Genomic DNA, 55,322 nt, shown 5'->3' on the forward strand with positions numbered 1-55,322 from the left:
GTGCGCGGGTAGGCGCGGGTCTGCACGATCGAGGAGTGCAGATAGAGATTATGCGGCATCACGGTGGCGCCGATGATGCCGATCGCGATGTACAGCATCTCCGGATTGGTGACGATCTCGCGCGACGGGATGAAGCCGCCGAGCACGGCGGCCACCGGCGGCGCGGCGGCCGCGATCTGGACGACGAAGCAGACCGCGATGACGATCAAGAGCGCGATGACGAAGGCCTCGAGGAAGCGGAAGCCGCGATTCATCAGGAGCAGCAGCAGGAACGCATCCAGCGCCGCCAGCAGCGCGCCGCCGATCAGGGGAATGCCGAACAGCAGCTTGAGCGCGATCGCGGTGCCGATCACCTCGGCGAGGTCGCAGGCGATGATCGCGGCCTCGCAGGCGAGCCACAGCAGCAAATTCACCGGGCGCGAGTAGGTCGCGCGGCAGGCCTGCGCCAGGTCGCGGTCGGTGGCGATGCCAAGCCGCGCGGCAAGCGCCTGCAGCAGGATCGCCATCAGGTTGGAGAGCAGGATGACCGACAGCAACGTGTAGCCAAACTTCGATCCGCCCGCGAGGTCGGTGGCCCAGTTGCCGGGGTCCATATAGCCGACCGAAACCAGATAGCCCGGCCCGGCGAAGGCCAGCAGCCGCCGCCACCACAGGCCGCCTGACGGCACCGCGACGGTCGCGTTCACCTCAGGCAGGCTGCGCACATGTCCGGCATCGCCCCGCCAGCCACTTGGCACTGCATTGGGAACCGAAACGGAAGACAGTTCAGGGGTCCGAGCATCCATCCGACAAGGATGGCCGATCTGTCCCGTTATTGCAACTCATTTGCAACTGCATCTAGGCTCACGAAAATGATACCACCGCCCTCCTTGTAAAGCACTAAGGAAGCGCTTTACGTTAGATGCATGATTAAGCTGCCCGTCGAGACGCCCACCGCAACCCTGCGTTACGCCCTCGCCCCTGACCCTTCAGGCATCGAGGCGATCGAGGCGACCTTTGCGGCCTATGACCGGATGATGGCGATCCTCGCCGAGGTCGCCCCCGTCGGCGCCAACCTCGTCTCGCTGCACGCCCAGGCCTACGAGAAGATCCGCAAGGAGACCGGCCTCCCCGCACGGCTGGTGACGCTCGGCCTGCGCGACCGTGCCAATTACATCGCAGGCGCCGCCGTCCGCCGGATACCGCTCGACGACAAGTTGTTTGCGATCAAGGGCCCAACTTCACTGACCATTAGCACTGTTAGCGGACGCGTCTTGGTGCCGTTCGATGTGCCGGGATATGTCTCAGGCTGGGAAAGCCCCTTCCCGGCGCATTTGATCTCGGATGGACGCGGCTACGAAATCCACATCGCCGTCAAATCGAAATCAGCACAACCGGAGGAGAAGACCATGCTTCACGAAGGCATCCTTGCGCGCATGGGCCGGCTTCTTGCCGCCATCGCGAGCCAGACCATCGACAATGTCGAGAACAACAACAAGGTCGCGCTGGTCAAACAGGCGATCCGCGAGATCGACGCCGGCGCCGACGAAGCGCGCTACGCGCTCGGCAAGTCGCGCGCCGAAGAATTCCGCCTGAAGAAGCGGCGCGAAGAACTGGATACCGAAACGACCAATCTGAACGAAAAGATTCGTCTCGCACTTGCGGAAAATCGCGAGGATCTCGCGCGCGCCGGCGTTGCACGGCAAATTGATCTGGAGTCGCAGGTGATCGCGCTGGAACGCGCGATGGATTTCATCGAACTCGAAATCGACGAGCAGACCAAGGCGCTGCAGGCCATGCTCGGCGCGCGCCGCGAGGCGGAGACGCGCTTGGCCGATCTCGAACAAAGCCTGATCCGCGAGGCCCAGGACGAAACCAGCCGGGGCCCATCGACGACCAATACATGGAGTGCTGAGCGCGCCATGGCGGCGATCGCCCGGGTCACCGGTGTTCCCGCCTCCAGCGTGCTCGGCGACAAGGAGCTTGACGAACTCGATCGCCTGCATCGCGAAAAGGAAATCGCGGCGCGGCTTGAAAGGATCAAGTCAGAAAAATGAGTGCAGTTGGCGACATTCTGCTCGCCCCCGACGTGCGGCCCTTCGCGGTCGCGGCCGCGATCATGGTGGCACTTGGCGGTATCGAACTGCTCAGCACCATGATCGGACTTTCGATCAGCGAATTGATCGGCAAGGATTTCGCGGTCGAGGCCGAGAGCCACAATGCTCTCAGTGGCCTGTTTCTCTGGATCAACGCCGGACGGCTTCCCCTCCTGATCCTGATCATCCTGATCCTCGGCATCTTCTCGATCGGAGGCTTCCTGCTTCAGGGACTGGCGCATGCCGCAGGCACCGCCATCCCGGTCTCGCTTGCCGCGGTGGTTGCTGCCGCAGGCAGCATCCCCGTGATCAGAAATACCAGCCGCGGCCTCGCCCGCGTCATTCCGCGCGACGAGAGCTATGCGGTCAACGACAGCGACTTTGTCGGCAAGGTCGCAACCGTGTCGGTCGGCCCGCTCGATCAGGGCCTGCCCGGCCGGGTCCGTCTCAAGGATGTCTTCGGCAACTGGCACACCGTGTCGGCGCGTGCCAGCGCGGAGTCCGAGGCATTGCCGGTCGGCGCCAGCGTGCTGCTGGTCGATCGCGATGCCAAGGGCTTCATCGCGATTGCCGCTCCAGCCGACCTCGTCGAACAACAACGATCTTCCAACAGGGCATAACACATGTGGGAACTTGCTGTACCCGTCGTTATTGGCGTCATCGTCATCCTCGTTATCGGTCTCCTGTTCGCAAAGCTCTACAAGCGCTCGACGCGCGATGAGGCCTATGTCCGCACCGGCCTCGGCGGCCAGAAGGTGGTGCTCGACGGCGGCTCGCTCGTGCTGCCGATCTTCCACTCCACCGCCGCGGTGAACTTGAAAACGCTACGGCTCGAGGTCGCGCGCGGCGGCCCGGACTCGCTGATCACCAAGGACCGCATGCGCGTCGATATCGGCGCCGAGTTCTATCTGCGCGTCAAACCCGACGCGTCGTCGATCGCGCTCGCGGCGCAGACCCTCGGCAACCGCACCAATGACGCGGCCGAGCTGCGCGAGCTGGTCGAGGCCAAGTTCGTCGACGGCCTGCGCTCGGTCGCCGCGACCATGAACCTCGAGGAATTGCAGGAGCAGCGCGCCACCTTCGTCAAGGCGGTGCAGGACGCGGTCGGCGCCGACATCCAGAACAACGGTCTCGAGCTTGAATCGGTGTCGCTGACGAAGCTCGACCAGAGCGACATCAAGCACTTCAACCCGAGCAATTTCTTCGATGCGCATGGTCTCACCACGCTGACCAAGATCACCAAGGAGCGTGAGCAGGAGCGCAACCAGATCGTCCGCACCACCGAGGTCAACATCGCCCAGCAGGATCTGGTGGCGCGGCAGACCACGCTGACGATCGAAAGCACCAAGCGCGAGGCCGAGCTCGCCCAGCAGCGCGACATCGCCAACAAGACCGCCGCGATGCGCGCGCAGACGGCGCAGGTCGAACAGACCGCGCTGCAGAACGAGGCCGAATACCGCATCCAGCAGGAGCTCGCGGTCGCCAACAAGCAGACCGAGGCCAACCAGGCCCGCGACACGCGCAAGATCGAGGCCGATCTCGCGGTCAAGCGCCGCAACACCGAGATGGAGCGCGACCTTCAGATCGTCGCGCAGGAAAGCGCGATCGCGGTCGCGGCCAAGAGCAAGGAGCAGTCGGAGGCCCAGACCATCGCCGAGACCGCGCGTGCCGTTGCGATCGCCGCCGAGGAAAAGGTCACCACCGCCCGCGCCACCGAGATCGCCGAGCGCGACAAGATCATCAACGTGATCGCGGCGCGCAAGGCGGCCGAGACTGACGCGATGCCGATCACGGTGATGGCCGAGGCGGAACGCCAGGCCGCCGCCAACAAGGCGGAAGCCACCAACGTGCTCGCCAAGGCCGATGCGGCGGCTGCCACCACCCGCGCTGCCGGCGTCAAGGCGCTCGGCCAGGCCGAAGCCGAGGTCGCGACGATGAAGGCGGAGGCGCGCAACAAGCTGAGCGCCGACATGATCGCCTACGATCTCAACCTCGCGCGGATCAACGTGATCCCGAGCGCGCTCGCCGAGGCGGTGAAGCCGATCGAGAAGATTTCCGACATCCGGATCTTCGACACCGGCAGCATGCTCGGTCGCGGCGGCGCCAACGGCCACGCCAACGGCAATGGCGGCCTCGGGCTCGGCGACGGGCTCGCCGCGCAGCTGCTGTCGGTCTCCGCATTCAAGCCGATGATCGACAAGATCCTCTCGGAGGCCGGCTTCCCCGCCGGCTCCGACGCACTCACCAGCCTGACCAGCGCGCTGGCGCAGCGCAAGGCCGAGGTCACCGAAACACCGACGGTGGGCATCGAAAGCGCGCCAACCGCGCTGGTCGGCACCATTACGGGCCAACTGGCGCCTGCTCCCAAACCGCAGTGACAGCTTTCAGCCAAGTCTGACTCTGGAAGAGCCCGCCGATCCCCTTCGGCGGGCTTCTGCTTTTGGCGTTATCGGGAAACGGGTGGGATCGGGCCTCTTCCAACCACACACTACCGGGCAGTCGAATGATCAAGGATTCCGTCATGTCCGCCGATACGCCTCGCCTGCCAGCCACCTTCAACCGCCTGGCCTGGTCCAATCTCGCCGCGCAATCCGCCGAACAGGTTGCGCTTGCGGCTGCGCCCATCGTCGCCGTGCTGCTGCTCGGCGTCGGCGAAGGCCAGACCGGCCTGTTGCAGACCGCACTGACGCTGCCCTTCATCCTGTTTGCGATTCCCGCCGGCCTGCTCGCCGACCGCGTGTCGCGGCGCTGGGTGATGGCGGGCTCCGAAGCGCTGCGCGCGGCCGCGCTTGCCGCGATCCTGCTGTTGCTGTGGCTGGGCGCGATGACGCTGCCGCTGCTCGCTTTGCTCGGCTTCATCGCGGTCTGCGGCACGGTCGCCTATAGCGTCGCTGCGCCGGCGCTGGTCCCCTCGCTGGTGACGTCACAGCAATTGCCGGCGGCGAACGCCCGCATCGAGCTCGCGCGTACCGTCGCGTTCGCCAGCGGCCCCGCGCTCGGCGGCGTGCTGGTCGGCTGGGTCGGTGCCGCGCCCGCATTCGGCTTCGCCGCGGCATTGTCGGCCATCGCGGTCGTGCTGCTCGCCGGCATCTACGAGCCGGCGCGGCAGCCTGCCCCGCGGCGCCATCCGTTGCAGGACATCAAGGAAGGCGCCGCCTTCGTAATGCACCACGCCTTGCTGCGGCCGGTGTTCATCACCCAGTTCATCTTCAACACCGCGTCGTTCCTGCTGCTCGCCGTGTTCGTGCCCTATGCGGTGCGCCATCTCGGGCTCAGCGCCACCGGCGTCGGCACCACGCTTGCGATGTACGGCGTCGGCATGGTGGTCGGTGCGCTGTTCGCGACCCGCGTGATGAAGCGGCTGGCGTTCGGCACCGTGATCGGGCTCGGCCCGGTTACCGGCTTCGTCGCCGCGGCCGTGATGGCGCTGACGACCTGGTTTGCGACGCCGCTGCTCGCCGGCCTCAGCTTCTTCCTGCTCGGCGTCGGGCCGATCCTGTGGGTGATCTCGACCACCACGCTGCGGCAGTCGGTGACGCCGCCCTCGCTGCTCGGGCGCGTCTCGGCGATCAACATCATGAGTTACGGCGCGCGCCCGCTCGGCTCCGCGCTCGGCGCCATCGTCGGCGGCCTCTACGGCGCCGAAGCCTGCCTCTATCTCGCGGCCGCGATCTTCGCCGCCCAGGCGCTGGTGATCCTGATGTCGCCCGCGGTGGCGCTGACGCGGCAGCCCGACATGGTCGGCGAACCCGCGCGGTGCTGATCCCGGGTCTTCTCAGCCGTCATTGCGAGCGCAGCGAAGCAATCCATGTCGCCACCTGTGGAGGAATGGATTGCTTCGCTGCGCTCGCAACGACGGTGGAGAGACCCTAGCTCGCCAAGTACCGCTCGTATTTGCCGCCGACGACCTCGTCGGCGGCAATCGCCGGATCCAGCGTGTAGAGATCCTGCGCATGGCCGATGCCGCGCAGCACGAAGCGGCCGGTGGAGACCAGATAGTTGCGGCCGGCGGCGTCGAGCCCGGTGCGGAAATCGGTCGAGGTCAACAGCTCCCGATCGACCGAGGCGCACATCGAGGCGATCCGGCTGACCTCGTTGACGGCCGGTCCGACCACCGTGAAATCCAGCCGGTCCTCGCTGCCGATATTGCCGTAGAAGACCTGGCCGACATGGAGCCCGACATAGGCCGTGGTGGTCGGCCGGCCCTCGTTCTCGCGGCGGTCGTTCAGCACGCGGATGTTATGCCGGATTCTGTGCTCGGCCCGCAGCGCGGCCCGCTTGGCGCCTGCCACGTTCTCGCCGGTGAACATCGCCAGCACGCCGTCGCCGATCAGCTTCAGCACCTCGCCGCCTGCGTCGTGGATCGCATCGATCGAGGCCTGCGCATAATCGTTGAGGAACGGAATGATCTCGTCCGGGCCGATCCGCTCGCTGATCGCGGTCGAGCCGCGCACGTCGGAGTACCACAGCACGGCCTTGATCTTCTCGGTGATGCCGCGCTGCATGCGTCCACGCAGCACCTGCTCCGCGGTGTCCCGGCCGAGATAGACCCGCCCCAGCGTGCGGGCGATCTCGACCTGGGCAGCCGATTTGATCGCGAGCCCGAGCACCGGCACCAGGTCGCGCAGCGCCGCCATATGGTTCTCGTCGAACCCGTCCGAGCGGCGGGTGGTGTAGTAGGAGTAGAAGCAGTCCATCTCGCCGATCGTGCCGGCCTCGCCGAAGCGATGCACGAAGGCGGCGAAATGCTTGTGGCCCTTCTCCGCCAGCTCGCCGATCATCGAGAAATCGTGCGAGGTGTCGGCGAGATCGATCACTATCTCGTCATGGCCGTTTTCGAGCATGTGATAGAAGGCCGACCGCCGCCAGGTCTGGCTGGCCTCGCCGGTGCTGGTCGAGCCGTATTCGAAGATGTCGGCCTCGTTGCTCTCGCCGTCGTTCCAGCGGAAACCGCGTCCCTCGAAGATCGGATGCAGCGTATCGATGAAGACGATCGCCCGCGACAGCGGCATGCCCGCGGCCCGGCAGCGCTCGCAGAAACCGCGCAGCAGGTCGTTTTCCGGCAGGCCCGTCAAACCCTGGCGGACCAGCCAATTCATGAGGCGCAAACGGGGCGTCAGTTCCATAAGCTGGATTATGCCGGGCAATTGGTGCGGGAGGAAGGGTTGGTCGTCGCGTGACAGATGCGAACGCCAATGCGGCATTGCAAGGCCGCCCGCCTCACCATTTCGCGCGGAACACGGCCGCCGAATGGCGCCGATTCCGCTTCCTTTTGTCCGGGCCTTCGCGCACAACAGCGCATGGACAACGACGCTGGCCCGCCAAACCCGATCCGACGCCTCATGCAATGGGCGATCACCCCGCCGCAATCCTATGGGGTCTATCTTGTCGGCCTTATCCTGGTGTTCGTCCTGTCGTTCTACGCCGGCACGCTGAAGCCGACGCACTCGCCTGCCCCGCCGGCGGCCGCGCCTGCCGCGCCGCGCGGCTGATCAGACCGATTTGGTTTCCGACGTCGCGATCCAGATCCCGGCGAAGACCGCGATCAGGCCGACGACCAGATTGGCCGTGATCGGCTCGCCGACCAATTGCTTCGCAAGCAGCGCGGCGGCGATCGGATTGACCGTCATGGTGTTGGCGACGCGGGTCGGCGAGGCCCGCTCGAGCGCCAGCACCCACAGGATGAAAGCCAGCGCGCCGCCGGCTATGCCGAGATAGAGCCCCGCGATCCATTGCGACGTGCCGAACTCGCGCAGCGTCGCCAGGCTGCCGGTGAACGATCCCACCGCCACCAGCGCGGCCGCGCCGGCGCCCATGCCGACGGCAAGGAAGCCGAGCGCGCTGGAGCGGCGGATGAACGGCCGCGACAGCACGTTGTAGAAGGCCATGCAGAGCACTGCGGCGGCCATGATCAGTTCGCCGCGCCATGCGCCCACTGGCGCCGCCGCCAGCCCGGATGCCAGCGCCGCCGCCGCGCCGAGCACCGCGATCGAGACCCCGATCGATTTGCGCATCGTCAGCGGCTCGAAGCCGAGCAAGGCGCCGACCACCATCGTCGAGAGCGGCAAGGTCGCCAGCGCCAGGCTGGCGCGCGCCGCCGTCGTGTAGGACATCGCGAGATTATAAAGCACGAAGAACACGCCGAAGAAGGCGACGCCGAGCGCCGCGACCGCCGGCAAGTCGTCACGCCGCGGCCACTTCGCCCCGAGCAGGACCGCGGCGGGCAGCACACAGAGAAAGCCGATCACCCAGCGCAGGATCGCCAGCGTGATCGGGTCGGCATTGCCCGCCAGGTAACGGGTGATCGCCGCGGCGGTGCCGCCGAGGCAGCTCGAGACCAGTGCAATCGCAACGCCGATCCATTCGCCCATCCCGATCCCCATGCGTTTTCGGTTCGCTTGTGGCATCTTGCCCGGCGAGATCATTCCGGCAACTACTTCACAGGTATTCATGTCGCAGCAGCGCGATTTTTCGGCCAGCCTGCGCTGGTGGCGGCAGCGCAAGGGGCACTCGCAACTCGAGCTCGCCGGGCGCGCGGATATCTCCCAGCGGCATCTCAGCTTTCTCGAGCTCGGCCGCGCCGCGCCGAGCCGCGACATGGTGATCCGGCTTGCCGCGGCGCTCGACGTGCCGTTGCGCCAGCAGAACGCGCTCTTGGTGGCGGCCGGCTTCGCGCCGGTCTGGCGGCAAACCGACCTCGCCGCGCCGGAGCTCGCCCAGATCCGCTACGCGCTCGATTTCATCCTGGCACAGCAGGAGCCCTTCCCGGCGGTCGTGGTCGACCGGCACTGGAATCTGCTGCTCGCCAATGCAGGCGCAAGCCAACTGGTGGAATTCCTGGTCGGGCCGCTGGCGCCAGGCACGGCGGTCAACCTCGCCGATGCGCTGGTCGCGCCCGGTGTGTTGCGCCCCTATCTCACCAACTGGACCGAGGTTGCCGGCTACTTCGTCCGCAGCGTCGAGGCCGATGCCGCCGCCGACGGCACCACTGCGACGGCGGAATTGCTCAAGCGCCTGCTGGCCTATGACGGTGTCGAGGCCGCGTTGGCCGCGCCGGCAAGTCCCGCATCCGGACCGGTGCTGCCGATGCTGTTCCGCAAGGGCGACGTCAGCCTGCAGCTGTTCACCACGATCGCGACGCTGGGGACGCCGCAGGACGTCACGCTGCAGGAGCTGCGCATCGAGAGCTTCTTTCCGATGGACGAGGAGACCGCGCAGATTTTTCGAAACTGGTCGAAAGCGAACACCGCCACGGCGGCTCAGTCGTAGAATTCCGGCGACAGCTTCAGCCCGTCGCGCTGCGCCTTGTCGTGGTTGATCCAGAGCTGCGCCTTCTCTTTCGTCAGCGTATCGGCGATCTTCTGCATCGAGGCCAGCGTCTGCTCCTTGCTGGCGTTCATGCTCGGCGCGCGCCGATTGTCCCAATTATCCCTGAAGTGAACGGCATCGCCGGTCAGCACGATCGCACCTGTGTTCGGCAGCTTCACCAGCAGCGACTGGTGGCCGGGCGTATGGCCCGGCGTCGACAGGATGGTGACGCTGCCGTCGCCGAATACGTCGCGGTCGCCTTCCAGCTTCGTCACGGGATGCTCGGGCTTGAAGCGCGGCGCGTTGTTGGTGCCGGGCCATTCATATTCCGCCTTCTGCACATACAGCATCGCCGCCGGGAACAGCTCGACATTGCCGATGTGATCGGGATGGGTGTGCGACACGGCGATCGCCTTGATGTCCGTCGGCTTGACGCCGAGCTGGTCGAGCTGCGCGGCGAGCGTCTTCGGCCGCCGCCAGGTGATCGCCTTCGGATCAGCCGGCGCAAGGCCGTCCGGCATCGCCGCCACCGCGTCGGGAATCCCGGTGTCCCACAGGAACCAGCCCTGGGCATGCTTGATCAGGTAGCAATTGTCGACGAAGTCCATCGACTTGCCTTCGTTGACGCCGGGCGACCAGCGTGAAATGTCACCTGCAACGCCTTCACCGCAGTTGAGGATGTAGAGCTTCTCGACGCCTGCTTTCGCCGGCTCGGCATGCGCATGCGGCAGCGCGCCCACGGCGAAGAACAACATTGCAAGACCGATTGCCTTCTTCACGTCGCCCTCCGTTGATTACGCCAGCCATTCGCGCGGTCGCAATGTGCCGTGTCGTCGCCGCCCGTGGAAGCCGTGGACATGGGTCGATCGATCAATTGAATGCGAGTGCGTGGCGGCCGCGTCGGCTAGACCATTTCCGCCGGCGCCAGCCGGCAGGTCTCGCTGCTGATCTCGACCTGCAGTGTCGCGTGGTGGATGCTGAACCGCTCCGAGAGCTCGGCGCAGACGTGATGCAGGAAGACATCGTCGTGTCCGCCGGGCCGCACCAGATGCGCGGTCAGCGCGGTCTCGCTGGTGCTCATCGCCCAGATGTGCAGGTCGTGCACCTCGGTGACGCCTTCGAGCGCGATGAGATAATCCCGCACCTGCTTGAGATCGATCCCCCTCGGCACCGCGTCGAGCGCGAGGTTGACGCTGTCGTGGGCGAGCTCCCAGCCACTCAGCAGCACCATCACGGCGATCACCAGGCTGATCGCCGGATCGAGCCACTGCCAGCCGGTCGCCATGATCAGGAGCGCGGCGATCACGACGCCGAGCGAGACACCGGCATCCGCCGCCATGTGCAGATAGGCGCCGCGGACATTGAGGTCGCTGTCGCGGCCGCGCATGAACAGCAGCGCGGTGCCGCCATTGATCAGGATGCCGAGCGCCGCGACCCAGACCACGGTCCAGCTTGCGACCTCCGCCGGCTCGCGCAAGCGATTGATCGCCTCGACCGCGATGCCGCCGACCGCGATCAGGAGCAACCCGGCATTGAACAGCGCCGCCAGGATCGAGGCGCGACGGTAGCCATAGGTGTGAGTATCGGTCGGCCGCCTGCCGGCGAGCCATGCCCCGCCCCAGGCCAACAGCAGCGCGATGACGTCGGAGAGATTGTGAACCGCGTCGGAGACCAGCGCCAACGAGTTGGCGGAATAGCCGAAGATCAGCTCCGCGACGACGAAAGCGGTGTTCAGCGACGCGCCGACCGCAAAGGCCGTGCCGAAACTGTCGGGCGCGTGGCTGTGCCCGGCATGGGAATGCCCGGCATGTCCGTGAGAATGACCGCTGTGGTCGTGGTCGTGATTGTGCGCCATGGCAACCGTCGCCCAATGTCGTCGGCGACGGTTATAGCGCGGTGAAATGTGGATACTATCACACCGCGCACTGAGCCCCCGTAGCCCGGATGGAGCGCAGCGCAATCCGGGATCACTGGTGATCCGGCGCGAGCTCCCGGATTTCGCTTCGCTTCATCCGGGCTACAACACCGTTACTCCACGCCGCGATTGAACTTATTCGACTTCGGCAGGCCGTGGGCGAGCCGGCCGGCGTCGGCGCGGTTGCCGCGCCAGTCGGCCAGTTCCTTCATGGTCATGCTGTGCTCGCGGCCGGCGGAATCCTTCCAGCTCAAGCCGGCCTTGGCGTCGAACACCGCAACGTCAGACAGCGACGCGCTGGTGTATTTCTGCAGGCGCACGCCGCGGCCGCGCGCCATCTCCGGCACCTGGTCGAGGCCGAACAGCACCATCTTGTGGTTGGTGCCGATCACCGCAACGGTGTCGCCGTTCACGGTCGTGATCGCGCGGGCCTCGTTCGGCATCTCGACATTGAGCACCTGCTTGCCCTTGCGGGTGTTGCCGACGCAGTCCTCTTCCTTGACGACAAAACCCTGCCCCTCGCTGCTCGCGATCAGGAACTTGCGCTCGCCCTTGTTGACGAACAGCGAGATGATCGCGGCGTCCTGCTCGAGGTCGATGAACATGCGGATCGGCTCGCCATGGCCGCGGCCGCCCGGCAGCTTTGCCACGTCGAGCGAGTAGAACTTGCCGTTGGTCGCGAACAGCAACAGCTTCGAGGTGGTCTCGGCAAAGAACGAGTGCTCGAGCTTGTCGTCGGTCTTGAAGGCAAGCCCCGAGAGGTCCTCGACATGGCCCTTCAGCGTCCGTACCCAGCCCTTCTCTGAGATCACGACGGTGCACGGCTCGCGCTCGACCAGCGCTTCCTCGATCGCGGCGAGGTCATGCTCGGGCGCATCGGCGAAGGTGGTGCGGCGCTTGCCGAGCGGCGTCTTCGGCCCGAAGATATCGCGGACCTTGCGCACCTGATCGCTGACCTTGGCCCATTGCTCCGTCTCGGAACCGAGCAGGCCCTCGATGCCCTTCAGCTCCTTGCGAAGATCTTTGTCCTCGGTGCGGATCTCCATCTCCTCCAGGCGGCGCAGATTGCGCAGGCGCATGTTGAGGATGGCATCGGCCTGGATCTCCGTGAGCTTGAAGGTCTTCATCAAGACCGGCTTCGGCTCGTCCTCGGTCCGGATGATCTTGATCACCTTGTCGAGGTTCAGATAGGCGACGAGGTGGCCGCCCAGCACTTCCAGGCGGTGCTCGATCTGGGTCTTGCGGAATTTGGTCCGCCGGACCAGCACGTCGCGCAGGTGGTCGAGCCATTCACGCAGGCACTCGGCAAGGCCGACCACCTTGGGGATGCGGCCCTTGATCAGCACGTTGAGGTTCAGCGAGATCTTGCTTTCCAGCTCGGTCAGCCGGAACAGCGACTCCATCATCAGCGCCGGATCGACGGTGCGCGATTTCGGCTCGATCACGAGCCGGACGTCCTCGGCCGACTCGTCGCGGACGTCGGCGACCAGTGGCAGCTTCTTCTCGTTGATGAGCTCGGCGATCTTCTCGACGATCCGCGACTTCTGCACCAGCCACGGGATCTCGGTGACGACGACCACCCAGGTGCCGCGGGCGCCTTCCTCCTGGGTCCAGCGCGAACGGGTGCGGAACGAGCCGCGCCCCGTGGTGTAGGCCTCGACGATCGCTTCCTTGGAATCGACCACGATGCCGCCGGTCGGGAAGTCCGGGCCCTTGACCCATTTCAGCAGCGCCTTCGACTTGGCGTCGGGCTTCTCGATCAGATGCAGCGCGGCGTCGCAGAGCTCGGCGGCGTTGTGCGGCGGAATCGAGGTCGCCATGCCGACCGCGATGCCCTGCGCGCCGTTGGCGAGCAGGTTCGGGAAGCCGCCCGGCAGCACCACCGGCTCTTTCGACTGGCCGTCATAGTTGAGACGAAACTCGACGCCGTCCTCGTCGATGCCTTCGAGCAAGAGGCGCGCGACCTCGGTCATGCGCGCTTCGGTGTAGCGGTAGGCGGCCGGGTTGTCGCCGTCGATATTGCCGAAATTGCCCTGGCCGTCGACCAGCGGGTAGCGCGAGGAGAAATCCTGCGCCAGGCGCACCATGGCGTCGTAGATCGCCTGGTCGCCGTGAGGATGGAACGAGCCCATCACGTCGCCGACGATCTTGGCCGACTTCTTGAACGCGGCGCGCGGGTCGAGCCCGAGCAGGTCCATGCCGTAGAGGATGCGCCGATGCACCGGCTTCAACCCGTCGCGGGCGTCCGGCAGCGCGCGATGCATGATGGTCGAGAGCGCATAGGCGAGATAGCGCTCCTCGAGCGCATCACGCAGCGGCACCTCGTGAATTTCGGCCGGCTCTTCCGGCGGTATCTGTCGTTTTCCCATGGGGAGGCGTTAAACCTTAGCGCTGAATCGGGCAAGCCGCGAATCAGCGGGAATTTAAGGCCCGAATCGGCCTTACGGAACCGCGCTCCGGCCCCGCCGCCGCGTCACGGCGTTGATAAATCCGTCGCGGGCGTCGGAATGGCCCTGGCCGCGGGGCTCCAGCACGTGGCGGAGCAGGAACAGGCCGGTGATCTGGAAGCCGTCGAGCAGGTCCTGGTCCGACCAGCTGTTGGCGCCGCCCTCGCCTTCGCGCAGGAACGCCGGCAGCGGCAACAGCCGGTCGCGCCATGGCTCGCCGGCGGCGCGCGACACCGCGCCGCCGGATTTCGGCGACACATAGATCAGGTCGGTGGTCTCCCCGGTGGCTGCGCAGTTTTCCAGGTCGAGCCCGAAGCCGAGCTCGGTCAGCATCGCGAGCTCGAACCGGATCAGATGCACGGCGGCAACGCCTGCGTCCTCGAAATCGTCGAGCGTCCCCTCCAGCATCTCGTAGATGTCCTCATGCGGATCGCGCTCGGGCAGTAGCCGGGCCAGCGCCGCCAGATGCGTGACACCATAGACCGCATGCGACGAGCCGAGCAGCGTCGCAGCGCGCAGCCGCGTGCCTTCCAGCGCATACATGCCGAGATGCTCGTCGAGCCGCGCCCGCCACACCGCGGTGACGCTGTTGCCGGGCTGCAGCAGCGGCCGCATCCGCGAGCTGGCGCCGCCGCGCACCAGGCCGAGATGGCGGCCGTGCTCGCGCGTCAACAGCTCGACGATGGCGGAGGATTCGCCATGCCGCCGCACGCCCAGCACGATGCCTTCGTCGGTCCATTCCATGTGCGGAGTCTAGCAGGATTCCGCGGATGAACGCAGCTTTCCGCACGCGTCATTCGCTACGCGTTGAACCAGCCCCGCGCGTCGCCGGTGAAGGAATAATACAGCCCGGCCGTGGTCAGGATGCATGACACCACCTCGATGGCGCTGTCGATCTCCATGCCCCTTGCGCCGATGACCTGCACCAGGGACATCACCGACAAGACAAGCACCGCGAGCAGCGCCCAGCGCGGCCAGTTCTTGCGGTGCTGCGCGGCAAGCCGGACGAAATACATCAGGAGCAGGATCATGCAGCCGGCCGTCAGGGTCTCGCCCATGATCACCTGCTCGGTCTTCAGGACGGTCGGCGTGCGGTCCTGGAACGCCACCGACAGCGCATCCAGCGTCAGCGACATATAGAGCAGAACCTCAAACCACAGCACATTTCTGGGCACGTTCATGCAAGCGTCGACTCTTATTCCTTGGGGAATTCCAGTCCCATTTCCTTGTAGCGGTCGGGATCGTCACCCCAGTTCTCGCGCACCTTGACGAACAGGAACAGATGCACGGGGACGCCCATGATCTCGGCGATCTCGGCACGCGCCTGCGCGCCGATCGACTTGATGGTGGCGCCGCCCTTGCCGAGCACGATCTTGCGCTGGCTCTCGCGCTCGACAAAAATCGTCTGCTCGATGCGGATCGACTTGTCCTTGCGGTCGGTCCAGCTGTCGGTCTCGACCGTCGACTGGTACGGCAGTTCCTGATGCAGATGGCTGTAGATCTTCTCGCGCGTGATCTCGGCCGCCAGATGCCGCATCGGCGCATCCGACATCTGGTCCTCGGGATAGAGGAACGGCCCCGCCGGCACCAGCTTGGCGAGCGTCTGGCGCAAATCGGCAACGCCGTCGCCGGATAGCGCCGAAATCATGAAGGTGTGCTCGAAGCGCATCCGCTCGTTGGCGGCCTGCGCCAGCGCCAGCAGCTTTTCGCGCTGCACGAGATCGACCTTGTTCAGCACCAGGATCTTCGGATGCGCGACGGTTTCGAGCTTGGCCAGGATCGCGTTGGCCTCTTCGTCGAGGCCCGACTTCGCATCGAGCAGCACGCAGACGAGATCGGCGTCGTGCGCGCCGCTCCAGGCGGTCGATACCATGGCGCGGTCAAGCCGGCGCCGCGGCGCGAAGATGCCGGGCGTGTCGACCAGGATGATCTGCGCGTTGCCTTCGATCACGATGCCGCGGATCAGCGCGCGCGTGGTCTGCACCTTGCGCGAGACGATCGTGACCTTGGAGCCCACCAGCGCGTTGACCAGCGTCGACTTGCCGACATTGGGCGCACCGATCAGCGCGACGAAGCCACAGCGCGTCGCGTCCCCTTGCCCTTTGGCCTCGTCAGTCATTGGTGCCGACGCCTTCGCGCTCGATCATCGCGGATGCCGCCGCCTTCTCGGCCGCGCGCTTGTTGCCACCGAGGCCCTCGGCGGAGGCCAGGCCCGGCAGGTCGACCGCAACGCGGAATTGTGGATCGTGATGCGGACCGGTGCGTTCGACCTCGCGATAGACCGGCGTCGGCAGCCCCTTGCCCTGGGCCCATTCCTGCAACACGGTCTTGGGATCGCGCAGCGGCCGGCGCAGCTTGTGCATCCGTTCGGTCCAGTTGCGCTCGACGAACTGGCGCGCAGCCTCGTAGCCGCCGTCGAGGAAGATCGCCCCGATCACCGCTTCGCAGATATCGCCGAGCACGGACTTGCGCAGCCGGGCGCCCTCGACCGCCTTCACCATGCCGAGCTTGATGTCCTCGAGCAGCCCGAGCGCCTTGGCGACGTCGGCGCAGCTCTCCTTGCGCACGAGGTCGGCGAGCCGCTTCGACAATTCGCCCTCGTCGGCCTTGGGGAACGACCGGAACAGCATGTCCGACACGATCAGCCCGAGCACGTGGTCGCCGAGGAACTCCAGCCGCTGGTAGCTGTCGGCGCGGTTGCGGGTGGCGGGCTTCAGCGCGGAGACGTGGGTGAACGCGGTGGTCAGCAGCGCGGGATCCTGGAACGTGTACCCGATCCGCGCCTCGGTGCCGGCGATCGCGGCCTTCTCCTCAGCGGCCTTGGCCGCCTTGCTGCGCCGCTTCTTCGGCGCGGCTGTGCCGTCGGCGGCAGGCGTCTGGCTCGGCTCGCCGGTCGGCGCTGGATCGTTGATGGATGCGGTATCGTCGTTCATCGCACGATAGAGAATAGGCGATTCCACCGCACGGCAAGCGGCCAGCGCCAGATCATCCAGGCCTGCTCGCCCTCGGCGATCGAGAAGAAGATCATCTGGGCTCGCCCGATGATGTTCTCGAACGGCACGTAGCCGACCTGCGACAGGAAGCGGCTGTCGGTGGAGTTGTCGCGGTTGTCGCCCATCATGAAGAAATGCCCGGGCGGAACGGTGTAGACGATGGTGTTGTCCATGTAGCTGTTGTCGGTGCAGTCCAGCGTCTCATAGCTGACGCCGTTCGGCAGCGTCTCCTTCCAGCGCTTGACGCGGGCGGTCGCATCCGCCGAGCCGCAGGGATCCTCGCCGACGAAATCGCTCAGCCGCTCCCGCTTGATCGGCTCATCGTTGATGTAGAGCAGCCCGCTCTTCACCTCGATGCGGTCGCCGGGCAGCCCGATGACGCGCTTGATGTAGTCGGTGGAGTCATCCCGCGGCAGGCGAAACACCACGATGTCGCCGCGGTTCGGCTCCGAGCCGAAGATGCGGCCCGAGAAAATGTTCGGCGAGAACGGGATCGAATAGTGGCTGTAGCCATAGGAATATTTCGAGACGAACAGGTAGTCGCCGACCAGGAGCGTCGCCTTCATCGACCCGGAGGGGATGTTGAACGGCTGGAACAGGAAGGTGCGGATGACGAGCGCGATCAGAAGAGCATGGATGACGACGCGGATGGTCTCGCCCAAGCCGCTTTCAGATTTGGTCCCGGTGGTCACGCTCATTGCTTTCTCAATTCCCGTGGACTGATGTCCACGCGGTGGCAGAACGTTCTCTTCGCGCGAAGCGTTCGGCCTTCGCGTGAGGAAAATGGCCTTGATTCTGATCTTGAGGGCAAATTCCGGCCTAAACCCGGAATCAGCGTCTCGCTCGATATAACCCTGCGGCGTTTTAGACGGTTGTTCGCAGGGGTGCAATCAATCGCCGCCTCAAAACTTCGCAATTCATTGAAATATCAATGATTTTTTAGTTTGCTGAAGTTTTCCGGCAGAATCCGGCACCGCGGGATCATCTGGCGGGGGCAACCGCCGAAATTATGACGAAGGCCTGGGCCAACGGCCAATCGTCGGTGATCGAAAGGTCGATCTGCGCCTGCATGCCCTCGGGCGTCAGTTCCTGCAGCCGGGCCAGCGCCCCGCCGGTCAGCCGCATCGACGGCCGCCCGCCCGGCAGGTTCACGACGCCCATGTCCTTCCACCACACCCCGCGCCGGATACCGGTGCCGAGCGCCTTGGAGCAAGCTTCCTTGGCGGCAAAGCGCTTGGCGTAGGTTGCGACCACCATCTTCTCGTTGTTGGCACGGCGCATCGCCTTGGCGCGCTCGGCGTCGGTGAAGATGCGATCGAGGAATCGCTCGCCATGGCGCTCGATCACCTTGGCCACCCGGGTGATGTCGATCAGGTCGGAGCCGATGCCGATGATCATGCGCTGACGCCACCCTGCGCCCTGGCGCGGCCGCGGTCCATCGCCGCACGCATCTCACGCACCGTCCCGGCGATGCCGACGAACAGTGCCTCGCCCATCATGAAATAACCGATGTTCAACTCCCGGATTTCGGGCAGCGCGGAAATCGTCTCCGCGGTGTCATAGTCGAGCCCGTGGCCGGCATGGACCTCGAGCCCGGCCGCCTGCGCCAGCCTGGCACCGGCGACGATGCGCTTCCATTCGGCCTCCGCCTTGTCCTGGTGGCCGTCGACCACAGCGTCGCACCAGCCGCCGGTGTGGATCTCGATCACGGGCGCCTTCAGCTTCGCGGCCATCTCGATCTGCCTGGGATCGGCGGCAATGAACAGCGAGACGCGGATGCCGGCGTCACCCAGCCGCGCGATGAACGGCGCCAGTGCGTTGTGCTGGCCGACCACGTCGAGGCCGCCTTCGGTGGTGAGCTCCTGGCGCCGTTCCGGCACCAGGCAAACCGCGTGCGGCTTGGTGGCGAGCGAGATCCGCAGCATGTCGTCGGTCGCCGCCATCTCGAAATTCAGCGGCTTGGAGATCTCGGCCTTGAGCCGCGCCATGTCCTCATCGCGGATGTGGCGGCGATCCTCGCGCAAATGCGCGGTGATGCCGTCGGCGCCGGCCGCGATCGCGGCAAGCGCCAGCCGCACCGGATCGGGCCGCGCTCCGCCCCGGGCGTTGCGAAGGGTGGCGACGTGATCAACATTGATACCGAGACGCAGCGGCGGAGTTTTGGACATCTCTTTGACCTGCAATCTAGCCCGTCATGTGCGGGCTTGACCCGCGCATCCATCCTTTTGGAAAGATGGGTTGCCGGGTCAAGCCCGGCAACGACGAGACGTTACCCATTGACGCGCTCGACCCGAGCGACGACGGCCTTGGCGCGCAACTGGGCGATGATAGCGCTGAGATGCTTGAGGTCATAGACCTCAAGATCGATGGTCAGCTCCGTGAAATCGGGCGATTGGCGCGACATGTGGATGTTGTCGATATTGCCGTCGTGCTCGGCGATCACGGTCGCGATCTGGGCGAGGCTGCCGGGCTCGTTGACATTGTGGACCAGGATACGGGCCGGGAAGCGCTGCGGCATGGTCTCGTCGATATCCCAGCGCACGTCGAGCCAGCGCTCCGGCTCCTCCTCGAAATCTTTCAGCGCCGGCGACTGGATCGGATAGATCGTGATCCCCTCGCCCGGCGTGACGATGCCGACGATCCGGTCGCCCGGCACCGCACCGCCGTTCGGCGCGAACTTCACCGGCAGGTCGGAATTGATGCCGCGCACCGGGATCACCGAGGTTGCGCGCGCCGGGTGCGGCGGGTTCTGCGTCTTCAGCTTGGCGGCGAGACCCTTCTTGGCACCGTAGCGCACCAGCCGCTCTTCCTTGTAATCGGGATACATCGCGCGTGCGACGTCGGAGGCCTTGATCTCGCCGCGCCCGACCGAAGCCATCACGTCCTCGATCGAGCCGCGCGCGAGCCGCGGCAACGCACCCTTCAGCTTGTCGTCGGCGTATTCGATCTTGGCACGGGCAAACAGGCGGTCGACGATGCGGCGGCCGAGGCCGGCATACTGGTCGCGCACCGCGTCGCGGGTGGCACGGCGGATCGCAGCCCGCGCCTTGCCGGTGCGGGCGAGCGCCTCCCAGGCCGACGGCGGCGCCGACTGTGCCTTCGAGGTCAGCACCTCGACCTCGTCGCCGTTCTGCAGCTCGGAGGACAGCGGCGCGAACTTGCCGTTGATCTTGCAGCCGACCGCGCTGTTGCCGACACCGGTGTGAACGGCATAGGCGAAATCGATCACGTTGGCGTTGCGCGGCAGCGCGATCAGCTTGCCCTTCGGCGTGAAGCAGAACACCTGGTCGTGGAACAGCTCGAGCTTGGTGTGCTCGAGGAATTCTTCCGGATTGGCGCTTTCCGAGAGGATGCCGATGGTGTGGCGCAGCCAGGCGAAGGCGTTGGACTCGTGCTTCAGCCGCTCGTGCGGCGAGCCCGCGCCCTCCTTGTAGAAGGCATGCGCGGCGATACCGAACTCGGCGATCTGGTTCATGTCCTCGGTGCGGATCTGCAGCTCGACGCGCTGCTTGCCCGGCCCGATCACCGTGGTGTGGATCGAGCGGTAGTCGTTCTGCTTCGGGGTCGAGATGTAGTCCTTGAAGCGGCCCGGCACCACCGGCCAGGTGGTGTGGACGATGCCGAGCGCGCGGTAGCAGGCGCCGACATCGTCGAGGATGATGCGGAAGCCGTAGATATCGGACAGCTGCTCGAAGCCGACCGACTTGCGCTCCATCTTGGTCCAGATCGAAAACGGCTGCTTGCGGCGGCCGAATACCCGCGCGGTGATGCCGTTCTTCTGCAGGTTCTTGGAGAGCTGGGTTTCGATCTCGCCGATCAAATTGCGGTTGCGCTCGGCCAGCGAGTCGAGCCGCTGCTTGACCACCGCATAGGCCTCTGGATCGAGCACGAAGAACGAAAGGTCCTCGAGTTCCTCGCGCATCTCGTGCATACCCATGCGACCGGCCAGCGGCGCATAGATATCCAGCGTCTCCTCGGCGATGCGGCGGCGCGAGGCCGGCGGCACGAATTCCAGCGTGCGCATGTTGTGCAGCCGGTCGGCGAGCTTGATCAGCAGCACGCGGACGTCGTCGGCGATCGCAAGCAGCAGCTTGCGCAAATTCTCGGCCTGCTTGGCCTCGCGCGATACCAGTTCCAGCCGCTTCAGCTTGGTCAGGCCTTCGACCAGTGCGCCAATCTCGTGGCCGAACACATTGTCGATCTCGGCCCGCGTCGCCTCGGTGTCCTCGATCGTGTCGTGCAGCAGCGCTGCCACGATCGTGGCGTCGTCGAGCTTGAGGTTGGTGAGGATCGCGGCGACCTCGAGCGGATGCGAGAAATAGGGATCGCCGGAAGCACGGGTCTGCGTGCCGTGCGCCTTCATGGCGTAGACATAGGCGCGGTTGAGCAGGTCTTCGTTGGTGTCGGGGTTGTAGGAGCGGACGCGCTCGACAAGGTCATATTGTCGCATCATTCGCGTCCGCGGCTTGGCCGGCCTCTCCGCCGTGGACGACGTCGGCGCCACCGCGACCATTTCGGTTGCAGCTTGCATCTGGATGGAACTGCGGCGTCGATACGCCATGAACTCGCTGCCTCTCGCGCGGGACCGGAACGTCCCACCTTTCCTCAATCTAGTGCGCTTTCCAATGAAGCAGCACCCCGCGCGGGCCCTGGAACCATTCAATTTCCCGCGTCCGCGTAGGACGCACCGTAACAGCAAAATTGTCAACAAAAGCAAAGGCCCGGAGCAATGTCCGGGCCTTCGGCAAATCTGTTCGAAACGACGGCGAGCTTACTCGTCTTCCTCGGGCTGCTCCTCCGGGGGCGCCAGACCCTCGAGGCCCTTCAGCAGCTCTTCCTCGGTCATCCGCTCGACCGCCACCTCGGTGTCGTCGGCGTCGACGCTGGCACCGGCGGAACCGATCAGCGGCACGGTGTCGGGCTCGGGCTCGTCGACCTCGACGAACTTCTGCAGGGAGTGAACGAGTTCCTCTTTCAGGTCTTCCGGCGAGATCGTCGAATCGGCAATCTCGCGCAGCGAGACGACCGGATTCTTGTCGTTGTCGCGATCAACCGTGAGTTGCGACCCCGAGGAGATCATCCGGGCGCGATGCGCGGCCAACAGGACGAGGTCGAAACGATTGTCGACCTTGTCAATGCAATCTTCGACGGTGACGCGAGCCATCTCGAGGCGCTCCGTGGTAAAAGGGACCGAACATGTAGGTTATGAGGGTTAGTTATAGGCCTAGCCCCGGTTTCGCAAGGTAAAATTTGTGATTTGCCTTCCGAACAGGCTCTGATAACCCGGTCTGACGGGGGCCAGAAGGGCCGGAGCGTCTGACGACATGGCCAGGTTGCTGTCCCAGGCGAGTAAATCTCTTCATTGCAATGTCAAGGGTCTAGGCTTTTTGCCCTCGCCTCACCATAATTGCGGTGGTGACTGTCGTGGGGAAAGATTCACAGAACTTTAGGCAGCAACGCCGGAAATTGCGCGCGGTTGATCACCGCCGCGCTAAGAACACTAACAACCACGCGAGAACACTTTGATGTCGTCACCTGTTTCCAACAAGATCGCGCTCTTCATCGACGGAGCGAATCTTTACGCCACCGCAAAGACGCTGGGCTTCGACATCGACTACAAGCGCCTCCTCAAGGAGTTCCAGAGTCGCGGCACCCTGCTCCGTGCGTTCTACTACACGGCGATCATCGAGGATCAGGAGTATTCGTCGATCCGCCCGTTGATCGACTGGCTCGATTACAACGGCTACACCGTCGTCACCAAGGCGACCAAGGAATTCATCGACGCCAGCGGCCGCCGCAAGGTGAAGGGCAACATGGACATCGAGCTCGCCGTCGATGCCATGGAACTCGCCGAGCACATCGACCAGATGATTCTGTTTTCCGGCGATGGCGACTTCCGTTCGCTGGTGGAAGCAGTGCAGCGCCGCGGCGTTCGCGTCACGGTCATCTCCACCATCGCCAGCCAGCCGCCGATGATCGCTGACGAGCTGCGCCGCCAGGCCGACGTCTTCACCGACCTCGTCGAGTTGCAATCCAAGCTTGGCCGTGATCCGTCCGAACGCCCGGCCCCGCGCGAACCGCGCCACCACTCCCCGCAATTCCTGCAGCGCGCGACCACCATGGCCCCACGGGGAGCCGATGACGATTTCGACGAGTAATCTCGTCGCTGCTGCTACGCGCCCCGACAGCAACTGTCAGCTTTGTGTCAGGCTGGCCGACTTCCGCGCGCAGGCGCGCGCACTGCATCCGGACTGGTTCAACTCGCCGGTGGAATCGTTCGGCGATCCGAATGCGCGGTTGTTGATCGTGGGGCTCGCGCCGGGCCTGCAGGGCGCCAACCGCACCGGCCGTCCCTTCACCGGCGACTACGCCGGTGATCTGCTCTACGCGACCTTGCTCGAATATGGTTTTGCCAGCGGCGTCTATCAGGCGCGGCCGGACGACGGCCTGAAGCTGGTCGACGCCCGGATCAGCAATGCGGTGCGCTGCGTGCCGCCGCAGAACAAGCCGCTGCCGGCCGAGATCAACACCTGCCGGCAATTCCTCCGCGCCACCATCGCCGCGATGCCGAAGCTGCGCGCGATCGTGCTGCTCGGGCGAATCGCCCACGAATCGACTCTCAAGGCACTGGATGTTCGTTTGGCTGCCGCGCCCTTTGTGCACGGTGCCGTGCATAGTGCGGGCAAATTCAAGCTCTACGACAGCTACCACTGCTCGCGCTACAACACGAACACGGGCGTGTTGACGACCGATATGTTCCGCAAGGTCTTCGCGACCGTGCGCAAGGAGCTCGGCTAGCGCCCCTTCCGGTATCCGCTTTGCGAACCGCTATCCAAAGCATGCAAATGCTGGACGCTCGCGCGACTTCGGAATAATAGAAAATACCCCTGAATTGCCCGACGTGTCAAGTTGCCTGGGTGAACGCCGGCCGCCGCCGGCTACTTTGCATGGGGTTGTTTTCGATATTCTGGCAGCGCGACCTGCGACGGCCCCATAACTTCGTATTGCTCTAGTCTAGCTAGTCCGACCGCGGATTGGCCTTCAGCCATTCCAGCACATCTCCGGCGTTCCGGTCGGGCGGGAACACCGGATAGAACACATGCGTGATGCGCGCGTCGTCGATCACCAGCGCGAGCCGCTTGATCAGCGTCAGGCCCGCCACCGACATCGTCGGCAACTTCAACGTGTGCGTCAGTTCCAGCGCTTCGTCGGACAGCACCGGGAACGGCAGATGCAGGCGCGAGGCCATCTCGGTCTGGTAAGCGTTGCTTTGCGTCGACAGCCCGAACACCTGGGCGGCACCGGCCGCCTTCAGCTCGGCGAACAGATCACGGAATGCGCAGGTCTGCGGGGTGCAGCCGCGGGCGCCGGGGATCATATCCCAATCGTCGACCAGCCCGATCTTGCCGAGCTCGCCGGTTCGCGGATAGGCGAACACCACGGTGCGGCCCTTGAACGCCGACAGCGCCACCGCGGTGTCGTCGGTGGCACGCAGCCTGACCGGCGGGATCGTCATGCCGGTCAGATGCCCCGCGCCGCCGTCATCCGTCGGCGCCGGAATCTTGCTCCAGTCGACGTCAGTAAGGCTCGATTGGCTCATGACCCAAATCTCCCTCGGTCGTCATTGCGAGCGAAGCGAAGCAATCCATAGAGACGCGCACTGGACAGATGGATTGCTTCGTCGCTTCGCTCCTCGCAATGACGACTTGAACGCTATCCCCGCGCCCGCATCAGGCGGCCCTTCTCGCGGCTCCAGTCGCGCTTCTTCTCGGTCTCGCGCTTGTCGTGCAGCTTCTTGCCCTTGGCGACCGCAAGCAGCAGTTTGGCACGGCCGCGCTCGTTGAAATACAGCTTCAGCGGAATGAGCGTCATGCCCTCGCGGTCGACCGCTCCGAGCAGCTTGTTGATCTGCTTGCGATGCAGCAGCAGCTTCCGCGGCCGCTTCGGCTCGTGGTTGAAGCGGTTGGCCTGCAGATATTCAGGAATATTGGCGTTGATCAGCCAGATCTCGCCGTTCTTGGAATCCGCATAGGATTCCGCGATCGTGCTCTTGCCGTTGCGGATTGATTTCACCTCGGTGCCGGTCAGCGAAATGCCGGCCTCGATCGTGTCCTCGATTGCGTAGTTGAAGCGGGCCTTTCGGTTTTCGGCAACAACCTTGATCGGGCGTTCGTTCTTCTCGGCCACTTTAGCTCTTCTTGAGGAGGTCGCGGATTTCCGTCAGTAGCACGACTTCGTCGGACGGCTTCGGCGGTTCGGCGGGCTTGGCCTCATCCTTGCGTTTGAACTGATTCATGAAGCGGACGACCATGAACAGCACGAAAGCGACGATCAGGAAATTGAGCGTCAGCGTCAGGAAGCTGCCCCAGGCCAGCACCGCGCCCTGCTTCTTGGCGTCGGCGAGGTTGGTCGCGTTCACGGCCTTGGAAAGCCCGGTGAAATAGTTGGAGAAGTCGAGTCCGCCCGTGATCGCGCCGATGATCGGCATGATGATGTCGCCGACCAGCGAGGTGACGATCGCGCCGAAGGCTGCACCGATGATGACGGCGACGGCGAGGTCGACGACATTGCCCTTCATGGCGAATTCGCGGAATTCCTTCAGCATGCCCATCCCCTTCTGCTCGACATTGCGCACGGCACTGTTCACGGCGGTCGCGGTCCGGCTCAGTTGATCAGGCCGGCATGGACCATGGCGCTGCGGACCGCCTGGCGGGTCGCTTCGGTGACCGGCACCATCGGCAGGCGCAGCTTCTCGTCGAGCTTGCCGAGCAGCGACATCGCGTATTTCACCGGCGCCGGATTGCTCTCGATGAACAGGTTGGTGTGCAGCGGCATCAGCTTGTCATGGATCTTCAGTGCCGTGGTGACGTCGCCCTTCTGCCAGGCGGTCTGGAACTCCGAGCACAGCCGCGGCGCGACGTTCGAGGTCACCGAGATGCAGCCGTGGCCGCCATGGGCCATGTAGCCGATGATGGTGGCGTCCTCGCCGGAGAGCTGGTTGAAATCCTCGCCCATCGCGGCGCGCTGCTGCGAGACCCGCACCATGCTCGCGGTGGCGTCCTTGACGCCGGCGATGTTCTTCAGCTCGAACAGCCGCTTCATGGTGTCGACCGACATGTCGATCACCGAGCGCGGCGGGATGTTGTAGATGATGATCGGAATGCCGATCGCATCGTTGATCGCCTTGAAGTGCTGATACATGCCTTCCTGCGTCGGCTTGTTGTAGTACGGCGTCACGACCAGCACCGCGGTGGCGCCGGCCTTCTCGGCGTGCTCGGCGAGCTCGATCGCCTCCTTGGTCGAATTCGAACCGGCGCCGGCGATCACGGGCACCCGGCCCTTGGCCTCCTCGATGCACCACTCGACCACCCGCTTATGCTCGTCGTGGCTCAGCGTCGGGCTCTCGCCGGTGGTGCCGACCGGCACCAGGCCGTGGGTGCCCTCGGCGATCTGCCAGTTCACAAGGCCGCGGAAGGCGGCTTCGTCCACCGAGCCGTTTTTGAAGGGCGTCACCAAGGCAGTGAATGATCCCCGGAATTTTGTCTTGGCTGCCATGGACTTCCTCCAAACGCTTCAGGCTAAAGGCTAGGTCGACGGACCTTTGTTGTTGGCGCGCTTCACGTCCGTGCGACCGGCACCCGGTTGTTGCGAAACGCCATGAAAGGCAATTCATATCGGGTCTGGCGGACAGGCGAAAGGGCCGTACCGTACCTATTCCCAGCGGTAATCTGCGGCGCGCGAAATCGTTTCCAGCCGCGATTTTGCCGTTGTGCTGGCGCAAACAGCCGCACCGGCAGGCTTCTTAGTATTTTGTGTACGTTTTCAATCAAATAAGAACCCATGGCCCAAACGACCAGATGATTCGGGGCCGCAGAGGACTTCTGTGATCCGTTCCGTTCGTGCAGGCACATTGCGGTCGACGGCGCTGGCGACGAGCCTGGCGCTCGTTGTCGGCCTTGCCGCCATCACGGCCGATGCCTGGGCCGCCGAGGATGCTCCAACCGCGAAGCCGGCTGCCCAAGACGCGGCTTCCAAGGGCGCCGCCTCCAAGACCACGCCGAAGTCCACGGCTCCGAAGGCGGCGGCTTCAAAGCCAGCGGCAATCAAACCCGGCGCCGCCAAGACTGACGCTGCCAAGACCAACGCTGAAAAGACTGACACTCACAAGACCGAGGCTCACAAGACAACGTCGTCCAAGTCCGGCGCGGTCAAGACAGACGGAGCCAAGGCCGCTCCCGCCAAGACCGAAGCTCACAAGGCAACGGCTCCGAAGCCCACGGAATCCAAGGGCACCACGTCCAAGACCAACACATCCAAGACCACCGCGGCCAAGCCCGCCGCTCCGGCTGCAACGGGAACTGTATCGAACAGGTCGGTGCCCGCGCCCGCACTGGTTCCGGCAACCCGCCAGCATGCCGCGCCGATCGCGCGCAAGCCGGTGCTGCCTGCGGCCGTGGCCGCGACATCCTCGACGTCGCAGTCGGACAAGGAAGCGCTTGCAAGCGTCGTCGAGCTGCTGCGCAAGCGCAAGCCGGCGGACGTCACCGAGGCCGAGGCCTCGATCTCAGATCCGGTCGCGCGCAAGCTTGCCGAATGGCTGATCCTGCGCAGCGAGGACAACGGCGCCTCGGTCGAGCGCTACCGCGCCTTCCTCGATGCCAATCCGAGCTGGCCGTCGCAGACCTTCCTGCGTCGCCGCATCGAGGCGTCGCTGTGGGACGACCACCGCGACGACTCCGCGGTCTGGGCCTGGTTCCAGAATGAATCGCCGGTCTCGGCCAAGGGCCGGCTCGCGCTCGCCAAGGTGATGATCGGACGCGGCGACCGCGGCAATGCCGAGCGGCTGGTCCGCGAGGCCTGGCGCAACGACGGGATGAGCGAGGATACCGAAAACACCGCGCTTGAGCTGTTCGGCTCCTTCCTCACTGCCGGCGACCACAAGGCACGCATGGACACCATGCTGTACGGCACCGACAACGAGGCCGCCGGCATGCGCGAAGCCAAGCGCCTTGGCTCCGGCTACGTGGCGCTCGCGAAAGCACGCATCGCCGCCACCCGCAAGGGTTCGAACCTGCGCGCGCTGCTGGAAGCCGTGCCGAGCGAACTCTCCGGCGACACCGGCTACTTGTTCGCCAGGATCCAGTTGCTCCGCCGCGAGGAGAAATTCTCCGAAGCCGCGCGGCTGATGCTGAGCGCACCGAAGGAAGCTTCCCGCCTCTACAATGTCGACGAATGGTGGATCGAGCGCCGGCTGCTGGCGCGCAAGATGATCGACACCAACGAGTTTCGTACCGCCTATCTGATCGCGCGCGACGCGGCGCTGCCGGCCCGCGACATCTACAAGACCGAGCAGGAATTCACCTCGGGCTGGATCGCGCTGCGCTTCCTCAACGATCCCGCCCTCGCCGCCCAGCATTTCGCGCGGATCGGCGTCGGCAGCGCCAATCCGACCGCGCTGGCGCGTGCCGGCTATTGGCAGGGCCGCGCCGCCGAGGCCGCCGGCCGCGGCCAGGAGGCGCGCGCCGCCTACGGACGCGCGGCCGAGCAGTCCACCAGCTATTACGGCCAGCTCGCGCGTGCCAAGCTCGGCCTGCCGCAGATCGAGCTGAACAGCGCGCCGCGCGGCCGCGGCGCCGAGCGGCTGGAGATCGTGCGCGCGGTGGCGCTGCTCTACGAAATCGACGCGCGCGAGCTCGCGATCCCGATCTTCGGCGACATGGGCGACAATGGCGATCCGGAAGCCCTTGCCGGCCTCGGCGAGCTCACCGCGCGCCACGGCGATGCCCGCGGCATGCTGCTGATGGGCAAGGCCGCGCTCAACCGCGGACTGCCGTTCGATCATTACGCCTATCCGGTCAACGGCATCCCCTCGTTCCGCCAGGTCGGGCCGGAGGTCGAGCAAAGCGTCGTCTACGCGATCGCGCGCCAGGAGAGCGCGTTCAATCCTGCGGTGGTGTCGCCGGCCCAGGCCTACGGCCTGATGCAGGTGACGCCGGACGCCGGACGTTACGTCTGCAAGCGCGCCGGCATCGGCTTCGACCTCAACCGGATGAAGACCGATCCGGTCTACAACGCGATGCTCGGCGCCGCCGAGCTCGGCGGCCTGCTCGAGGACTATCGCGGCTCCTACATCCTGACCTTCGCCGCCTACAATGCCGGCCGCGGCAGCGTGCGGAAGTGGATCGAGCGCTATGGCGATCCGCGCGATCCCAAGGTCGACGCGGTCGACTGGGTCGAGCTGATTCCGTTCTCGGAGACGCGGAACTACGTCCAGCGGATCATGGAAAACCTGCAGGTCTATCGCGCCCGGTTCGGCGGCGGCACCAAATTGCAGATCGAGGCCGATTTGCGACGCGGCGCCAGCGTGGAATGAGCCGGCGCAACCGGTTTTCAACAGGCTGGGCGACCGCAGCTTCCAGCCTCGACCAAAGATCCAGCTAATCTATTGTTATATCTTGCATTTTAAGCAACCGCGCGCTCCGATACGAGCCGATCGGCGCGGTTTATAAAGGCTTGGGGACGGCCGGCGGCCGAGCTGCCCTCAAATCACCTTGGCGCAATCTGAATCTGCCGCTTGCGGCTCAGCGCCCTCTCGGGCATATCGGCGCCATTGGAGACGTGGCCGAGTGGCTGAAGGCGGCGGTTTGCTAAACCGTTATAGGCTTGTAAAGGCCTATCGAGGGTTCGAATCCCTCCGTCTCCGCCAGCCAACTATTTGTCCAGCCCGGAGACATGGGTAACAGGTCGTGCCTAAGACATGGTGACAACCTCGTGCGAGAGCATGGTCAAATTCATCTCTCAGAATCGCGCCCATTTTCCGAAACTTGAGACGGCGATCAGTTCGACCGTTACTGCAAATATGACCAAGGCTGGATAAAGAAGCGCCGCCGGGACAATGCCATTTCGAGCCCGGCGACGTACTTTTGGCGTGCTGAACGGCGCTCCCTTAAAGTTCAATCTCGATTGCCATGTTCGCGCGCACAAGGGTGGTCAAGCCCGCTTTCAATCTCTTCGCTTGCCAGGTCTGGAAAGCTGGATCGGCGTTCAGCTTGTCAACCGCCGCGCCATAAGCCGAAAACGTCTCAAAATTTACTGAGAAAACGAAATTGCCGGCTTCACCGACGGCGACAGACCAGAACCTTGGTTTGCCACCATGCTTGCGCCAAAGCCCGGCACTCTCCTTTGCCAATTCGAGTATTCCTGCGAGGTCACCGCCTGGATTCGGCTTGACCACGTACTGCACGACTACTGCCATGCTACCCTCCATTGAAATTACAGGAGGAGCGCATGCGAGGCTGTTTTTCGGTCGTGGGGTTTGATCTAGGTCAAGCAATCCAGCGACGCGACATGGGTACTTAGCTGCCCCGGCGCGAACCGCGATGGCATAGTGCCTGCACTCTGGACCGTGCTGGGGATTTCAGTGTCCCAGTTCAGGAAGGAAACGCCGCCGGGCGTGTATTTTTGAGACCGGCGGCGTACTTTTTGGGGATTCGATCAGATCCAGTCGGTTGCCCAGCCGGGCAGACGACGCGGAAGCGGCCTATCGAGCAGGCCAGCGAACAACACGGCGAGCGCCGCACCTTTGATGGCGCCTTCGCCGTTGCTCCATCCGAAATGGGGGACCGCCGAGGCAATCGCCCATATCCAAAACGGTGTTGGCGTGCGACCGCTGACTGTGACTTCGAAAGTATTTTCCAGTTCTCTTGTTCGCCCGGTATTGTCCATAAGCCGCAGAAAAAGCAGCCCTTTACTCACTCTTGAGCGGCGGTCCTAAGAGGGTCGTCCTGGAGGAATGCCGGCATCGGCCCCTGGCCTGGACCGGTTGTCACCTCCGCGTGAATGAAACATCATTCCCGGCTCCGCGAAGCGAGCACGCAACAAACCGCGCCCACCATCCCCGCATTGTTTATTTCACCTGAACATTTCCGGGGTAAAGCCATGCAGCAAGACAGTGGCATCCACTTCCAGGATACCGACCAGGTTCTGCGTAACGCCCAGCTTCGCCGATCCGCCGACTTGGGTCCCTGGTTACGGCAGCGCTTCTCATCCAAGGCAGGCAGGCTCGTGGTCGCAACTTCGCTGGCTTGCATGGTTGTTGTGCTGGCGATCGCTGCTGCCCCGCGGCCGGTCTCGAGCGCTGCGCTTGGCAGCGAGTGGCAATGTAGCAAGGCAGCGTTTGTCCTGACGACCTGCCGTCAAGCCGACCCCGCCCGTTCATAGCAAGCAGCCGCATTGGGACGTACGGTAGCGACGTCAATTGGCTCTGGTGAAACCATTTGTCCGGCGGCTCCGTAACTGGAGCGCCGGCCTATTTCTTCCATTTTGGCACTACGGGCCGGCTGGGGCCGTTCGGTCTTTCCCAGTCACGAACGGCCCCACTTTTAGGCCCATCCATGAACCGCGTCAGCTTTCCCTCGGCTTGATTATTTGGCATCAAATGATCAAGGCGCCCGCGCGAAGAATCCGCCGGCCGGTCGAGCTCGAGCTGAAGGCGAAGAAATAGATGGATGGCCCAAGTCGCGGTCTCAGGTCAGCGATCTGTTTCGCGCTGGTTCTCGTTCTGCCTGCTGCGCAGACGCCGCCGACGCTGCATTCGCGGGACGAGTGGCGTGTGGTTGACAAGGAATGCCGCGACGTCTTGCCTGCGCAGGCAAAGATACGGGCGTGCCTCAACCTGCTGAGCGATCGACGCCTCTCGACCGCTTATCTTGCGTCGATCACCGGCGAAATATCGAGCACCTTCCAAGGCTTGCGGGACTACGGCAACGCAATCAAGTACAAGAAGATCGAAATTGAACGTACCTCGGCGAGGCAACCTTCTTCGTCGGGTGACGCACTTCCTGCCAGTCTCGGTGCGATGTCTCTGCGTTACACGGAGCTCGGGACACTCCAGGCGCTCAATCGCCAAACCAATTTCGGCAGTCAGTCGGATGAAGCGCGCCGAGGCGCCACTGAGGAGCAAAGCAGCTACAACCTTGCGCTTCAGTACAACCCGATGAACTACAGGGCATATCGATACCGGGCTGAAATTCGCAGCCAATTCTGCGACAGCGCGTCCGCCGCTCAAGACATGGAAGCAGCGGTCAGGTTTGCCGAACAGGCGGGAGATCAGGACGCCGCGCGAGACTACAAGCGCATCACGCTGGGTGCTTGCGTTCCGGCGTGGCGGCGAGACTAGTCCGAGCCATCAAACTGTCGCCCCCCCTGGCGGCACACGCCGCGCCGCACCGCCCCGACAGTGTTCTTACGGACCCCCAACTGGCAGGGAACTTGCGATGTATCCGTGAATAGTTCGGCGCCAGCTGTTCTCGGTGTGCCGAACTCAGACATTCGGAGCACGCAAATGAACATGCATCATCGTTTTGAGACAGCTGGCGGACGTAGCGGACGCGAGTCGACGGTCAGCAAGATGCTGTCCGATCTCGTCCTGGCCTGCCGGCAGATCGAAGCCGACATCGCGACCGAAGAAGCGCGCGTGGGAATTTATGACCGATCGGACGCGAGGTATCCGATTTTGGCAAGGTCGCTCAATGAGCGGCACGCCAATCTCAAGGGAACGATTGCCACGCTCGAAAAGCGCGTCGCCGAGAGATCTCAGCACAAGCTGGTGACCGACGCAGCATAGCTCGGTCTTTGACCAGCTCCTTGCACGCGGGCAGAGCGATCGATGCGATGAAGCATCAGTGCGGCGGCGACGACGTCAGCCGCTGCCGCGGGTGGATGGATCGAGGTTTCGGTTCTCGCCGGGCGGGATCGGGCCAAAGCCCGGATATACGTACCGGTCCGGAGACACGACCTGTTCACTTGGACGGATGATGAGGTGCTGTCGCCCGCGACGATGATGCGCCTTTGCGGCGTCAGCATCCGCACTCCACAGGACCACAAGGGGCAACGTCAGGGCTAAGGCAACAGGCAAGCAAACACGCAAGGCAACACGCATCACGATCACTCCGTTTCACCGAACAGGTGATCGCCGAGCGTAGCGCTGTATTCTGCCCTGGCTTCTCACATGCGATCAAAACAGCGAGATCGGCGATCCGTCACTTCGTTATCGCGCACCGATCGTGATCTTTAGCGGCCGCGGCAAGGCTTGCGCGCAGGCGACACCGAGCAGCGCGAGGCCGCCGCCGATGACGTGGAACGGCCTGACCGGCTCGCCGAGCATCACGATCGCGGCCGCGGCCGTCAGCACCGGCAAGAGATTCATGAAGATCGCGCAGCGGTTCGGGCCGAGCTGCGCGACGCCGCGGATCCAGAGGAACGGCAGCACGACCGAGGCGAGCGCGCCGGCATAGACGATCAGCGGCAAAGTCTCGGCGTTGACCTGACGCAGCGGCGCCGGCGTCGCGAGGAACGCGGGAAACATCACGGCCAGCGCGCACAGCGCCTGCATGTAGGTGGATTGCCATCCAGTGATCGGGAGATTCCAGCGTTTCAGCAGCACGCCGTACAGCGCATAGACGATCGCGGCCAGCAGCATCAGCGCGTCGCCCGCATGCACGCCGTTCTGCAATAACGACGACAAGTGGCCGCCGCTGACGAGATAGACGAGGCCCGCAAACGACAGCGGCGCGCCCCAGATCATGCCAAGCGTCGGCGGTTCGCCGAGCAGCGCGGCACTGAGGGCGACCGTCAAGAGCGGCGTCAGCGCGGTGAACACCGCCATGTTGGTCGCGGTGGTGGTCTCGGCCGCCAGATACGACAGGCTCTGGAACAGGCACATCGCAAGAAAGCCGAGGATCGCGAGCGGACCAAGATGCGGCCAGATCGCACGGCGATTGCGCCAGGCGCCGCGCGCCACAAACGGAGACATCAAGAGCACCGCGACCAGCAGGCGATAGAAGGTGATCGCCTGCGGACCGATCGTGTGCGCCGAGAGGCGAGAAACGATGACGTTGCCTGCCCACAGCACGATGGCAACGAAGGGATAGAGAAGTGCGACTTTCTGCTTGAACATGACCCGGCAGCGCGTTGGTGAAGGACGCTCCAGCAACTACCTGTCGCGCTAACGTCCGTCTCACGCTAGAATGACCTCACCTAGTGAGATTGGGACATGCGAGATGAAGACGTGTTGGACGAGCTGACCACACGGCACCTCGACTATCACGCCACGGCGCGGCCGATGGCGGCGATGGAGATCGAGTATCCGAGCGGCGCGTCGACCGGCCTGCACGCGCATCCGCGCGGCCAGCTGCTCTATGCGATCGAGGGCGTGATGGTCGTGCGCTGCGCTGAAGGCACCTGGGTGGTGCCGCCCAACCGGGCGGTGTGGCTCGTGGCCGATCTCGCGCACGAGGTCCGGATGTGCGGCGCGGTCAAGATCCGCACCGTGTTCGTGGACGCCGACGCGGCTCCCAATCTGCCGCGGGCCAGCTGCGTGTTCGCGGTCTCGCCGCTGCTGCGCGAATTGTTCGTCGCCGCGATGCGCGTCCCGCTGGACTATGCGCCCGCGACCTCCGACGAGCGCCTGATGCGCGTGCTGCTCGACCAGCTGCGCGAAGTCGATGTGCTGCCGCTGCACCTGCCGATGCCGCGCGACGAAAGGCTCGCGCGGATCTGCGCCGCGCTGGTGGCCCACCCGGACGATGGCTCCACGGCGGAGCAATGGGCGCGCCGGCTGAAGCTGACGTCGAAGACCATCCATCGTCTGTTCGCCAGGGAAACCGGCATGACGTTCGGCGAATGGCGTCAGCAGGCCCGCCTGCTGTTCGCGCTCGAACGCCTCGCGCGCGGCGCCCGCGTGATCGATGTCGCGCTCGATGCCGGCTATGCCAGCCAGAGCGCCTTCACCGCGATGTTCCGCAAGCATTTTGGCCTGCCGCCCAACGCGTTCTATCGGTAAGCCGTCCACTGCCGCTGTGCTCCGTCTCCCCGTTCTTACGGGAAGAGGGTTGGGGTGAGGGCTGCATCCGCAAAACAACTTCGAGTTAGACTTGTGGAGATTCCCCCTCACCCGGATCACATTGCGCTTCGCTCCATGCGATCCGGCCTCTCCCCGCACACGGGGCGAGGTGAAGCAGAGTCCGTTGCTCGACCTGGCATAATCTCGTCGCGTTTAGTGCTCCGCCGCCGACTGGGCCTCCGGTCCCAGGATCCATTCCCTTAACGCCGCGATCTTCGGAAGCGACTGCCGGTTGTCGGGACAGACGAGATAGTAGGCGAACTCCTCCAGATGCGCAGTCTCGAGCAGCTGGACCAGTTCACCGCTCGCGATCTCATTTGCCACCATCGCGGCCGGCAGCAGGCCCGCGCCTTGCCCCGTCAGCACGGCCTTCAGCAGAAGGCCGCTGTCATCGAACGAGGGTCCGCGCGGCGTGCGAACCTCCGCGATGCCGTTGGCCTGAAACCACAGGCTCCACCCCTTGCGATCGGCGTCATGCACCTGCGGCCAGCCCGCGAGTTCGCCCGGAGATGCCGGCCGGCCAAGTCGCTCAACCAGCGACGGCGATGCCACCGCCACCATCTCCACGGTGACGACGCGGTCGCTGCGCAGCCCCGGATAGCGGCCAAGGCCGTGGCGCACCGCGACGTCAACGCCGCTGCGCGAGAAATCGACCACTGTGTTGCTGGTGACGATCTGCAGATCGATCTCGGGATGCGCATCCTGGAACGAGGCCATGCGGGGCACCAGCCAGGCCGACGCAAAGAACGGCGTGACGCTCACCGTGAGCGTGCCGACATCGACCGATGCCGCGACGCGGCGCGAGGCATCCGCGATCTGGCGAAACGCGTTGCGGATCGACGGCAGATAGTCGCGGCCGGCGTCGGTGAGATAGATGCCGCGCGGAACCCGCTCGAACAGCTTCACGCCGAGATCGGCTTCGAGCGTCTTGAGCATCTGACTGACCGCGCCCGGCGTCACGCATAGCTCCTCGGCCGCGAGCTTCACCGAGAGATGGCGAGCAGCGGATTCAAACGCCTTGAGCGCGTTCAGGGGTGGAAGCCGGCTTTCCATGATTTAGATTTTCTAATCTGAATTGCCCAGCAAATCTGGTTTGCCAACTCGGCGTCCCGGGCGCCTTATCAGCTTAATCCGATGCTGAAAGCCGCGTCAACGCAGAGAAAGTCGAAATCATGGAACTTAGATTTTCTAACCTTCTTTGCCGCTCCCGACGGCTCCGTTTTCTTGATGGAGCCAAGCCATGACTGAGGTCGCAAGCAAGCTCGGCCTCCGCGAGATCGCTGCCGGCGGCCAGACCGGCCCGCTCGTCGAGCGCATCAACGCGTCGCAAGCCGGCAGCCTGCCCGGCCTGCTGGACTTTCAGTGGCTCGAAGCCGGACGCGGCCACATCCGCGGCCGCTTCGAGATTGCCGCAAAACACTTCTCGCCGCACGGGCTGCTGCACGGCGCAAGCATCGTCGCATTGGCCGATACCGCATGCGGGTTCGGCTGCCTCGCGTCGTTGCCGGACGGCGCCATCGGCTTCGCCACCGGAGAGTTGAAGACCAACTTCATCGGCGCCGCGCGCGAAGGCGGCATGAGCTGCGAGGCGCGCCTCGTTCACGCCGGGCGCACCACCCAGGTGTGGGACGCCGAGATCCGCACCGAGGCGACGGGCAAGACCATCGCGCTGTTTCGCTGCACACAGATGCTGCTCTACCCGCCGAGCAAGGCCGGTGGTCATGCGGCACAGGGAGAACGATCATGAGGAATGCCGTCATGCACGCCGGTTATCAACGCGCCAAGCCGTTCTACGGCTGGTACGTCGTCGCAGCAGCCTTCGTCGTGACGCTGATCGGCTTCGGCAGCGCCTACACATTCTCGTCCTTCGTCGAGTCCCTGCAGCGGGAGTTCGGCGCCTCGCGCGGCTCGGTGTCGCTGGTGTTCTCCTTCGCTGGCTTCCTGTATTTCGGCCTGGGGATGATCTCCGGTCCCCTTGCCGATCGCTGGGGCGCACGCAGGCTCGCTGGCCTCGGAATGGCGCTGGTCGGTCTCGGCATGGTGCTGGCGGGACAGGCCCAGACCATCCTCCAGGTCTATGCCGCCTACAGCATCGGGATCGGCGCCGGTGTCGGTTGCGCCTACGTGCCGACCTTGGGCGCCGTGCAGCGCTGGTTCGTCAGGCGGCGCGGTTTTGCGTCGGGCCTCGCCGTCAGCGGGATCGGGGTCGGCACACTGGTGATGCCGCCGCTCGCGACCTGGCTGATCACGAGCCTCGGCTGGCGCGATGCCTATGTCGTGCTGGGCGTTGTCGCCGCCGTCGCCGGGATCGGTGCATCGCTGCTGATCGCGGACGATCCGCGCCGCTACGGCACCGGACCGGACGGCGATCCGCTCGAGACGGTATCGGGCGCGCCGCTCCGCCAGGGCGTCTCGATCCGCGCTGCGGTACGGAGCGCGCGCTTCGCCGGGCTCTATGCCGCCTGCCTGATCAGCGCGTTCGGCGTATTCGTGCCCTTCGTGCACCTCGTGCCGTTTGCGGTCGATCATCAGGTGGCGCCGACGCTGGCCGTGCTGTTGCTCGGGATGATCGGGGTTGGCAGCACGGCCGGCCGGTTCTTCCTCGGCGGCATCGCCGACCGCGTCGGCCGCGATGCATTCCTGGTCGCGATGTATCTCGGCATGGCCGTCTCGCTGGCGATTTGGGCGATCGCCGGCACCTTCTGGTCGCTCACGGTCTTCGCGCTGCTGTTCGGCCTGTTCTATGGCGGCTGGGTCGCGATCCTGCCCGCTGTCGTCACCGACCATTTCGGCGGCCGCAATGTCGGCGGCATCATCGGCATCCTCTACACCAGCGTCGCGGTTGGCACGCTGCTGGGCCCGAGCGCCGCCGGCTTCGCCTACGACATCAGCCACAGCTACTTCATTCCGGTGGCGATCAGCGCGGCCGCCAACCTCGTCGCCGCCCTCATTGCAATGGCGACCATGCGAACGGCCTCGCCGATCGCCTCGGTTGAGCAGGCGTGAGGCCCTCATGACGGTCGGTGACCCCCGTGCTACGCTCGGAGATCACCGCCCCATCGTTTCGAGACCTCCGTGATCGCTCGCCTCGCCATGACCAATGCCTGGACTTATCGGCGAGCCGACAGGGAAGACATCGTTGAGCTGGCATCGTGGCGCGGCGCCGGCTCGCTTGGCCTCAAGCCGCACTTCCATGACGAGAACCAGATCGTGCTGGTGCTGTCAGGGTCGCGCGCCTTTCGCATCGGCGGCGCGACCGTCACCGTGCGCGCCGGCCATGCCGCGCTGATTCCGGCCGGAATGCTGCATGCGCCGATGACGATGTCGGACGAGGAAACGGTCTGCCTGAACGCCTACGTTCCTGCCGGCCGCGTCTGCTCATCGGTGCGGATCATCCGTTTCGGGCAGCGTTGGCGGAACGTCGACGAGATCTCGCCTGGGCACGTCAGCGAGATCGCCGACGACATCCTGTCGTGCGCGCCGTCCCACCCCGCCGGGTGCACCGACAAGACGAAGCTCGGCATCACGCTGACCGAGAGCGTCGCGCCGATCGGAGCGATTGCCGCCGGCTTCGGGCGAAGCCGCGAAGGCTTCAGCCGCATGGTCAGCCGCGAGCTCGGCATCCCGCCGCATACCTTCCGTCTGCTGGCCCGGCTCAATCTTGCCCGGCAATTGCTGCGCGCCGGCGCCCCAATCGCAGCAATCGCGGCCGATGCGGGCTTTTCTGACCAGAGCCACCTCACCCGGCTGTTCCGCCGCACCTTTGGCACGACGCCGGGCGTCTACTGGCGCGGCTGAAGTGACGTCACAGACGTTCCAGACCGATTGGCGCGCCGCCCGCTAGCCTGCTCACCCTCAAGAGGGTGAAGGATGGATACCCAGACAAGTCTTCTGCTGCTGGCGGCCGGGGTCGCCGGAGGGATCATCAATGCACTGGCGGGCGGCGCCACACTCATCACCTTTCCGGCGATGCTCGCTGCGGGCCTGCCGGCCGTCATCGCCAACGCGTCGAATGCGGTGGCGATCTCGCCGGGGCATTTGATCGCGGCGCTCGCCGATCGCGGCAAGCTGCCGCCGCCGACGCGGCGCACGATCAGCTTCGTCGTGATCGCCACGGTGGGCGGCGCGGTCGGCGCCGGCGTGCTGTCGCTGCTTCCCGAGCGGCTGTTTCTGCTGCCGGTGCCGGCCTTGATCGCATTTGCAACGCTGTTGTTCGGCTTCGCGCCGCAGATCCAGGGATGGACCGTCGAGCGCCACAAGGCCGCGGCCTTGCCCTCGACCAGCGCGAGCGGTGCTGTCCTGGGATTGTCGTGCATCTATGGAGGCTTCTTCGGCGCCGGTCTCGGCGTCATCCTGACCGCGGTGCTGTCGATCACCGAGCCCGGCGACATCAGGGCGATCAAGGCGTTGAAGAACCTGCTCGCGACCTGCGTGTCGCTCGCTGCCACATTGATCTTTGTCTTGCAGGGAGCAGTGCGATGGCCGGAGACCCTGGCGATGCTGCTCGGCGCCATGGTCGGCGGCTATGCCGGCGGTTTCCTGATCCGGATCCTTCCCGGCCACATCGTCCGGCAGTTCGTCATCGTGGCCGGAGCGCTGATGACGGTGGTCTACGCGGCGCGATACTGGTTCTAGGTGGAGCGAGGGAGCCGAGGCTCCATCGATATCGGTTGGCTTAGTGCGTCGTCATCCAGGCGCGGGCTTCACGCTGGGCGACCGCGATCTCGACATCGGACATCTGCTCGGCGACTTCGCGGCGGTGCGCGATCGCGTCAGTACGTCCCTTGAGCGCCGCCAGGTTGAACCATTTGTGCGCCGCGACGAGGTTGACCACACCGGAGCGGCCGCTCGCCCAATACATACCACGTTCGAACAGCACGTCCTGGATCGCCGTTGCGGCAACCGGGACAGCGCTTTCCTGATCGATGACCCCCTGAAACATTCTCATTCCCCTTTTTGTTGCTGGCCGCCCTCCCCCGAGCGCGGCCCCCGTCCACTGTTGAAACTACCCTGTCATTCCCTGGCTGATCTTTGATCATGCCCGGGCTGATCTCTTGATCCTCGGGATCACCGCGTGCCGTTTGCCGGCTTGTTGGGATGATCATGGCCCATCAAATTTGAAGAGCGGTTTAAGTATCGCGATGAACGGGATGTAAATCGGCGTCGCCGAGGGCGCATCGAGGAATCGCAGAAGTGCCTGTGCCGCAGGCACTTCCTTGCATTCGTGAACGCCGGTTTACCCTGGTGTTTGGGACAACGATAACCATGGCGGACATTGGCCGCGGCGCCGGCGGGTCCCACCAGGCAATCAGTTTCGAAATTGACGGAGGGGCGGCGCGACCATGGACGAGCCGCGGAGCGGCGTGCGGTCGGGTGCACAGACAAAAGCAACGCGAGGCCGTCAGGCCCAGCGTCGATCCGGAACGGGGATGGATGGGGAAAGTGGCTGCCGGGCGCGGACTGCGCGGGCCGCCGGAACGAGGGGGTCGGCGAACACGTCAGGACCAGATTTCAGCTCGGCATTCTCGCCGGTGAAATTGCGGAACCAAGCGGGCTCCGCACCGAACGAAGAAATCTCTGTTTCTTCTGCCGGACCGGTTTTGGGAAGGTTGCCCTCTCCGAAATTCGATCCAGCCGTTTGACCTGATGTCTCGCCGACACCCTCTTTCGTCAGCCAGAGCCTTGGGGGTGGGATGTGCCTCTCAGCAGTCCGTCCGCTGGCTCTCGCGACGTGCCGGCGTCAAGCCGCCGGCAATCCTCTCGAGGCGAGAGGCTTACTTCTTCTTGGCGACCTTGCGGGTCTTCTTCGCAGTCTTCTTCACTGCGCTCTTCGCCTTTTTCGCCTTCTTCGCCTTCTTTGCCTTCTTAGCCATGTTGCCCTCCAGTATGTGAGATGGCTCTACTTCGCTGCGTGCACTCGGGAATCGATATGCACTACTTCCCGAATACACCAACAGACCGAAAAAAACAGTGTCCCGCTTAAGGAAGTGTTGACGCAGCGGTGGCAACGCGCACCGCGCGCGCCGCCGTTCAAATCGACACTTCATTCACGCGACGATGCAAGAAGTGCAACAGCCGCCGACATCGGCATTTGTCAACGTTGCAGGAAATGCCTTCTGTTGTAGGCTTTTCTTGAATTCGCATTGAAGCGATCGACGCGAGATCGTCGTTGCGCTGAGTCGCGAGCGAAGACGAAAAGCGGCACGTCGCCGACGCCGAGTCGTAATTTTTGGCAACGAAAAAATTTTCGTGGGAAAGACGGCTTTTGCCTCGTTTGAGGTCATCCGAACCGGATTTGCGAACGAATCGCGGCTTCTGCGATTCGGCGCCGGTGGCGCCGGCGCGCCACGAACGGAGGGTGTGAGGCAGGATCACGCCACGTTCACGCGCGCGCGACGACACCGAAGGTGACGGCAAAGGAGCATGCAAGGGAGCATGATCCGGCTGGATCATGCGCCAAGGACAACATCATTGTCCTGTTGTTCAGATGCCGAGCTTCGACTTCAAGAGGTCGTTGACCGCCTGCGGGTTCGCCTTGCCGCCCGACGACTTCATCACCTGACCGACGAACCAGCCGACCAATTGCGGCTTCGCCTTCGCTTGCTCGACCTTGTCGGGATTGGCCGCGATGATGTCGTCGACCACCTTCTCGATCGCGCCGAGGTCGGTGACCTGCTTCATGCCGCGCGCCTCGACAAGCGCGCGCGGATCGCCGCCTTCCTGCCAGACGATCTCGAACAAGTCCTTGGCGATCTTGCCGGAAATCGTTCCCTCGCCGATCAGGTCGACGATCGCGGCGAGCTGCTCCGCCGACACCGGCGAGGCTGCGATCTCGACGCCTTCCTTGTTGAGACGACCGAACAATTCGTTGATCACCCAGTTGGCGGCGAGCTTGCCGTCACGTGCCTTGTCGGCAAGGCCCGACAGCACCGTCTCGTAGAACTCCGCGCTCTCGCGCTCGGCGACCAGCACGCTCGCATCATAGGGCGACAGGCCGAAGCCCGTAATAAAACGGGACTTCTTCTCGTCCGGCAGTTCCGGCAGCTGCGCCTTGAGATCGTCGACGAAGGCCTGGCTGAACTCGAGCGGCAACAGATCGGGATCGGGGAAGTACCGGTAGTCGTGCGCCTCTTCCTTGGAGCGCATCGAGCGGGTCTCGCCCTTGTTCGGGTCGAACAGCCGGGTTTCCTGGTCGATCGAGCCGCCGTCCTCGATGATCTCGATCTGACGCCGCGCCTCGTACTCGATCGCCTGGCCGATGAAGTTGACCGAGTTCATGTTCTTGATTTCGCAGCGGGTGCCGAACGCGGTCTCGCCGTAACGGCGCACCGAGACGTTGACGTCGGCGCGCAGATTGCCCTTCTCCATGTCGCCGTCGCAGGTGCCGAGGTAGCGCAGGATCGAGCGCAGCTTGGTGACGTAGGCCTTGGCCTGCTCGGCGTCGCGGATGTCGGGCTTGGAGACGATCTCCATCAGCGCAACGCCGCAACGGTTGAGGTCGACATAGGACATCGTCGGCGACTGATCGTGCAGCAACTTGCCGGCGTCCTGCTCCAGGTGCAGCCGCTCGATCCCGATCGTGACGCTGCGGCCGCCGTCGAGCTCGAGCGACACCTCGCCCTCGCCCACGATCGGCGACTTGTACTGGCTGATCTGGTAGCCCTGCGGCGAGTCCGGATAGAAATAGTTCTTGCGGTCGAACACCGAGCGCAGGTTGATCTGCGCATTCAGCCCGAGACCGGTGCGCACCGCCTGGCGGACGCATTCCTCATTGATCACGGGCAACATGCCCGGCATCGCGGCATCGACGAGCGAGACATGTGAATTGGGCTCGCCGCCGAACGCGGTCGATGCGCCGGAGAACAGCTTCGCGTTCGAGGTGACCTGGGCATGGATCTCCATGCCGATCACGACCTCCCAATCGCCGGTGGCGCTCTTGATCAGTTTGTGCGGGGCGGCAGATGCGGTCATGGATCTCGGTTTCCGGATAAAGGATATCTGGGATGGATTGGGCTTCGCGCAACCAATCGCGCCAGTCAAGCCGCCTTACAGTCCCCTTGCAGCCCGCTGCCGTCGCCTGCGGCGGATCAGAGCCCGCGCCGGAACTGCTGGTAGGCCTTGCTCGAGCGCAGCGCGTCGGCGCCGCCCGCGATCAGTTGGTCGACCTGCTCCGGCGGCAGCGACAACCGCGTCGGGATGGCGTTCAGGATGCCGGCGCGGTCCGGTCCGAGCCGGTCGAAGCCGAGCCGCTCGACATAGATCGCGACGTCGCCGCATTTCCAGCCGGCGCCGACGCCGAGCCGGCTGCGCTCCGCCGCCGACAGCCCGCAGCGCCAGCGCTTTAGCTTGCCGGACCAGTCCTCGGCGAGCGCCGTGAAGGCGGCGTAGCTGGAGCGCACGCTGGCATCGATCGCGGTGTCGGCGGCTGCGGACACCAATTCGACGCCGTTCGGCCCTTCGAGCGTCTGCACGAAGTCGCCGGAGATGCCGCGGCCGGCGTCGACCACCAGGAACAGGATGCGCTTCAGCTTGGCCGCCTGCCGTTCGTTCAGCGGCTCGTACGGACGCTGCGCGGCGAGCAAGCCGATGCTCAGCCCCGACAGGCCGTAATTGTCGACGAGGCCGCCATCGAGCAGCTTGACGTAGCGCATCGAGCCGTCGCGGTAATGCGCCTGGGCCTCGGCGTAGGCGCGCAGCAACGGCTGTGCGTTCGGATCGTTGCGCACCCGCTCGAGCCAGGCCGGCAGCGGCGCGGCGCAACCGCCGGGATAGGTTTGCAGCACGATCGGGGCGAATGCCAGCGGCACCGCGGCCGATGCCGCCACCGCTTCGGCGACACGATACGATCTGATGTCGCTGCACAAGGCATCGAACGACGTCTTGCCGAACACGAACGGCGTGCGGTTGTAGATGTCAGACGCGTTGATCCAGACCCGCGGCCGGCGATCGTCGGCCAATGCGTCGAACCGCGCGCCGTCGAACAAATTCTGATCGAGCCAGTCGGTGAACTGGCTGTCGTTGACGCCGCCGCCGAGCGCGCGCCCGATATTGCCGAGCGAGATCCGGGTCTTCAGTCCCTCCTCGGCGTTGCGCAGCAGGAAGCGCTGGCGAAAATCGTCGAGCGCCGCGCGGCGCTTCAATCCGAAATAGGCGGCGGTGACCGATCCGCCGGAGACGCCGGAGACGAAGTCGACGCGGTCGAGCAGCGTCTTGGTGCCCGCCGCGCTCGAACGCGTGTGGTCAAGCTCCTCCAGCACGCCGAAGGAAAACGCCGCCGCGCGGGTGCCGCCGCCGGAGAACGACAGCGCGAGCAGCAGATCATCTTCGTAGGCCGGAATGTCGCGAGCGCTGCTGTTGTCGGCGAGCGCGGCGCCGAGCGGCACATTGCCGGGCAGATTGTAGACGGAGGCGCAGCCGGCAAGGCCCGCCGCCACCACGGCCACCAGCATTGCTGACAGCCATCCCCCTATGCCCGACCCACGCACGAATACTCTCTTTTGCCGCTGGCCCCCGCCCGGTTCCACTAGCCTATCACGGCCAATCTGGGCGGCGGCATGGCGGCCGAAACAGGGTTAATGCTCGCGGTGCCTCCGCACCGGCGTCCTTTAGCCGCGCTGCGCCAGCAGCGCGGCAACGATCCGCTCCCACTCGGCCTCGAGCGTGTCCTTTGCGGCCGGCTGGCCGGCCTGGCGATACCAGTAGCCGGCATTGCCGAGATCGCCTTCGACGCGATGCAGATGGGCATGCACCCAGGCCGAATTGGCGTCGCCCTCATCCTGCACGATGCGGTGCGCCTGGTCCCAATCGCCCTTCTTCGCCCACCACAACGCGGCGAGCGGCGGCGACAGCGCCGCATCGGGCGCGGTGTCAGCGAGACTGGCGCGGAAATCCGCCATCGCTCACCACCATCTAGGCGCCGTGAACCGGCCGGCCGCCTGCTCGATCACCTCGCCGAGCGAGAACAGCGTCTCCTCATCGAACGGACGGCCGATCAGTTGCAGGCCGAGCGGCAGGCCTTGCGAGTCCTTGCCGGCGGGCACGGCGATGCCCGGCAGGCCCGCCATGTTCACGGTCACCGTGAAGATGTCGTTGAGATACATCTCGACCGGATCGGCGCCGCCCTTCTCGCCGATGCCGAACGCCGCCGACGGCGTCGCCGGCGTCAGGATCGCGTTGACACCCTTGGCGAAGCAGTCCTCGAAGTCCTTCTTGATCAGCGTCCTTACCTTCTGCGCGCGCAGATAATAGGCGTCGTAGTAGCCGGCCGACAGCACATAGGTGCCGATCAGCACGCGGCGGCGCACCTCGTCGCCAAAACCATCGGCGCGGGTGTTCTCGTACATCTCGATGATGTTCCTGCCCGGTTCGCGCAGCCCGTAGCGCACGCCGTCGTAGCGCGCGAGGTTCGACGAGGCCTCCGCCGGCGCCACGATGTAATAGGCCGGCAGCGCATATTTGGTGTGCGGCAGCGACACCTCGACGAGTTCGGCGCCGGCGGCCTTCAGCCACTGCGCGCCCTCGCTCCAGAGCTTTTCGATCTCGGCCGGCATGCCGTCGAGCCGATATTCCCTGGGGATGCCGATCTTCATGCCCTTCACGGACTTGCCGATCGCGGCCTCGTAATCCGGCACGGCGATGTCGACCGACGTGGTGTCCTTGGGATCGTGCCCCGCCATCGAGCGCATCAGGATCGCGGCATCGCGCGTCGAGCGCGCGATCGGGCCGGCCTGGTCGAGCGAGGATGCAAACGCGACGATGCCCCAGCGCGAGCAGCGGCCATAGGTCGGCTTGATGCCGACGGTTGCGGTGAACGCGGCGGGCTGGCGGATCGAGCCGCCGGTGTCGGTCGCGGTCGCGCCCATGCAGAGAGCAGCCGCCACCGCCGAAGCCGAGCCGCCGGACGAGCCGCCCGGCACCAGCGTGGTGTTGGAGCCCTCGCGCCGCCACGGGTTGGTGACCGGGCCGAAGCACGAGGTCTCGTTCGACGAGCCCATCGCGAATTCGTCATTGTTGAGTTTGCCGAGCAGCACTGCACCGTCGCGCCACAACTGCGAGGTCACCGTCGACTCGTAGGGCGGAATGAAATTGCCGAGGATATTCGAGCACGCAGTGGTCCTGATGTCGCGGGTCGCGAACAGGTCCTTGATGCCGAGCGGGATGCCGGCGAGCGGTCCGCCCTCGCCTTTTGCAATTTTCGCGTCGGCGGCCTTGGCCATCTCGCGGGCGCGGTCGGGCGTCTCGAGCACATAGGCATTGAGCACGCGCGCGGCTTCGATCGCGGCGAGATGTGCGTCGGTCAGCTCAACGGCGGTGAAAGACTTGCTCGCCAGGCCCTCGCGGGCCTCGGCGATCGTCAGCGATGTCAAATCAGTCATTTATTGATCGGGCTGCAGAAGAACGGAGACAGGGTCTTGTCGTTGGCGGGGTCGTCATGCCGGGCTTTGGCATTTTCCTTGGCGCGGGCGGCGTCAAGCGCCTCGAGATGGTCGAGCACGGCGTCCATCGCCGCGTTGGGATCGGCGACCTTCCCCTTGCGCTCCATGGCATCGAGGAAGTCCATATAGGCCTTGTAGGCCTTCTCATCGTCGCACAGCAGACACATTGAACTTTGTCGCTTTTGTTTGACGCGTTTTCTTCACGCGAACCGGTATCCACTTCGCTCGAAAACGCGATGCTTGCGTTACTCGACCACCTTCGGCACCAGGAAGAAGTCGTTCACGGTGTCGGGCGCGTTGCGGACAATGACGTCGGCGATCTCGCCGTCATTGACCACGTCGGCGCGCTTCTTCATCTCCATCGGCGTCACCGAGGTCATCGGCTCGACGCCGTCGATATTCACTTCCGACAGCTGCTCCACAAAGGCCAGCATCGCGTTCAGCTCGCCCTGGAGATGGGGAACTTCGGCGTCGCTGACCGCGATCCGCGCCAGGTGCGCGATGCGGCGGACGGTCGTGGCGTCTACGGACATTATATAGGGCCTCGGGGCTGAAAGGTCAGCCTGCCGTATAGCAGAGGCCGGTTTTGCGCCGCAACCGCGCGAATTTGCCCGCCCAACGGGGCTTTGCGCCCATCCGGCGACCGGGCAAGACACCCTGCCACGCATTCCGGCTGCGAAACGCACGACGAAACCAGTTCGCGGCCACCGCGACGTCGTCCCGAAACATTCACGGCGCCTACTCCACCAAACAGAAAAGTTCGGAGCGCGTCATGTCAATGCTCAACGGCAGCCCCCGCCCGGAGGGCTGGGACCCCGCCCTCTGGTCGATCGGCACGGCGCTGGGGGTCGCGATCCTCTACGTGGCCTGCCTGGTCTGAACGAGGCCGCGCGTCAGGCCTGAGACAGAGCCGCCATCCGCGCCAGCGCGGCGCCGGCGAGCGCGCGGGTCAATTCGGCGGCCGGCATCTCCTTGCCCATCCGCACTGCCTGCCCGGCCCATAGATTGGTGAAATCGACCTTGCCCTGTTTCTCGGCAGCCGCCTTCAGTGGTCCGAGCGCGGTCGCGGCGTGTGGAAACGCCGGCGCATCCGGCGAGATCGGCCCGACCTCGCGCATCACGCGGTTGGCGACGCCGCGCGCCGGGCGTCCGGTCATCACATTGGTGATGACGGTCGATTCGTCGCTCGCTTGCGCCAGCGCGACACGGCCCTGCGGGGTTACCTTGGATTCCGGGCAGCGCAGATAGGCCGAGCCGATCTGAACGGCCGCGGCGCCGAGCGCGAATGCCGCCGCGATCCCGCGCCCGTCAGCGATACCGCCGGCCGCGACCACCGGCACCTTCACCGCATCGACCACCTGCGGCAACAGCGAGAACGTCCCGGGCTGCTCGGAAATATTCTCGGTCAGGAACATGGCGCGATGGCCGCCGGCGTCGGCGCCCTGCGCGATGACGACATCGGCGCCGTTCTCTTCCAGCCAGATCGCCTCCTTCACTGTGGTCGCCGACGACATCACGATCGCGCCGGCCGCCTTCACCCGCTGCAACAGCTTCGGCTCCGGCAGGCCGAAATGGAAGCTGACCACCTCGGGCTTCAGCTCCTCGACCACGGCGCAAAACGCCGCGTCGAACGGCGCGCGGTTCGCCGCGTTGATCGGCGCATCCGGATCGAGGCCGAGCTCGTGATAGTAAGGCGCGAGCAGCTGCCGCCATGTCGCTTCATGCGCGCGATCGGTCTCGACCGGCGTGTGGCAGAAGAAGTTCATGTTGACGGGCGCCGAAATGCGCTGACGGATGATATTGACCTGCTCGCGTGTCTTCTCGGCCGATAGCATCGCGCATGGCAATGAGCCGAGTGCGCCACCCTCTGCGGCTGCGATGACAAGCTCCGCATCCATCACGCCCGCCATCGGCGCCAGTACGATCGGGAATTCGGTTTTGAAGAGATCAGTTAGACGTCGATCAGGCCACATTCTTCTTGCTCTTGAACTGGTTGTTGTTGGTTTTGAACCCTCTCCGCAAAAAGGGAGAGGGTCGGTTCGATACGAAAGCCAGCGAGCGGAACTATCACCGATCGCTACGGATTCAAGTCTCTTATGCGATGCGCGTTCCGATTCACGCCTTTTCAGGCAGGAGCCGGCGCCTGCGCAGGGTTGAGCACGGAGTTGCGACGTCCACGCAGAATCTGTTCGGCCTCCAACGTGATCCTGTCGACAATCTCGGCCGCCGGCGGAACGTCGTGGATCAGCCCAACCGCTTCGCCCGCGATGACGGCGGCGACGTCGAAATCGCCGCGCGCCTTGGCCTCCGCATAGTCGGCGGCAACCTTCTTCACATTCTGGAGCAATTCGACCTCACGTCCCGTCCAGCGCTGGACATGATCGTTGACGAGACAGCGCCCGTTGAACGGAGCCGGCCAGACATTGTTGCGTGACAGATCGAAGACGATGCCACGCACCGTCTCACCGCTCTTGGCGGCACAGACCCGCCGCTTCGCTTCGTCAGCGATCTCGGCTTCCTGGCTCGCGTAGAATCGTGTGCCGAGCAGCACACCGGAGGCGCCGAGCATCAGCATGGCGGCAAGACCGCGGCCGTCCGCGATGCCGCCGGCGGCAACCACCGGGACACGCCCCGCGGCGAGATCAACGATCGCCGGCACGACATCAAGAGTGGTTCGCGACGCGCCATGACCGCCGGCCTCGGTCCCCTGCGCGACGAGGACGTCGGCGCCGGCATCCAGTGCGTCCTGCGCCATCTCTTCGTCCTGCACCTGGCAAATGAGGCGCGCACCGGCTTGCTTGATCCGCGGTCCGAACGGCTTCGGATCACCGAACGACAGCATGATCGCGCGCGGTTGTGCTGCAAGCGCGACGTCCAACACCTCCGGCTGCTTCGCCATGCTCCAGGTGATGAAGCCGATGCCGAACGGGGTCGTCGATTTCCGGAGCTTCGCCGTCTCCTGCTCGAGCCAAGGCCGGTCGCCATAGCCCCCGCCGAGAATGCCAAGGCCGCCGGCGGCGCTGACCGCAGTCACGAGCCTCGCGCCCGCGACCACATCCATCGGTGCGAGCAAGATCGGTTGTCGGATTCCCAAAAGCGCAGTCAGCGGCGTGTCGATCGACATGGCGTTCCTCCGGGGTTTGTGGACAACCAGACTAGGTCGGGCTAACATTCTGTGAAAATGAATACTAGAGAACGCTCCCATCTCTGATTTGAAACGGTGGTCCCAGATGGAATTGACCGACCTGCTCACCTTTTCCACGGTCGCCCGCCTCGGCGGCATCACCAAGGCCGCTGACGAGCTCAACACCGTGCAGTCCAACGTCACCCAGCGCATCAAGGCGCTGGAGGCCGAGATCGGCACCGCGCTCTTTGAACGTCACAGCCGCGGCATGTCGCTGACCGGCGCCGGCCGCCGGCTGCTGCCCTACGCGCAGCGGATGGCGGCGCTGTCGCGCGAAGCCGTGCTCGCCGCGCGCGACGATGGCGAGCCGAAGGGTCCGCTGTCGATCGGCTCGATGGAAACCACCGCCGCGGTGCGGCTGCCGACGCTACTCGCCGAGTTTCATCGCCGTTATCCGGCGGTGCGCCTGACCTTGCGCACCGCGCCGACCGCCGATCTCGTCGCCGCCGTGCTCGACGGCTCGCTCGACGGCGCATTCGTCGCCGGCCCGATCGAGCATGCCGAACTCATCGCGACGTCAGCCTTCACCGAGGAACTGGTGCTCGTCACCGCGCAGCGCTGGAAATCGCTTGCCGCCCTGCGCGCCGGCACGCCGGAGTCGGGCCCGACCGCGCTGGTGTTCCGCACCGGCTGCACCTACCGGCAACGCCTGGAACAGGTGTTCACGGAATTCGGCTGGCCGTCGGCCGCGCGCTTCGAGTTGGGCACGCTCGACGGCATGGTCGGCTGCGTCGCCGCCGATATGGGCGTGACGCTGTTGCCGCGCGCCGTCGTCGCGCGCGACCACGTCCAGCGCGACATCCATATCCACAAGCTCGAGCCACAGCACGCGCGTGTCGAGACGCTGTTCATCCAGCGCCGCACCGCGCATCAGTACAGCGCGCTACAGGGACTGGCCGCGTGCCTTCCCGGCGACGATCGGGTGATCGCCGCCTGATCGGCATTTTCGCATGGACGCCCGCCCTCCGCCGGGCTTTGCCTCGGCGCGCGACTGCGTGCTAAGCGCAAGGCCATGCCCGCCCTTATCCTTCCCCTGATCGAAGCCGCACCGCATTGGCCCGACCGCGGCGCGCTTGTCGGCCTCGACCTCGGGACCAAGACCATCGGCGTTGCCGTCTCCGATCCGGACCGGCGGCTGGCGACCGGCGTCGAGACCATCCAGCGCAAGCAGTTCAAGCTCGACGCGGCACGGCTGCTCGCGATCGCGGCCGAGCGCAACGCCGCAGGCTTCGTGCTCGGGCTGCCGATCAACATGGACGGCAGCGAGGGGCCGCGCGCGCAGTCGACCCGGGCATTCGCCCGCAACTTCGCCGGCCTCACCCCCCTTGCGATCGGGCTGTGGGACGAGCGGCTGTCGACTGCGGCGGTCGAGCGCGAGCTGATCGGGATGGACGTCAGCCGCGCCCGCCGCGCCGAGGTGATCGACGAGCACGCCGCGATCTTCATCCTGCAGGGTGCGCTGGACCGGCTGGCGAAGCTGCGCGGGGAGCGCTGATCATGGCCGTGGTGATCGCGGCGCTGCTGCCGGTGTTCCTCTTGATCGTGCTCGGCTTCGTCCTCAAGCGCACGCTGATGCCGCTCGATACGCAATGGCACGGGCTGGAGCGGCTGACCTATTACGTGCTGTTCCCGGTGCTCCTGGTGCAGACCCTGGTGAAGGCCGACCTGACCACGGTGCCGGTCGCGGGCGTCGGCGGCGCGCTGCTGCTCGCGGCGCTGGTGATGTCGCTATTCTGCCTCGCGCTGCGCGGCCCGCTGGCGCGCGCTGGCGTCGACGGCCCCGCCTTCACCTCGATCTTCCAGGGCGCGACCCGTTGGCAGACCTATGTCGCGCTTTCGGTGTCGCGCAATCTCTATGGCAGCACAGGCCTTGCCCTGGCTTCGGTCGCGATGGTCGCGATCATCCCGCTGGTCAATGTGTTCAGCGTCGCCGTGCTGGCGAAATATGCCTCGTCCGAGAAGCGTTCGACCGGCGCCATCGTGATGACTGTCGTGCAGAACCCGCTGATCTGGGCCTGCGTCATCGGGCTCGTCATCAATGTCGCGCACATCCCGCTGCCACAGATCTGGTATGACGTCGCCGACGCGCTCGGCGGCTCGTCGCTGGCGATCGGCCTGCTCGTCACCGGGGCCGGGCTGCATCTGGAAGGCATCTTCCGGCCCAGCCTCGCTGCCAGCGCGGCATTGGTGCTCAAACTCGTGCTGATGCCGGTGCTGACGGTCGCGCTCGCGATGTGGTTCGGCGTCACCGGCTCCAATCTCGCCATCGTCGCGGCCTGCGCCGCGGTGCCGACCTCGCCGTCAGCCTATGTGCTGGCGCGCCAGATGGGCGGCGACGCGCCGCTACTCGCCCAGATCATCACGCTGCAGACAATTCTGGCCGCGATCACGATGCCGATCGTGATTGCCGCGGTGGGGCTTTAGAAGGCGTACCCGATCGGCCTTGAATATCGCCGCGCAATCGGTCGCTACCAGACTTCGCGATAGTTCGCGAATTTGCGCAAGATCTTGTCATAGCGGGCCGGTACGATCCAGGGCAACAGGAGCCTGAAGATCGCGTTCGGAAGCGGAGAGCGAAGCCGCACATAGAGGTCGAGCGGATCGAGATCATGCCGCATCCGGAATTTCGGTTCGTAGCTGAGACCCGTGCTTCGGAGCCACCTGTAACCGTTGGCGATCGCCCAATTCATCATGTCGCGAATGGTGTAGTAATAAAGATGAAGGTCGAGTGCGACAGCATAGTCGAGTCCGACATACTCCCAGAACAGACTGTCGCCTTCGACCATGCAAAGGCTGAAGGCGATCACCTTCCCGCCACGGCGCCAGATGAAGAAGCGGACCTTGTCCTTCATGTCACTGCCGAGCCGGCGGAGATAGTCGGCTGTCAGTTTCTCGAAACGGAATTTCGAGCGATCGAAGACCTGCAGGTAGAGCGGATAGATCTCGTCGACGGCATCCCTTGCGTCGTCGGTGACGGTAAGAGCTATGGTTTCACCGTCGGTTGCCTTGAATTTCTTGCGGAGCTGCCAGCGTGCCGATCGCGGCAGCGCATTTTGCATGTAGGCATCGAAGTCGTCGTGCTCGATATTGAGCGCCGTCATCGGCATGCTCGGCGCACGGGCGAAGCCGCGCCGGACAAAGCAATACAGCACCGGCCGGTAGCGCGCAGGAAATTCCTTCAGGACGATGAGTTGCGCCCCGCACGATCGGGCGAGCGTGACGATTTCGCCGCAAAGAATCTCGGCGATCTTGCCGGACGGCACCGTGCTTGATCCGGCAAGATGCCCTTCACCGGCGAAGCATCCGACCATCAGGGTTCGCATTTTGAGAAACCCGGGAACGAAGCCTCGGATGCGCGCCAGCAGCGGCTGCCATTGCGCTCCAAGTCCTTCGAGAACGTCCTGGTCGAGAAGAAAAAACGGCTGGACGGCATGGAGACAGCCTGCCCGGTCGATGATCGCGAAGTACCGGTACTCGACACGCTCACGGAGCGTATCCTCCAGGATTTCGTAGTAGCGGTGATCCTTGCGCAGGTCGGCGAAACTGGCCTCCCAAGCGGGACAACCGGCGATTTCGTCGCGCGTCACGATCTTTACGCGAAACGGCGCTGTAGCAGCCGCCGCGTCCGCTACGCTTGTTGTATCAGACAGACTGACCGCGTCTGACGCCAACGCAATGCTCCGGGTGATGAAAAGTCTTTCAATACAGTATCAATGTACCTGATTTGGCCGCGGCCTCCTGTGCCATCCGCGCAACAAGTCATTACTTTCGAAGTTGCGTCTCTTTCGAGGCCCCGTCGGCGCCGAGCGGCGCGCGCCCTCCCGCAATAGACCGGCCCGCCGGTCCCAGCGACGTAGCACCACAACTCGCCCTTGCGCTTCAGCAAGAGCGAAGGCCCGCAACAATTGCGCGCGGCTCGTAGGCTTATGTTGATCGCCGCTATTTCCCGGCCGAACCGGCGAACGCCGTATCGAGCACATCCCCGATCGGCTGCCAGCTACGGCCATCGAACTGAAGCAACCGCAATTGCTCGACCGGTCGGAACTGAGCGGTGTTGATCTTGATGCCGGGGAGCAAGGCGGACGCCTGATAATCCCTGAGCGCCGCGGCCTGCTTCATGACGTTCTCGCGCGACAGGTCGTTGCCGCATTGCCTGAGCACCTCGCCCATCGTTTCGGCGGCGGCATAGCCGTAGACTGCGGCCGCGTCATCCTTGCCGCCGGCTTTGGTGTACTTGTCCAGGAAGCTGTACCAGGCGCCCTGCTCCGCTCTCCAGGCCGGATCGCTCGCATCCTTCAGGAACGCGGCGGTGATGACGCCGGTCGCATTCTCCGTGCCGGCCCGCTTGAGCACCGTCTCGATCGACGACGCCATCTGGTTCACGACGAACACCGGCCGCCAGCCGTGGTCGGCCGCCGCGCGGATCACCTTGGCGGCATTTTCCGGTACTCCGGCAAACACGAAGACCTCGGCGCCAGATTGCTTCAGGATCGAGACGTGGCCGTCCAGGTGCTGATCGTCGACATCGTAGGCGATGTCGACCCTGATGTTGTGGGCGACGTCGCCCAGCCCTTGCACCAGTCCCTTGAACAATTCGCGCCCGAACTGGTCATTCTCCCAAAGCGCCACGATTTTCTTGCCGGGATAGAAAGCCTGGATGTAGTTCGCGTAGATGCGTCCCTCCTCGCGGTACGAGGGTTGCCAGCCCATGGTCCACGGATAGAGCGACGGCTCGCTGAGCTCGTGATCGCCGGAAGCAACGAAAAGCTGGGGGATCTTGCGTTCGTTGAGATACTTCCGCACCGCGAGATTCCCCGGCGTGCCGAACGAACCGAACATAAAGAGCACATTGTCGGTCTCGACCAGAATTCGCGTGAGATCCATGGCGTTGGAGGGATCCGACAGATCGTCATAGGACATGAAGCGGATCTTGCGGCCATTGATGCCGCCGCGTTCGTTGATCATCTCGAAATAGGCGGCTTCCGCCTTGCCGATCTGGCCGAAAATCTCCAGCGCGCCGCTATACGGCATGACATTGCCGATCCGGATTTCGGTGTCGGTAACGCCCTGGTCGCGCACGTGCTGCGTGATGGCGCCGAGAGAGGCCAGCGCGACGACGCCGGCCAGGATTGCTCGGATCAAGATAGCCATGAGAAGAGCTCGCACGACGGCAGCCGCCGCTGCCTGGTTTCAGTCCGGCCCACGCTCATTCATTGATCCAGATCATAGCACTCGGACGGGATGCTGGCATCCCCTTCGTCAACCTTCCAATGGGCGGCGATGCGCCACTGCTTGTTCCGGATCATCGCGCTGCAGACGGCTCCGGCGGCCATCACGTTGCCGATCGTGTCGTCGCGATGGGGCGTTAAGCGTAAGGGCCTATCATGAAGCAGCTGACTATGTTCAAGGCCGAGTGAACGATCACAGTCAGCCAGGTCGAATTACTGCGCCAACGAAAGTAGCCCAGAGCGAGGCCGAAAATGAATAGACAAAAACGATAGGACCAATCGTACTGCGTGTGGTTGAGAGCCCAAACCAGTGATGTCAAGACGATGGCACCGACTGGTCCGAGGAAGGACTGCGACCATCCTCGAAACAAAAAGCCGCGGAAGACAAACTCCTCCATGATCGGCGCGGCCAAGCAGCAGCCGATCAGGAAGGTGAGCAAGCCAACCCGCCCCTGCACGTTCAGATTGGGAGCGGCCCAACTCGTGTCTGCTCCTACGAAAGCTAGAAAACAGCTCTCCACAATCAGCAGAACTGCCGCGATGGCCAATGCGAGAAAAAGCTCTCTTGAACTGGGCCAATTGAGCGCAAGGTACTCGGAAAAGCCCCGATCGAGCTTGCGGACGGCGACCCAAAGCACCGCAACAGCGGCTGGACTTCCGAGCACCAGACCTGCACCCTGCCAGCGTCCCTCGAGCCCGACCTGAGCAATCGGGATTGTCCCATACTGCGCGTGCATAAGGACAAGAACACCAAGCCCTCCCGTCAGAAGAAACGCGCCGTAGGCGAGAAGGCCAACAAGCGTCGTCTCCAGGAAATCCCATACCCGCGGCGATT

56 protein-coding genes and 1 tRNA gene (2 of these 57 only partly in view) are annotated in these 55,322 nt (G+C 64.7%); 21 read left to right on the plus strand and 36 right to left on the minus strand.

Features of this window, described 5'->3' with window-relative positions; all coding sequences use genetic code 11:
• Positions 1-785, minus strand: the 5' portion of a protein-coding gene (locus tag ACZBJS_RS00310) for an Nramp family divalent metal transporter (protein ID WP_076834384.1). It extends 589 nt beyond the left edge of the window; the window shows 785 of its 1,374 coding nt (coding positions 1-785); the start codon lies at positions 783-785; its stop codon lies off the left edge, out of view.
• A gap of 120 nt (positions 786-905) precedes the next feature.
• On the opposite strand from ACZBJS_RS00310, the gene ACZBJS_RS00315 reads away from it, so the two are divergent.
• The 4 genes from ACZBJS_RS00315 (at position 906) to ACZBJS_RS00330 (ending at position 5,838) form a co-directional block, all read left to right on the plus strand.
• Positions 906-2,036, plus strand: coding sequence for a PspA/IM30 family protein (locus ACZBJS_RS00315; RefSeq protein WP_253623801.1), 1,131 nt, complete (start codon positions 906-908; stop codon positions 2,034-2,036).
• On the plus strand, positions 2,033-2,695 hold the full coding sequence (locus ACZBJS_RS00320) for an OB-fold-containig protein (protein WP_076834388.1): 663 nt from the start codon (positions 2,033-2,035) through the stop codon (positions 2,693-2,695). The genes ACZBJS_RS00315 and ACZBJS_RS00320 overlap by 4 nt, the downstream gene beginning before the upstream one ends.
• Before the next feature lie 3 nt (positions 2,696-2,698).
• Positions 2,699-4,453, plus strand: a complete 1,755-nt coding sequence (locus ACZBJS_RS00325) for a flotillin family protein (RefSeq protein ID WP_141342651.1) — start codon at positions 2,699-2,701, stop codon at positions 4,451-4,453.
• Between the two features lie 143 nt (positions 4,454-4,596).
• The gene (locus tag ACZBJS_RS00330) at positions 4,597-5,838 is read left to right on the plus strand and encodes an MFS transporter (RefSeq protein ID WP_076834409.1); all 1,242 of its coding nucleotides are present in this window, start codon (positions 4,597-4,599) and stop codon (positions 5,836-5,838) included.
• A 106-nt stretch (positions 5,839-5,944) separates the two neighbouring features.
• On the opposite strand, the gene ACZBJS_RS00335 is transcribed toward ACZBJS_RS00330, so the two are convergent.
• Entirely contained in the window at positions 5,945-7,201 is a 1,257-nt protein-coding gene (locus tag ACZBJS_RS00335; protein WP_463438241.1) for an adenylate/guanylate cyclase domain-containing protein, read from the minus strand.
• Positions 7,202-7,417: 216 nt separating this feature from the next.
• On the opposite strand from ACZBJS_RS00335, the gene ACZBJS_RS00340 reads away from it, so the two are divergent.
• Entirely contained in the window at positions 7,418-7,567 is a 150-nt protein-coding gene (locus ACZBJS_RS00340) for a hypothetical protein (RefSeq protein WP_309143527.1), read from the plus strand.
• Here ACZBJS_RS00340 and ACZBJS_RS00345 read toward each other — a convergent pair whose 3' ends face one another.
• Entirely contained in the window at positions 7,568-8,446 is an 879-nt protein-coding gene (locus tag ACZBJS_RS00345; RefSeq protein ID WP_076834393.1) for a DMT family transporter, read from the minus strand.
• A gap of 79 nt (positions 8,447-8,525) precedes the next feature.
• On the opposite strand from ACZBJS_RS00345, the gene ACZBJS_RS00350 reads away from it, so the two are divergent.
• Positions 8,526-9,344 (plus strand): helix-turn-helix domain-containing protein, encoded by an 819-nt coding sequence (locus tag ACZBJS_RS00350; protein WP_076834395.1) that lies wholly within the window; start codon positions 8,526-8,528, stop codon positions 9,342-9,344.
• Here ACZBJS_RS00350 and ACZBJS_RS00355 read toward each other — a convergent pair.
• From ACZBJS_RS00355 to rpoZ, 12 genes are all read right to left on the minus strand, one after another.
• Positions 9,335-10,138, minus strand: coding sequence for an N-acyl homoserine lactonase family protein (locus ACZBJS_RS00355; RefSeq protein WP_076834411.1), 804 nt, complete (start codon positions 10,136-10,138; stop codon positions 9,335-9,337). The two genes, ACZBJS_RS00350 and ACZBJS_RS00355, sit on opposite strands and share 10 nt — an antisense overlap.
• Before the next feature lie 149 nt (positions 10,139-10,287).
• Positions 10,288-11,238, minus strand: coding sequence for a cation diffusion facilitator family transporter (locus tag ACZBJS_RS00360; RefSeq protein ID WP_076834397.1), 951 nt, complete (start codon positions 11,236-11,238; stop codon positions 10,288-10,290).
• A 173-nt stretch (positions 11,239-11,411) separates the two neighbouring features.
• Complete coding sequence (gene parC, locus ACZBJS_RS00365) at positions 11,412-13,667, minus strand: DNA topoisomerase IV subunit A (RefSeq protein ID WP_076834399.1); 2,256 nt, start codon at positions 13,665-13,667, stop codon at positions 11,412-11,414.
• A 72-nt stretch (positions 13,668-13,739) separates the two neighbouring features.
• Positions 13,740-14,489 (minus strand): DNA repair protein RecO, encoded by a 750-nt coding sequence (gene recO, locus ACZBJS_RS00370; RefSeq protein ID WP_057020749.1) that lies wholly within the window; start codon positions 14,487-14,489, stop codon positions 13,740-13,742.
• 56 nt (positions 14,490-14,545) lie between these two features.
• Complete coding sequence (locus ACZBJS_RS00375) at positions 14,546-14,926, minus strand: hypothetical protein (RefSeq protein ID WP_168858143.1); 381 nt, start codon at positions 14,924-14,926, stop codon at positions 14,546-14,548.
• 14 nt (positions 14,927-14,940) lie between these two features.
• Complete coding sequence (era, locus tag ACZBJS_RS00380; protein ID WP_016844010.1) at positions 14,941-15,864, minus strand: GTPase Era; 924 nt, start codon at positions 15,862-15,864, stop codon at positions 14,941-14,943.
• A complete protein-coding gene (rnc, locus tag ACZBJS_RS00385; RefSeq protein WP_057020752.1) occupies positions 15,857-16,678 on the minus strand; it encodes a ribonuclease III in 822 nt (273 codons plus the stop codon). The genes era and rnc overlap by 8 nt, the downstream gene beginning before the upstream one ends.
• Positions 16,675-17,436 (minus strand): signal peptidase I, encoded by a 762-nt coding sequence (lepB, locus tag ACZBJS_RS00390; protein ID WP_028333840.1) that lies wholly within the window; start codon positions 17,434-17,436, stop codon positions 16,675-16,677. The genes rnc and lepB overlap by 4 nt, the downstream gene beginning before the upstream one ends.
• 283 nt (positions 17,437-17,719) lie before the next feature.
• On the minus strand, positions 17,720-18,136 hold the full coding sequence (gene acpS / locus ACZBJS_RS00395) for a holo-ACP synthase (protein ID WP_021078359.1): 417 nt from the start codon (positions 18,134-18,136) through the stop codon (positions 17,720-17,722).
• A complete protein-coding gene (locus ACZBJS_RS00400; protein WP_057020753.1) occupies positions 18,133-18,906 on the minus strand; it encodes a pyridoxine 5'-phosphate synthase in 774 nt (257 codons plus the stop codon). Before ACZBJS_RS00400 ends, acpS begins: the two co-directional genes overlap by 4 nt.
• A 101-nt stretch (positions 18,907-19,007) precedes the next feature.
• On the minus strand, positions 19,008-21,299 hold the full coding sequence (locus ACZBJS_RS00405) for a RelA/SpoT family protein (RefSeq protein ID WP_316394981.1): 2,292 nt from the start codon (positions 21,297-21,299) through the stop codon (positions 19,008-19,010).
• Positions 21,300-21,509: 210 nt separating this feature from the next.
• Positions 21,510-21,902, minus strand: a complete 393-nt coding sequence (rpoZ, locus tag ACZBJS_RS00410) for a DNA-directed RNA polymerase subunit omega (RefSeq protein WP_016844003.1) — start codon at positions 21,900-21,902, stop codon at positions 21,510-21,512.
• A gap of 361 nt (positions 21,903-22,263) precedes the next feature.
• Here rpoZ and ACZBJS_RS00415 point away from each other — a divergent pair, with 361 nt between their 5' ends.
• Positions 22,264-22,896: a LabA-like NYN domain-containing protein gene (locus ACZBJS_RS00415; protein WP_016844002.1), complete on the plus strand. Its 633-nt coding sequence runs from the start codon at positions 22,264-22,266 to the stop codon at positions 22,894-22,896.
• Positions 22,877-23,536: a uracil-DNA glycosylase gene (locus ACZBJS_RS00420; RefSeq protein WP_076834401.1), complete on the plus strand. Its 660-nt coding sequence runs from the start codon at positions 22,877-22,879 to the stop codon at positions 23,534-23,536. Before ACZBJS_RS00415 ends, ACZBJS_RS00420 begins: the two co-directional genes overlap by 20 nt.
• Positions 23,537-23,756: 220 nt before the next feature.
• On the opposite strand, the gene ACZBJS_RS00425 is transcribed toward ACZBJS_RS00420, so the two are convergent.
• From ACZBJS_RS00425 to dapA, 4 genes are all read right to left on the minus strand, one after another.
• Entirely contained in the window at positions 23,757-24,338 is a 582-nt protein-coding gene (locus ACZBJS_RS00425) for a peroxiredoxin (RefSeq protein ID WP_463438249.1), read from the minus strand.
• 113 nt (positions 24,339-24,451) lie between these two features.
• A complete protein-coding gene (gene smpB, locus ACZBJS_RS00430; protein ID WP_076834415.1) occupies positions 24,452-24,925 on the minus strand; it encodes an SsrA-binding protein SmpB in 474 nt (157 codons plus the stop codon).
• A gap of 1 nt (position 24,926) precedes the next feature.
• Entirely contained in the window at positions 24,927-25,343 is a 417-nt protein-coding gene (mscL, locus tag ACZBJS_RS00435; RefSeq protein WP_057020874.1) for a large conductance mechanosensitive channel protein MscL, read from the minus strand.
• A 59-nt stretch (positions 25,344-25,402) separates the two neighbouring features.
• A complete protein-coding gene (gene dapA, locus ACZBJS_RS00440; RefSeq protein WP_076834417.1) occupies positions 25,403-26,293 on the minus strand; it encodes a 4-hydroxy-tetrahydrodipicolinate synthase in 891 nt (296 codons plus the stop codon).
• A 331-nt stretch (positions 26,294-26,624) separates the two neighbouring features.
• On the opposite strand from dapA, the gene ACZBJS_RS00445 reads away from it, so the two are divergent.
• Both ACZBJS_RS00445 and ACZBJS_RS00450 read left to right on the plus strand, forming a co-directional pair.
• Positions 26,625-29,111, plus strand: coding sequence for a transglycosylase SLT domain-containing protein (locus ACZBJS_RS00445; protein ID WP_410469698.1), 2,487 nt, complete (start codon positions 26,625-26,627; stop codon positions 29,109-29,111).
• Positions 29,112-29,350: 239 nt separating this feature from the next.
• Positions 29,351-29,444, plus strand: a tRNA-Ser gene (locus ACZBJS_RS00450).
• Positions 29,445-29,684: 240 nt separating this feature from the next.
• On the opposite strand, the gene ACZBJS_RS00455 is transcribed toward ACZBJS_RS00450, so the two are convergent.
• Positions 29,685-29,993 carry a hypothetical protein gene (locus ACZBJS_RS00455; RefSeq protein WP_157340985.1) on the minus strand — a complete coding sequence of 103 codons (309 nt, stop codon included), beginning with the start codon at positions 29,991-29,993 and terminating at the stop codon, positions 29,685-29,687.
• 239 nt (positions 29,994-30,232) lie between these two features.
• On the minus strand, positions 30,233-30,493 hold the full coding sequence (locus tag ACZBJS_RS00460; protein ID WP_253639738.1) for a hypothetical protein: 261 nt from the start codon (positions 30,491-30,493) through the stop codon (positions 30,233-30,235).
• A 748-nt stretch (positions 30,494-31,241) separates the two neighbouring features.
• Between ACZBJS_RS00460 and ACZBJS_RS00465 the strand changes: the two genes are divergently transcribed.
• Positions 31,242-31,916, plus strand: a complete 675-nt coding sequence (locus ACZBJS_RS00465) for a hypothetical protein (protein WP_316394983.1) — start codon at positions 31,242-31,244, stop codon at positions 31,914-31,916.
• Between the two features lie 165 nt (positions 31,917-32,081).
• Positions 32,082-32,363: a hypothetical protein gene (locus ACZBJS_RS00470; protein ID WP_141341851.1), complete on the plus strand. Its 282-nt coding sequence runs from the start codon at positions 32,082-32,084 to the stop codon at positions 32,361-32,363.
• Between the two features lie 423 nt (positions 32,364-32,786).
• On the opposite strand, the gene ACZBJS_RS00475 is transcribed toward ACZBJS_RS00470, so the two are convergent.
• Positions 32,787-33,695: a DMT family transporter gene (locus ACZBJS_RS00475; protein ID WP_316394984.1), complete on the minus strand. Its 909-nt coding sequence runs from the start codon at positions 33,693-33,695 to the stop codon at positions 32,787-32,789.
• A gap of 96 nt (positions 33,696-33,791) precedes the next feature.
• Here ACZBJS_RS00475 and ACZBJS_RS00480 point away from each other — a divergent pair, with 96 nt between their 5' ends.
• On the plus strand, positions 33,792-34,580 hold the full coding sequence (locus tag ACZBJS_RS00480) for an AraC family transcriptional regulator (protein ID WP_316394985.1): 789 nt from the start codon (positions 33,792-33,794) through the stop codon (positions 34,578-34,580).
• 213 nt (positions 34,581-34,793) lie between these two features.
• On the opposite strand, the gene gcvA is transcribed toward ACZBJS_RS00480, so the two are convergent.
• Positions 34,794-35,693 carry a transcriptional regulator GcvA gene (gene gcvA / locus ACZBJS_RS00485; protein WP_316394986.1) on the minus strand — a complete coding sequence of 300 codons (900 nt, stop codon included), beginning with the start codon at positions 35,691-35,693 and terminating at the stop codon, positions 34,794-34,796.
• A 187-nt stretch (positions 35,694-35,880) separates the two neighbouring features.
• Between gcvA and ACZBJS_RS00490 the strand changes: the two genes are divergently transcribed.
• The 4 genes from ACZBJS_RS00490 (at position 35,881) to ACZBJS_RS00505 (ending at position 39,275) form a co-directional block, all read left to right on the plus strand.
• Positions 35,881-36,387, plus strand: coding sequence for a PaaI family thioesterase (locus tag ACZBJS_RS00490; RefSeq protein WP_082654056.1), 507 nt, complete (start codon positions 35,881-35,883; stop codon positions 36,385-36,387).
• Positions 36,384-37,646, plus strand: a complete 1,263-nt coding sequence (locus tag ACZBJS_RS00495) for an MFS transporter (RefSeq protein ID WP_316394989.1) — start codon at positions 36,384-36,386, stop codon at positions 37,644-37,646. The genes ACZBJS_RS00490 and ACZBJS_RS00495 overlap by 4 nt, the downstream gene beginning before the upstream one ends.
• Before the next feature lie 69 nt (positions 37,647-37,715).
• Entirely contained in the window at positions 37,716-38,438 is a 723-nt protein-coding gene (locus ACZBJS_RS00500) for a helix-turn-helix domain-containing protein (protein ID WP_316394990.1), read from the plus strand.
• Positions 38,439-38,510: 72 nt separating this feature from the next.
• On the plus strand, positions 38,511-39,275 hold the full coding sequence (locus tag ACZBJS_RS00505) for a sulfite exporter TauE/SafE family protein (RefSeq protein WP_253623791.1): 765 nt from the start codon (positions 38,511-38,513) through the stop codon (positions 39,273-39,275).
• A gap of 40 nt (positions 39,276-39,315) precedes the next feature.
• Here the strand turns inward: ACZBJS_RS00505 and ACZBJS_RS00510 are convergent, their stop codons facing one another.
• The 10 genes from ACZBJS_RS00510 to ACZBJS_RS00555 form a co-directional block, all read right to left on the minus strand.
• Positions 39,316-39,582, minus strand: coding sequence for a hypothetical protein (locus ACZBJS_RS00510; protein WP_057020768.1), 267 nt, complete (start codon positions 39,580-39,582; stop codon positions 39,316-39,318).
• Between the two features lie 1,088 nt (positions 39,583-40,670).
• A complete protein-coding gene (locus ACZBJS_RS00515; RefSeq protein ID WP_141341872.1) occupies positions 40,671-41,093 on the minus strand; it encodes a hypothetical protein in 423 nt (140 codons plus the stop codon).
• 30 nt (positions 41,094-41,123) lie between these two features.
• Positions 41,124-42,611, minus strand: a complete 1,488-nt coding sequence (gatB, locus tag ACZBJS_RS00520; protein WP_057020769.1) for an Asp-tRNA(Asn)/Glu-tRNA(Gln) amidotransferase subunit GatB — start codon at positions 42,609-42,611, stop codon at positions 41,124-41,126.
• A 116-nt stretch (positions 42,612-42,727) separates the two neighbouring features.
• Positions 42,728-44,089 (minus strand): patatin-like phospholipase family protein, encoded by a 1,362-nt coding sequence (locus ACZBJS_RS00525; RefSeq protein ID WP_057020770.1) that lies wholly within the window; start codon positions 44,087-44,089, stop codon positions 42,728-42,730.
• 156 nt (positions 44,090-44,245) lie between these two features.
• Positions 44,246-44,536 (minus strand): hypothetical protein, encoded by a 291-nt coding sequence (locus tag ACZBJS_RS00530; RefSeq protein WP_253590054.1) that lies wholly within the window; start codon positions 44,534-44,536, stop codon positions 44,246-44,248.
• Positions 44,537-44,539: 3 nt separating this feature from the next.
• On the minus strand, positions 44,540-46,015 hold the full coding sequence (gatA, locus tag ACZBJS_RS00535; protein WP_076834438.1) for an Asp-tRNA(Asn)/Glu-tRNA(Gln) amidotransferase subunit GatA: 1,476 nt from the start codon (positions 46,013-46,015) through the stop codon (positions 44,540-44,542).
• Positions 46,012-46,242, minus strand: coding sequence for a hypothetical protein (locus ACZBJS_RS00540; RefSeq protein ID WP_057020772.1), 231 nt, complete (start codon positions 46,240-46,242; stop codon positions 46,012-46,014). The genes gatA and ACZBJS_RS00540 overlap by 4 nt, the downstream gene beginning before the upstream one ends.
• A 78-nt stretch (positions 46,243-46,320) precedes the next feature.
• Positions 46,321-46,608, minus strand: coding sequence for an Asp-tRNA(Asn)/Glu-tRNA(Gln) amidotransferase subunit GatC (gene gatC / locus ACZBJS_RS00545; RefSeq protein ID WP_057020773.1), 288 nt, complete (start codon positions 46,606-46,608; stop codon positions 46,321-46,323).
• 360 nt (positions 46,609-46,968) lie between these two features.
• Positions 46,969-48,048, minus strand: a complete 1,080-nt coding sequence (locus tag ACZBJS_RS00550; RefSeq protein ID WP_076834440.1) for an NAD(P)H-dependent flavin oxidoreductase — start codon at positions 48,046-48,048, stop codon at positions 46,969-46,971.
• 152 nt (positions 48,049-48,200) lie between these two features.
• On the minus strand, positions 48,201-49,247 hold the full coding sequence (locus ACZBJS_RS00555; protein ID WP_082654057.1) for an NAD(P)H-dependent flavin oxidoreductase: 1,047 nt from the start codon (positions 49,245-49,247) through the stop codon (positions 48,201-48,203).
• A 58-nt stretch (positions 49,248-49,305) separates the two neighbouring features.
• Between ACZBJS_RS00555 and ACZBJS_RS00560 the strand changes: the two genes are divergently transcribed.
• The 3 genes from ACZBJS_RS00560 (at position 49,306) to ACZBJS_RS00570 (ending at position 51,683) form a co-directional block, all read left to right on the plus strand.
• Positions 49,306-50,196 carry a LysR family transcriptional regulator gene (locus ACZBJS_RS00560; protein ID WP_057020776.1) on the plus strand — a complete coding sequence of 297 codons (891 nt, stop codon included), beginning with the start codon at positions 49,306-49,308 and terminating at the stop codon, positions 50,194-50,196.
• A 75-nt stretch (positions 50,197-50,271) separates the two neighbouring features.
• Positions 50,272-50,754 (plus strand): Holliday junction resolvase RuvX, encoded by a 483-nt coding sequence (ruvX, locus tag ACZBJS_RS00565; RefSeq protein WP_310885879.1) that lies wholly within the window; start codon positions 50,272-50,274, stop codon positions 50,752-50,754.
• Between the two features lie 2 nt (positions 50,755-50,756).
• A complete protein-coding gene (locus ACZBJS_RS00570) occupies positions 50,757-51,683 on the plus strand; it encodes an AEC family transporter (protein WP_057020777.1) in 927 nt (308 codons plus the stop codon).
• Positions 51,684-51,727: 44 nt separating this feature from the next.
• Here the strand turns inward: ACZBJS_RS00570 and ACZBJS_RS00575 are convergent, their stop codons facing one another.
• Complete coding sequence (locus ACZBJS_RS00575; protein ID WP_310885877.1) at positions 51,728-52,522, minus strand: GNAT family N-acetyltransferase; 795 nt, start codon at positions 52,520-52,522, stop codon at positions 51,728-51,730.
• Between the two features lie 18 nt (positions 52,523-52,540).
• Between ACZBJS_RS00575 and ACZBJS_RS00580 the strand changes: the two genes are divergently transcribed.
• Positions 52,541-52,924: a hypothetical protein gene (locus ACZBJS_RS00580; protein ID WP_310885876.1), complete on the plus strand. Its 384-nt coding sequence runs from the start codon at positions 52,541-52,543 to the stop codon at positions 52,922-52,924.
• Between the two features lie 274 nt (positions 52,925-53,198).
• Here the strand turns inward: ACZBJS_RS00580 and ACZBJS_RS00585 are convergent, their stop codons facing one another.
• Together ACZBJS_RS00585 and ACZBJS_RS00590 are read right to left on the minus strand one after the other, a co-directional pair.
• On the minus strand, positions 53,199-54,410 hold the full coding sequence (locus ACZBJS_RS00585; protein WP_316394998.1) for an ABC transporter substrate-binding protein: 1,212 nt from the start codon (positions 54,408-54,410) through the stop codon (positions 53,199-53,201).
• Positions 54,411-54,624: 214 nt separating this feature from the next.
• Positions 54,625-55,322 carry the 3' portion of a CPBP family intramembrane glutamic endopeptidase gene (locus ACZBJS_RS00590; RefSeq protein ID WP_057020779.1) on the minus strand. 46 nt of this gene lie beyond the right edge of the window, so the window shows 698 of its 744 coding nt (coding positions 47-744); its start codon lies beyond the right edge, outside the window; it ends in the stop codon at positions 54,625-54,627.

The organism is Bradyrhizobium sp. KZN70725, assembly GCF_055264925.1.

Bases quoted from the DNA above. Each gene is read 5' to 3' on its own strand.
- ACZBJS_RS00585 (WP_316394998.1), bottom strand. From the start codon at position 54,410: ATGGCTATCTTGATCCGAGCAATCCTGGCCGGCGTCGTCGCGCTGGCC.
- ACZBJS_RS00505 (WP_253623791.1), top strand. From the start codon at position 38,511: ATGGATACCCAGACAAGTCTTCTGCTGCTGGCGGCCGGGGTCGCCGGA.
- gatA (WP_076834438.1), bottom strand. From the start codon at position 46,015: ATGACTGATTTGACATCGCTGACGATCGCCGAGGCCCGCGAGGGCCTG.
- ACZBJS_RS00475 (WP_316394984.1), bottom strand. From the start codon at position 33,695: ATGTTCAAGCAGAAAGTCGCACTTCTCTATCCCTTCGTTGCCATCGTG.
- era (WP_016844010.1), bottom strand. From the start codon at position 15,864: ATGACTGACGAGGCCAAAGGGCAAGGGGACGCGACGCGCTGTGGCTTC.
- ACZBJS_RS00490 (WP_082654056.1), top strand. From the start codon at position 35,881: ATGACTGAGGTCGCAAGCAAGCTCGGCCTCCGCGAGATCGCTGCCGGC.
- ACZBJS_RS00455 (WP_157340985.1), bottom strand. From the start codon at position 29,993: ATGGCAGTAGTCGTGCAGTACGTGGTCAAGCCGAATCCAGGCGGTGAC.
- ACZBJS_RS00400 (WP_057020753.1), bottom strand. From the start codon at position 18,906: ATGTCCAAAACTCCGCCGCTGCGTCTCGGTATCAATGTTGATCACGTC.
- ACZBJS_RS00360 (WP_076834397.1), bottom strand. From the start codon at position 11,238: ATGGCGCACAATCACGACCACGACCACAGCGGTCATTCTCACGGACAT.
- gatC (WP_057020773.1), bottom strand. From the start codon at position 46,608: ATGTCCGTAGACGCCACGACCGTCCGCCGCATCGCGCACCTGGCGCGG.
- ACZBJS_RS00315 (WP_253623801.1), top strand. From the start codon at position 906: ATGATTAAGCTGCCCGTCGAGACGCCCACCGCAACCCTGCGTTACGCC.
- ACZBJS_RS00415 (WP_016844002.1), top strand. From the start codon at position 22,264: ATGTCGTCACCTGTTTCCAACAAGATCGCGCTCTTCATCGACGGAGCG.
- mscL (WP_057020874.1), bottom strand. From the start codon at position 25,343: ATGCTGAAGGAATTCCGCGAATTCGCCATGAAGGGCAATGTCGTCGAC.
- ACZBJS_RS00340 (WP_309143527.1), top strand. From the start codon at position 7,418: ATGCAATGGGCGATCACCCCGCCGCAATCCTATGGGGTCTATCTTGTC.
- parC (WP_076834399.1), bottom strand. From the start codon at position 13,667: ATGGGAAAACGACAGATACCGCCGGAAGAGCCGGCCGAAATTCACGAG.
- gatB (WP_057020769.1), bottom strand. From the start codon at position 42,611: ATGACCGCATCTGCCGCCCCGCACAAACTGATCAAGAGCGCCACCGGC.
- ACZBJS_RS00555 (WP_082654057.1), bottom strand. From the start codon at position 49,247: ATGTTAGCCCGACCTAGTCTGGTTGTCCACAAACCCCGGAGGAACGCC.
- ACZBJS_RS00580 (WP_310885876.1), top strand. From the start codon at position 52,541: ATGCCCTTCACCGGCGAAGCATCCGACCATCAGGGTTCGCATTTTGAG.
- ACZBJS_RS00525 (WP_057020770.1), bottom strand. From the start codon at position 44,089: ATGCTGGTGGCCGTGGTGGCGGCGGGCCTTGCCGGCTGCGCCTCCGTC.
- ACZBJS_RS00355 (WP_076834411.1), bottom strand. From the start codon at position 10,138: ATGTTGTTCTTCGCCGTGGGCGCGCTGCCGCATGCGCATGCCGAGCCG.
- ACZBJS_RS00540 (WP_057020772.1), bottom strand. From the start codon at position 46,242: ATGTGTCTGCTGTGCGACGATGAGAAGGCCTACAAGGCCTATATGGAC.
- ACZBJS_RS00405 (WP_316394981.1), bottom strand. From the start codon at position 21,299: ATGGCGTATCGACGCCGCAGTTCCATCCAGATGCAAGCTGCAACCGAA.
- acpS (WP_021078359.1), bottom strand. From the start codon at position 18,136: ATGATCATCGGCATCGGCTCCGACCTGATCGACATCACCCGGGTGGCC.
- ACZBJS_RS00530 (WP_253590054.1), bottom strand. From the start codon at position 44,536: ATGGCGGATTTCCGCGCCAGTCTCGCTGACACCGCGCCCGATGCGGCG.
- ACZBJS_RS00420 (WP_076834401.1), top strand. From the start codon at position 22,877: ATGACGATTTCGACGAGTAATCTCGTCGCTGCTGCTACGCGCCCCGAC.
- ruvX (WP_310885879.1), top strand. From the start codon at position 50,272: ATGCCCGCCCTTATCCTTCCCCTGATCGAAGCCGCACCGCATTGGCCC.
- lepB (WP_028333840.1), bottom strand. From the start codon at position 17,436: ATGAGCGTGACCACCGGGACCAAATCTGAAAGCGGCTTGGGCGAGACC.
- ACZBJS_RS00470 (WP_141341851.1), top strand. From the start codon at position 32,082: ATGAACATGCATCATCGTTTTGAGACAGCTGGCGGACGTAGCGGACGC.
- ACZBJS_RS00495 (WP_316394989.1), top strand. From the start codon at position 36,384: ATGAGGAATGCCGTCATGCACGCCGGTTATCAACGCGCCAAGCCGTTC.
- ACZBJS_RS00375 (WP_168858143.1), bottom strand. From the start codon at position 14,926: ATGAACGTGCCCAGAAATGTGCTGTGGTTTGAGGTTCTGCTCTATATG.
- ACZBJS_RS00480 (WP_316394985.1), top strand. From the start codon at position 33,792: ATGCGAGATGAAGACGTGTTGGACGAGCTGACCACACGGCACCTCGAC.
- ACZBJS_RS00515 (WP_141341872.1), bottom strand. From the start codon at position 41,093: ATGATCCAGCCGGATCATGCTCCCTTGCATGCTCCTTTGCCGTCACCT.
- ACZBJS_RS00465 (WP_316394983.1), top strand. From the start codon at position 31,242: ATGGATGGCCCAAGTCGCGGTCTCAGGTCAGCGATCTGTTTCGCGCTG.
- ACZBJS_RS00345 (WP_076834393.1), bottom strand. From the start codon at position 8,446: ATGGGCGAATGGATCGGCGTTGCGATTGCACTGGTCTCGAGCTGCCTC.
- recO (WP_057020749.1), bottom strand. From the start codon at position 14,489: ATGGAATGGACCGACGAAGGCATCGTGCTGGGCGTGCGGCGGCATGGC.
- ACZBJS_RS00350 (WP_076834395.1), top strand. From the start codon at position 8,526: ATGTCGCAGCAGCGCGATTTTTCGGCCAGCCTGCGCTGGTGGCGGCAG.
- ACZBJS_RS00330 (WP_076834409.1), top strand. From the start codon at position 4,597: ATGTCCGCCGATACGCCTCGCCTGCCAGCCACCTTCAACCGCCTGGCC.
- rnc (WP_057020752.1), bottom strand. From the start codon at position 16,678: ATGAACGACGATACCGCATCCATCAACGATCCAGCGCCGACCGGCGAG.
- ACZBJS_RS00335 (WP_463438241.1), bottom strand. From the start codon at position 7,201: ATGGAACTGACGCCCCGTTTGCGCCTCATGAATTGGCTGGTCCGCCAG.
- rpoZ (WP_016844003.1), bottom strand. From the start codon at position 21,902: ATGGCTCGCGTCACCGTCGAAGATTGCATTGACAAGGTCGACAATCGT.
- ACZBJS_RS00560 (WP_057020776.1), top strand. From the start codon at position 49,306: ATGGAATTGACCGACCTGCTCACCTTTTCCACGGTCGCCCGCCTCGGC.
- dapA (WP_076834417.1), bottom strand. From the start codon at position 26,293: ATGGCAGCCAAGACAAAATTCCGGGGATCATTCACTGCCTTGGTGACG.
- ACZBJS_RS00570 (WP_057020777.1), top strand. From the start codon at position 50,757: ATGGCCGTGGTGATCGCGGCGCTGCTGCCGGTGTTCCTCTTGATCGTG.
- ACZBJS_RS00510 (WP_057020768.1), bottom strand. From the start codon at position 39,582: ATGTTTCAGGGGGTCATCGATCAGGAAAGCGCTGTCCCGGTTGCCGCA.
- ACZBJS_RS00320 (WP_076834388.1), top strand. From the start codon at position 2,033: ATGAGTGCAGTTGGCGACATTCTGCTCGCCCCCGACGTGCGGCCCTTC.
- ACZBJS_RS00550 (WP_076834440.1), bottom strand. From the start codon at position 48,048: ATGTGGCCTGATCGACGTCTAACTGATCTCTTCAAAACCGAATTCCCG.
- ACZBJS_RS00325 (WP_141342651.1), top strand. From the start codon at position 2,699: ATGTGGGAACTTGCTGTACCCGTCGTTATTGGCGTCATCGTCATCCTC.
- ACZBJS_RS00425 (WP_463438249.1), bottom strand. From the start codon at position 24,338: ATGAGCCAATCGAGCCTTACTGACGTCGACTGGAGCAAGATTCCGGCG.
- gcvA (WP_316394986.1), bottom strand. From the start codon at position 35,693: ATGGAAAGCCGGCTTCCACCCCTGAACGCGCTCAAGGCGTTTGAATCC.